At 39.2% G+C, this 57671-nt stretch carries 50 protein-coding genes, 6 tRNA genes and 1 other RNA gene; 20 read left to right on the forward strand and 37 right to left on the reverse strand.

Translation table 11 applies throughout. The features are described 5' to 3' along the window. Positions 1 to 607 precede the first annotated feature (607 nt). Entirely contained in the window at positions 608 to 1027 is a 420-nt protein-coding gene (locus tag HC000_RS10625) for a VOC family protein (protein WP_010554617.1), read from the reverse strand. Positions 1028 to 1300: 273 nt separating this feature from the next. Between HC000_RS10625 and HC000_RS10630 the strand changes: the two genes are divergently transcribed. The 4 genes from HC000_RS10630 (at position 1301) to HC000_RS10645 (ending at position 4563) form a co-directional block, all read left to right on the forward strand. Beyond that, entirely contained in the window at positions 1301 to 1606 is a 306-nt protein-coding gene (locus HC000_RS10630) for a hypothetical protein (RefSeq protein ID WP_024605802.1), read from the forward strand. Further along, positions 1603 to 1992, forward strand: coding sequence for a hypothetical protein (locus HC000_RS10635; RefSeq protein ID WP_024605803.1), 390 nt, complete (start codon positions 1603 to 1605; stop codon positions 1990 to 1992). The genes HC000_RS10630 and HC000_RS10635 overlap by 4 nt, the downstream gene beginning before the upstream one ends. A 170-nt stretch (positions 1993 to 2162) precedes the next feature. Continuing rightward, positions 2163 to 2645, forward strand: coding sequence for a DUF3015 domain-containing protein (locus HC000_RS10640; RefSeq protein WP_002962856.1), 483 nt, complete (start codon positions 2163 to 2165; stop codon positions 2643 to 2645). Positions 2646 to 2724: 79 nt separating this feature from the next. Further along, the gene (locus HC000_RS10645) at positions 2725 to 4563 is read left to right on the forward strand and encodes a DUF4105 domain-containing protein (protein WP_165743286.1); all 1839 of its coding nucleotides are present in this window, start codon (positions 2725 to 2727) and stop codon (positions 4561 to 4563) included. A gap of 11 nt (positions 4564 to 4574) precedes the next feature. Here the strand turns inward: HC000_RS10645 and HC000_RS10650 are convergent, their stop codons facing one another. Together HC000_RS10650 and HC000_RS10655 are read right to left on the reverse strand one after the other, a co-directional pair. Continuing rightward, on the reverse strand, positions 4575 to 5396 hold the full coding sequence (locus tag HC000_RS10650) for a sterol desaturase family protein (RefSeq protein ID WP_179807617.1): 822 nt from the start codon (positions 5394 to 5396) through the stop codon (positions 4575 to 4577). Continuing rightward, positions 5393 to 5836 (reverse strand): SRPBCC family protein, encoded by a 444-nt coding sequence (locus HC000_RS10655; protein ID WP_179807618.1) that lies wholly within the window; start codon positions 5834 to 5836, stop codon positions 5393 to 5395. Before HC000_RS10655 ends, HC000_RS10650 begins: the two co-directional genes overlap by 4 nt. 96 nt (positions 5837 to 5932) lie before the next feature. Between HC000_RS10655 and HC000_RS10660 the strand changes: the two genes are divergently transcribed. Then, positions 5933 to 6943, forward strand: a complete 1011-nt coding sequence (locus HC000_RS10660; RefSeq protein ID WP_179807619.1) for an AraC family transcriptional regulator — start codon at positions 5933 to 5935, stop codon at positions 6941 to 6943. 105 nt (positions 6944 to 7048) lie between these two features. Here the strand turns inward: HC000_RS10660 and HC000_RS10665 are convergent, their stop codons facing one another. The 4 genes from HC000_RS10665 to HC000_RS10680 are packed head-to-tail and all read right to left on the reverse strand — an operon-like array spanning position 7049 to position 11332. Further along, the gene (locus HC000_RS10665; RefSeq protein ID WP_179807620.1) at positions 7049 to 8215 is read right to left on the reverse strand and encodes an FAD-dependent oxidoreductase; all 1167 of its coding nucleotides are present in this window, start codon (positions 8213 to 8215) and stop codon (positions 7049 to 7051) included. Then, complete coding sequence (gene ubiH, locus HC000_RS10670; protein ID WP_179807621.1) at positions 8212 to 9402, reverse strand: 2-octaprenyl-6-methoxyphenyl hydroxylase; 1191 nt, start codon at positions 9400 to 9402, stop codon at positions 8212 to 8214. Before ubiH ends, HC000_RS10665 begins: the two co-directional genes overlap by 4 nt. 15 nt (positions 9403 to 9417) lie before the next feature. Beyond that, positions 9418 to 10740, reverse strand: a complete 1323-nt coding sequence (gene pepP / locus HC000_RS10675) for a Xaa-Pro aminopeptidase (protein WP_179807622.1) — start codon at positions 10738 to 10740, stop codon at positions 9418 to 9420. A gap of 28 nt (positions 10741 to 10768) precedes the next feature. Beyond that, entirely contained in the window at positions 10769 to 11332 is a 564-nt protein-coding gene (locus tag HC000_RS10680) for a UPF0149 family protein (protein WP_011327261.1), read from the reverse strand. 193 nt (positions 11333 to 11525) lie between these two features. Here HC000_RS10680 and ssrS point away from each other — a divergent pair. After that, positions 11526 to 11707, forward strand: a non-coding RNA gene (gene ssrS / locus HC000_RS10685) — 6S RNA. Between the two features lie 138 nt (positions 11708 to 11845). On the opposite strand, the gene HC000_RS10690 is transcribed toward ssrS, so the two are convergent. The 8 genes from HC000_RS10690 to HC000_RS10725 all read right to left on the reverse strand — a co-directional run bounded on the left by HC000_RS10690 (position 11846) and on the right by HC000_RS10725 (position 18754). After that, a complete protein-coding gene (locus HC000_RS10690) occupies positions 11846 to 14929 on the reverse strand; it encodes an efflux RND transporter permease subunit (protein ID WP_179807623.1) in 3084 nt (1027 codons plus the stop codon). Next, positions 14926 to 16227: an efflux RND transporter periplasmic adaptor subunit gene (locus tag HC000_RS10695; protein WP_089367784.1), complete on the reverse strand. Its 1302-nt coding sequence runs from the start codon at positions 16225 to 16227 to the stop codon at positions 14926 to 14928. Before HC000_RS10695 ends, HC000_RS10690 begins: the two co-directional genes overlap by 4 nt. Next, complete coding sequence (locus HC000_RS10700) at positions 16217 to 17635, reverse strand: efflux transporter outer membrane subunit (protein WP_179807624.1); 1419 nt, start codon at positions 17633 to 17635, stop codon at positions 16217 to 16219. Before HC000_RS10700 ends, HC000_RS10695 begins: the two co-directional genes overlap by 11 nt. A 320-nt stretch (positions 17636 to 17955) precedes the next feature. Then, a tRNA-Phe gene (locus HC000_RS10705) sits at positions 17956 to 18031 on the reverse strand. A 143-nt stretch (positions 18032 to 18174) separates the two neighbouring features. Continuing rightward, positions 18175 to 18250: transfer RNA gene (locus HC000_RS10710), tRNA-Thr, on the reverse strand. A gap of 59 nt (positions 18251 to 18309) precedes the next feature. Then, a tRNA-Phe gene (locus HC000_RS10715) sits at positions 18310 to 18385 on the reverse strand. 145 nt (positions 18386 to 18530) lie between these two features. Then, positions 18531 to 18606, reverse strand: a tRNA-Thr gene (locus HC000_RS10720). A gap of 72 nt (positions 18607 to 18678) precedes the next feature. Then, a tRNA-Phe gene (locus tag HC000_RS10725) sits at positions 18679 to 18754 on the reverse strand. A 331-nt stretch (positions 18755 to 19085) separates the two neighbouring features. Here HC000_RS10725 and HC000_RS10730 point away from each other — a divergent pair. After that, a complete protein-coding gene (locus HC000_RS10730) occupies positions 19086 to 21860 on the forward strand; it encodes a hybrid sensor histidine kinase/response regulator (RefSeq protein ID WP_179807625.1) in 2775 nt (924 codons plus the stop codon). A gap of 55 nt (positions 21861 to 21915) precedes the next feature. On the opposite strand, the gene HC000_RS10735 is transcribed toward HC000_RS10730, so the two are convergent. Together HC000_RS10735 and mutY are read right to left on the reverse strand one after the other, a co-directional pair. Continuing rightward, positions 21916 to 22188, reverse strand: coding sequence for an oxidative damage protection protein (locus HC000_RS10735; RefSeq protein ID WP_011327256.1), 273 nt, complete (start codon positions 22186 to 22188; stop codon positions 21916 to 21918). Positions 22189 to 22222: 34 nt separating this feature from the next. Further along, positions 22223 to 23284 (reverse strand): A/G-specific adenine glycosylase, encoded by a 1062-nt coding sequence (gene mutY, locus HC000_RS10740; RefSeq protein WP_179807641.1) that lies wholly within the window; start codon positions 23282 to 23284, stop codon positions 22223 to 22225. 174 nt (positions 23285 to 23458) lie between these two features. Between mutY and trmB the strand changes: the two genes are divergently transcribed. The 3 genes from trmB to arcA all read left to right on the forward strand — a co-directional run bounded on the left by trmB (position 23459) and on the right by arcA (position 26776). Next, positions 23459 to 24184: a tRNA (guanosine(46)-N7)-methyltransferase TrmB gene (gene trmB / locus HC000_RS10745; RefSeq protein WP_089367781.1), complete on the forward strand. Its 726-nt coding sequence runs from the start codon at positions 23459 to 23461 to the stop codon at positions 24182 to 24184. Between the two features lie 89 nt (positions 24185 to 24273). Next, positions 24274 to 25299, forward strand: coding sequence for a methyltransferase (locus HC000_RS10750; protein WP_179807626.1), 1026 nt, complete (start codon positions 24274 to 24276; stop codon positions 25297 to 25299). A gap of 760 nt (positions 25300 to 26059) precedes the next feature. Continuing rightward, a complete protein-coding gene (gene arcA, locus HC000_RS10755; RefSeq protein ID WP_011327252.1) occupies positions 26060 to 26776 on the forward strand; it encodes a two-component system response regulator ArcA in 717 nt (238 codons plus the stop codon). Between the two features lie 4 nt (positions 26777 to 26780). Here the strand turns inward: arcA and arcB are convergent, their stop codons facing one another. Next, positions 26781 to 29099, reverse strand: coding sequence for an aerobic respiration two-component sensor histidine kinase ArcB (arcB, locus tag HC000_RS10760; protein WP_179807627.1), 2319 nt, complete (start codon positions 29097 to 29099; stop codon positions 26781 to 26783). A gap of 213 nt (positions 29100 to 29312) precedes the next feature. Here arcB and folE2 point away from each other — a divergent pair, with 213 nt between their 5' ends. From folE2 to HC000_RS10780, 4 genes are all read left to right on the forward strand, one after another. Further along, positions 29313 to 30233 carry a GTP cyclohydrolase FolE2 gene (folE2, locus tag HC000_RS10765; RefSeq protein ID WP_179807628.1) on the forward strand — a complete coding sequence of 307 codons (921 nt, stop codon included), beginning with the start codon at positions 29313 to 29315 and terminating at the stop codon, positions 30231 to 30233. A gap of 115 nt (positions 30234 to 30348) precedes the next feature. Then, entirely contained in the window at positions 30349 to 30945 is a 597-nt protein-coding gene (locus HC000_RS10770) for a DUF2726 domain-containing protein (protein ID WP_011327249.1), read from the forward strand. A gap of 107 nt (positions 30946 to 31052) precedes the next feature. Next, a complete protein-coding gene (gene mtnN, locus HC000_RS10775) occupies positions 31053 to 31760 on the forward strand; it encodes a 5'-methylthioadenosine/S-adenosylhomocysteine nucleosidase (protein WP_179807629.1) in 708 nt (235 codons plus the stop codon). Continuing rightward, positions 31761 to 32705 (forward strand): cobalamin biosynthesis protein, encoded by a 945-nt coding sequence (locus tag HC000_RS10780; RefSeq protein WP_179807630.1) that lies wholly within the window; start codon positions 31761 to 31763, stop codon positions 32703 to 32705. It abuts the gene before it with no gap. Positions 32706 to 32800: 95 nt separating this feature from the next. Here HC000_RS10780 and tyrS read toward each other — a convergent pair whose 3' ends face one another. Further along, positions 32801 to 34000 carry a tyrosine--tRNA ligase gene (gene tyrS, locus HC000_RS10785; RefSeq protein ID WP_011327246.1) on the reverse strand — a complete coding sequence of 400 codons (1200 nt, stop codon included), beginning with the start codon at positions 33998 to 34000 and terminating at the stop codon, positions 32801 to 32803. A 503-nt stretch (positions 34001 to 34503) separates the two neighbouring features. Between tyrS and HC000_RS10790 the strand changes: the two genes are divergently transcribed. Continuing rightward, on the forward strand, positions 34504 to 35817 hold the full coding sequence (locus HC000_RS10790; protein WP_011327245.1) for a peptidoglycan DD-metalloendopeptidase family protein: 1314 nt from the start codon (positions 34504 to 34506) through the stop codon (positions 35815 to 35817). A 93-nt stretch (positions 35818 to 35910) separates the two neighbouring features. On the opposite strand, the gene HC000_RS10795 is transcribed toward HC000_RS10790, so the two are convergent. From HC000_RS10795 to HC000_RS10815, 5 genes are all read right to left on the reverse strand, one after another. Beyond that, complete coding sequence (locus HC000_RS10795) at positions 35911 to 36087, reverse strand: hypothetical protein (protein ID WP_011327244.1); 177 nt, start codon at positions 36085 to 36087, stop codon at positions 35911 to 35913. A gap of 26 nt (positions 36088 to 36113) precedes the next feature. Continuing rightward, positions 36114 to 37085, reverse strand: coding sequence for an aldo/keto reductase (locus HC000_RS10800; RefSeq protein WP_179807631.1), 972 nt, complete (start codon positions 37083 to 37085; stop codon positions 36114 to 36116). A gap of 129 nt (positions 37086 to 37214) precedes the next feature. After that, positions 37215 to 38345 (reverse strand): sodium ion-translocating decarboxylase subunit beta, encoded by a 1131-nt coding sequence (locus tag HC000_RS10805; protein WP_011327242.1) that lies wholly within the window; start codon positions 38343 to 38345, stop codon positions 37215 to 37217. 13 nt (positions 38346 to 38358) lie between these two features. After that, the gene (gene oadA, locus HC000_RS10810; RefSeq protein WP_011327241.1) at positions 38359 to 40140 is read right to left on the reverse strand and encodes a sodium-extruding oxaloacetate decarboxylase subunit alpha; all 1782 of its coding nucleotides are present in this window, start codon (positions 40138 to 40140) and stop codon (positions 38359 to 38361) included. A gap of 12 nt (positions 40141 to 40152) precedes the next feature. Beyond that, positions 40153 to 40398 carry an OadG family transporter subunit gene (locus tag HC000_RS10815; protein WP_011327240.1) on the reverse strand — a complete coding sequence of 82 codons (246 nt, stop codon included), beginning with the start codon at positions 40396 to 40398 and terminating at the stop codon, positions 40153 to 40155. Between the two features lie 643 nt (positions 40399 to 41041). On the opposite strand from HC000_RS10815, the gene HC000_RS10820 reads away from it, so the two are divergent. From HC000_RS10820 to HC000_RS10830, 3 genes are all read left to right on the forward strand, one after another. Next, positions 41042 to 41212 (forward strand): DUF1328 family protein, encoded by a 171-nt coding sequence (locus tag HC000_RS10820; protein ID WP_011327239.1) that lies wholly within the window; start codon positions 41042 to 41044, stop codon positions 41210 to 41212. Between the two features lie 65 nt (positions 41213 to 41277). Continuing rightward, positions 41278 to 41469: a hypothetical protein gene (locus tag HC000_RS10825; protein ID WP_011327238.1), complete on the forward strand. Its 192-nt coding sequence runs from the start codon at positions 41278 to 41280 to the stop codon at positions 41467 to 41469. A 201-nt stretch (positions 41470 to 41670) separates the two neighbouring features. Beyond that, complete coding sequence (locus HC000_RS10830; RefSeq protein ID WP_179807632.1) at positions 41671 to 42138, forward strand: YcxB family protein; 468 nt, start codon at positions 41671 to 41673, stop codon at positions 42136 to 42138. 50 nt (positions 42139 to 42188) lie between these two features. Here the strand turns inward: HC000_RS10830 and csrA are convergent, their stop codons facing one another. From csrA to ribA, 6 genes are all read right to left on the reverse strand, one after another. After that, positions 42189 to 42380, reverse strand: a complete 192-nt coding sequence (gene csrA, locus HC000_RS10835; protein ID WP_011327236.1) for a carbon storage regulator CsrA — start codon at positions 42378 to 42380, stop codon at positions 42189 to 42191. Between the two features lie 90 nt (positions 42381 to 42470). Next, complete coding sequence (locus HC000_RS10840) at positions 42471 to 43688, reverse strand: aspartate kinase (RefSeq protein ID WP_179807633.1); 1218 nt, start codon at positions 43686 to 43688, stop codon at positions 42471 to 42473. Then, positions 43689 to 46295, reverse strand: a complete 2607-nt coding sequence (gene alaS / locus HC000_RS10845; protein ID WP_179807634.1) for an alanine--tRNA ligase — start codon at positions 46293 to 46295, stop codon at positions 43689 to 43691. It abuts the gene before it with no gap. 19 nt (positions 46296 to 46314) lie between these two features. Next, entirely contained in the window at positions 46315 to 46767 is a 453-nt protein-coding gene (locus HC000_RS10850; RefSeq protein ID WP_011327233.1) for a regulatory protein RecX, read from the reverse strand. Continuing rightward, on the reverse strand, positions 46767 to 47555 hold the full coding sequence (locus HC000_RS10855; protein WP_179807635.1) for a BPSS1780 family membrane protein: 789 nt from the start codon (positions 47553 to 47555) through the stop codon (positions 46767 to 46769). Before HC000_RS10855 ends, HC000_RS10850 begins: the two co-directional genes overlap by 1 nt. Before the next feature lie 13 nt (positions 47556 to 47568). Beyond that, positions 47569 to 48192 (reverse strand): GTP cyclohydrolase II, encoded by a 624-nt coding sequence (ribA, locus tag HC000_RS10860; RefSeq protein ID WP_011327231.1) that lies wholly within the window; start codon positions 48190 to 48192, stop codon positions 47569 to 47571. Between the two features lie 254 nt (positions 48193 to 48446). On the opposite strand from ribA, the gene HC000_RS10865 reads away from it, so the two are divergent. Continuing rightward, complete coding sequence (locus tag HC000_RS10865) at positions 48447 to 49544, forward strand: energy transducer TonB (RefSeq protein ID WP_011327230.1); 1098 nt, start codon at positions 48447 to 48449, stop codon at positions 49542 to 49544. A 122-nt stretch (positions 49545 to 49666) separates the two neighbouring features. On the opposite strand, the gene HC000_RS10870 is transcribed toward HC000_RS10865, so the two are convergent. The 3 genes from HC000_RS10870 to HC000_RS10880 all read right to left on the reverse strand — a co-directional run bounded on the left by HC000_RS10870 (position 49667) and on the right by HC000_RS10880 (position 51428). Beyond that, the gene (locus HC000_RS10870) at positions 49667 to 50128 is read right to left on the reverse strand and encodes a low molecular weight protein-tyrosine-phosphatase (RefSeq protein WP_179807636.1); all 462 of its coding nucleotides are present in this window, start codon (positions 50126 to 50128) and stop codon (positions 49667 to 49669) included. Positions 50129 to 50183: 55 nt separating this feature from the next. Beyond that, positions 50184 to 50837, reverse strand: a complete 654-nt coding sequence (locus HC000_RS10875; protein ID WP_179807637.1) for a glutathione S-transferase family protein — start codon at positions 50835 to 50837, stop codon at positions 50184 to 50186. An 84-nt stretch (positions 50838 to 50921) separates the two neighbouring features. Then, positions 50922 to 51428, reverse strand: coding sequence for a DUF3087 domain-containing protein (locus HC000_RS10880; RefSeq protein WP_011327227.1), 507 nt, complete (start codon positions 51426 to 51428; stop codon positions 50922 to 50924). 229 nt (positions 51429 to 51657) lie between these two features. Between HC000_RS10880 and HC000_RS10885 the strand changes: the two genes are divergently transcribed. Continuing rightward, complete coding sequence (locus HC000_RS10885; RefSeq protein WP_179807638.1) at positions 51658 to 52806, forward strand: hypothetical protein; 1149 nt, start codon at positions 51658 to 51660, stop codon at positions 52804 to 52806. Positions 52807 to 52919: 113 nt separating this feature from the next. On the opposite strand, the gene HC000_RS10890 is transcribed toward HC000_RS10885, so the two are convergent. From HC000_RS10890 to HC000_RS10905, 4 genes are all read right to left on the reverse strand, one after another. Beyond that, entirely contained in the window at positions 52920 to 54296 is a 1377-nt protein-coding gene (locus HC000_RS10890) for a Na+/H+ antiporter NhaC family protein (protein WP_041454342.1), read from the reverse strand. 135 nt (positions 54297 to 54431) lie between these two features. Continuing rightward, the gene (pbp4b, locus tag HC000_RS10895) at positions 54432 to 56093 is read right to left on the reverse strand and encodes a penicillin binding protein PBP4B (protein WP_179807639.1); all 1662 of its coding nucleotides are present in this window, start codon (positions 56091 to 56093) and stop codon (positions 54432 to 54434) included. Between the two features lie 10 nt (positions 56094 to 56103). Next, positions 56104 to 57279, reverse strand: coding sequence for a DUF1343 domain-containing protein (locus tag HC000_RS10900; RefSeq protein WP_179807640.1), 1176 nt, complete (start codon positions 57277 to 57279; stop codon positions 56104 to 56106). 225 nt (positions 57280 to 57504) lie between these two features. After that, positions 57505 to 57581, reverse strand: a tRNA-Arg gene (locus HC000_RS10905). Positions 57582 to 57671 lie beyond the last annotated feature (90 nt).

Below are 57671 nucleotides of genomic sequence, written 5' to 3' on the forward strand. Positions count from 1 at the left end.
GTCATGAACCCAATGCGTGGAATTTAAGTGTTCACGATAAAACCGGAATCGGTGTTCACCATCACCGGAATACGCAATCACCCTCGCCACAATAATATTCACTGGTAAAAATAAAGTAATAACGCTAAATACACACCAAATACTCAACGCTGTAAAAAGCGATTTAAGCATTCCAAATCTTCGTGAAACAACCAAGTAACTAAAACAAAATAAGCCTATACCGCTCATACCATAAAGAGAGGCCGCCGCTGAGTTAGCTGCAAATAATTTACCTTGTTCTAATGCTATAAAATAAGAAATAGGCCAGAGGTAATAGGCAAGCCAGGAACTATGCTGCTAACAAAACTACCAAAGCGTTTTTGGGCGAATGTTATTAGTAAAATAAGCAAAGGTGCAATTATGAGTTTAAGCAGCATAAATAACAATAAAGTATGAGAGTTTAAATTAAGTCTACGTGTCTATACCTACATTGTAGAGTGAATAAAAATCATGTATGTAGCGTAATTTTTTTACCTGTAAATATTAACTAATTTATCAAAACACTGATTAATAGTTATAAAAAACCACTTATTAAAGTGGTTTTTTAGCTTAACTTAAACAACAGCATTTATACTTTTTTAAATAAAACCTCTGGATTTACCATGGTTTTCATTTCAAGCACATTGCCATTTGGATCTTCAATAAAAAACGTTTCTTGCTCAAACTCATCACCAATAAAACGGCGATATGGTTTATCTAGGTATTCAATTCCCGCATCTTCAATACGTGTTTTTAACCCGTTAAATTCATCTTCAGATAAGTGAATCCCAAAGTGAGGTACTGCCACAGCTCCCATGTCTACATCATGGCGAACTGTTGGTAGGCGCTCAACACTTTGGTGCAAGGTAAGTTCATTACCCCAAAAATCTATATCTACCCAGCGACCTTCTTCACTGTTACCCGTTTTACAGCCTAGTACGTCACAATAAAACGCTTTAGCCACTTTTAAATCGCCAGCCGGAATAGCCAGATGCAAACAGTTAGACATAAATAACCCTTGGTTAACACTTTAATACATTAAATTATCGCCATTATACATAACTTGTGATTTATAGAACATTAACAGCGGCACTATTAAGCATATTTAATACCTAAAAGCCGTTTAAAAAACACGCTTTTAACGTTTGTAATTACTTATAACATTTATTTGTTAGAGAGTATTAGAAAGCGCAAAAGGATTAGTTTAAAATGCGCCGCTATGATTAAATTCTTATTTTTAAAATTCATCACTTTCTTTTTAGGCTTTGTAGCTTGCTTTGCTATGCACACTACTTTTGCATTACCTTTAGTGATTTCTGCTGCGCTAACGGGACTTATTGGCTCGTTTATTCCTTTTCCTGCACATTATAAAAACCATCCGTATGCTGCAATTTATGCTGGTAGCTTTGCAGGTATGTGTTCAACTCATTTAATTACCAGTTACTGGGAAATTGCTATTATTTCGCTTATTGGCTCAAGTTTGTATGTGCTTACTATGAATATGTTTACAGGTTTTGGTGGCAAGCTTGGTAGTGTTGCCTTTGCAAGTGTGGCACTTTTTGTATTAGCCAGAGGAATAGTATTATGAGTATTGAATATCCATTACTTGTACTGCTTGGGGCTTTTTTAACATTTTATTTAGCTAAGCATAGTCGCTTTGACGGGGTTAGAGCGTCGTCTTCACTTTCTATTATTGCTTATTTAATTTTTAGCGCTTTAAATTTGAACCCCGATTTATACGCAATTGTATTTTTTGGCGGTACATTTATAGGTATGAGCGCCCCACATCGATTTGGTATTTATACTGTAGCAAGCTCATCTATTTTGTTTTCAATCTTATTTGAGCATCTTGTACCAAAACTTGACGGCTATGGCGGTGCATTGGGTATTAGTGCATTTTTATCTGTCTGCATTTGCCATACTTGCATTTTATTAGGTGCCCCAAGAAGTAAAAAGCCGCCACCAGTTCAATAAAAAATTATTGAACTGGTCTAGTTTCTCCCAGCATTCGCTTTAAAATAGTAGAAAAATTAGAGTGTAAAATATTCATGTTTTAAGCTGTTCTTTTTCTTTGCAAGTCTGTTAGAATCTTTCGCGAACTTTATTTACCCTAAATAAAGACAATCATATATGGATTTATGAAAATGAAAAAACTAATCGCAGTAGCAGCTCTATCTTTACTTCCTTTCTCAAACGCAATGGCTGACCAAGATATTGGTTGTGGTCTTGGTTCTATGTTATTTGCAGGTCAGCAAGGTAAAGGCGTTAAAATTTTAGGCGCTACAACAAACGGTACTTCTGGTAACCAAACTTTTGGTATCACTTTTGGTACTTTAGGTTGTGATGGTACTGGTACAGTAACTTCTTCAGAAAAAATTGCTTTATTCATTGACGGTAACATGGAGCAACTTGCTCGTGATATGTCAAAAGGTGAAGGCGAAACTTTAGCTACTCTAGCTGAAGCTTGGGGTGTTGCAGATCAAGATAAAGCAGCATTCAACGCGCTTGCTCAAGCACAGTTTTCTTCAGTATTTACTTCTGAAAACGTAACTTCGCAAACAGTTTTAGAAAACCTAAACACTGTTCTTGCAAGTAACGCACAACTTGCTTCTTATACTCTTTCTTAATCAGCTAAATTAGCCGGTTTTATACGTATAAATAAAGCCGCTGGAGTATTTCTCTAGCGGCTTTTATTGTTTAGTGATTATGAAAAAAATATTCTTTGTTTTATCAATTGCGCTGTTTAGTACTTACGTAAACGCTCAAAGTTTTAAAAATGACACCTTAGCAACCGACCCTTACTGGCTCAAATTAGGTCATTACCGTGGGGCCACATTAGGTGGTTGGAAAAGTGAAGTAGATAGGGCTGAGTTTTTTTTATCTCCTATAGGTAAAACAAGTCCACTGGACGAACTTGAAGCCACTATAGCCGCATTTAGTGGTAAAAATACTGACCCAAAAACAACACAATCTCGCTGTCGGTTTCCAGCACGCTATAAATGGCTAAAAACAAAAATTAAAAATAACTGGCCCGCGCTTAATTGCCCAGAGCTTCAAACGTGGCAAAAAATAATAAACCCAAAAGGGGTTACGTTAGTTTTTCCTACTGCATTTATGAATAGCCCATCATCAATGTTTGGTCACACCTTACTTCGTATTGATGCAAAAGATCAGACTCGCCATAAAGAGTTGCTCGCATTTGCGGTTAATTTTGCAGCAGAACCAGACGGCTCAGACAATGCAGCTATGTACGCACTAAAAGGCCTGATTGGCAGCTATCCTGGTAAATTTTCGCTTATGCCGTACTATAAAAAAGTACGCGAATATAATGATTTAGAATCTCGTGATATTTGGGAATACAAACTTAATTTATCTGAGCCACAAGTAGAGCTTATTTTATTGCACTTATGGGAGCTACAATCAGCTACATTTGATTACTTTTTTATTGATGAAAACTGCTCTTATCAATTACTTGCATTATTACAACTCGCACAAGAGGACCTTGATTTAACATCGTCATTTAATATGCAAGCTATTCCATCAGATACCGTTGCAGTACTAAGAAATAACAACTTACTACAATCACCTAATTACCGCCCTGCTTTTGGCACTAAGCTTTACCATTACTCTACTCAAATGACTAACGAACAACTTGATGATGCAAGAGAGTTAATACAAGGTGGCTCCCTCAATACTCGTAATTACTCACAGTCGCAATTAGTCGCAATATTAGAAATGGCGTATGAATGGTTAAATTTTGAATTTTACGATAAAGCATTAAAGCGTGAAGAAATTGCCCCGCGACTAACTAAGCTACTACTAATGCGCAGCAAATATAAAGTAGCTTCGCCATTTACTAAGCCAAGTCGTCCTATTGCTTCTCCAGAGCAAGGTCATGGCTCTTCTAAAGTAACGCTAGGTAGGGTACAAAATAATAACCAAGCAAACCTTACAAATTTTGGTTATAGGCTTGCGTATCATGACTTACTAGATAGGCCTGAAGGTTTTATAGCGGGTGCACAAATTAGTTTTTTTGATTTGGAAGCCGCTATTACTGACGAAGGAAATGCAGATATTGAACATTTTTACTTATTAGATGCTATGTCGCTTGCACCCGATAACCGCGTATTTGATAGCTGGTCGTGGAACTTTAAAATGGGCTTTGACCGACAACCAAGTGACAATAAACGTTTAGGCCGCTTTTTTACAAAAGGAGGTTATGGTAAATCTTATGGCGATCCTAATAATCTACACGGCTATATTCTTGGTCAATTTGAGCTAAATACAGGCGATATAACCGACCGACTTAGTACTGGAATAGGCAGCGAAGCCGGTGTAATTTGGCAAATAAACAATAACCATAAACTCGCTTTAACTGGCAATATATTATGGCTAACTGATAACGCAGCAAGTAAGCACAGCGAAATAGCTATAACATGGAATTACGCTGTTTCTCGCAATGTATCGCTGCGCAGCAAAGTACAGCATGCTCAATGGCATAGCCATAATTCATCAATGAGTTTAGCTATGCAGTTTTACTTTTAACTTTTTCAATATTATTTATATTTAATGCTACTTGTAGGGTAGCCAAATAGCACTCTACATTTAGCTTTTATTCCCGATGCCTTATAAACACTTTTCAATAAGTGCTCCCACTGATGAAACGTAATAACGACTGGGTTATTGCTATTAAGCTGCCCTATAATGCCGTATTTACAAGGCTTTGATTTATCTTCTTCTACAAAGGTGCCAAATAACTTATCCCAAATAATGAGTACACCGGCAAAATTTTTATCTAAGTAGCCGGGGTTAATAGCATGATGTACTCGATGATGCGATGGGGTGTTAAATACCTTTTCAAACCAGCCTAGTGTACTTACCGTTTGGGTATGCACAAAAAACTGATAGGCCAAATTAAGCGCCACTACGGTAAATACACTCAGCGGATCAAAGCCGATTAATATCATTGGCAACCAAAATAACCACATACCCGCAAGCGGATACATTAAGCTTTGCCTAAATGCGGTTGAAAAGTTCATTTTAGTTGAACTGTGATGAACCACATGGGCAGCCCATAACCAATGAATATGGTGCGACGCTTTATGAAACCAATAATACAAAAAGTCTTGTAGTAAAAATGCGCCAAATATCGTCAGCACCGACAGTTCAATATCAAATAACCTATATTGATGCAACCAATAAAAAAATGGCATTAGCACAATTAAAGCAATTGCATCGGCGCCTTGGTGCATAAGCGCCAGTGCTGTATTCGCCAAGCTGTCTTTTATGTCGTAATAGCGCCGATATTTAATAAATTCATAACTTACAAAAATAATAAATACAGGACTAAGGGCAAGTAAAATTATTTCTATGCTCATGATATGTTGCCCTTAAAGTTGGCTTTTAGTTTATTAAGCGCTTGTGCTATATCTTTTTTAATAAAAAATTTAACCACTAGGCTTGGCAGCCACCACGGTGTTTTACAGCGTATGTTATAGGTAACTTCGGTGCTTGTTGGGGCATTGTCACTAACGCAAAAATAAATATCGCCACGATGCTCTGCAACTGGTTTATTACCTATTATTTGATAACTAATATGATTGCTATCGGCGCTAATTATACGCTCTTCAAAGCGACCCCCTGCCATTATAACTTGCCTAATAGCACCTTTACCGCCAATAATTTCGCCTTCATTTTGCTTTTTTAACAGGACAAATTTAGCATTAAAAAAACGCTCTAATTGCGCATGATCAAGCAAAGCGTCTCTGACTTGTAGAGGCGTTGCTGCAATCTTTTGTTTTAAGGTTATTTGTATCATTTTTATATAATAAGTATTTTCATAATGCCCTACCATATAAAATTTTTTCGTGGCAAACTTGCTGTTACACGACCATTTTTTAGCTTTAGGCGACAAATGAGCACACTTGCCGATCATTATTTTTCAAGCTGTATTGATTACCTTGAAACACTTGGACTTAATAGCCAAGCTGTTTTGTCGGCTATTAACTTTAATGAATACAGTAATAAGCAAGCTCAGCAACTCGCGCCACGCATTAGCTTAAACAGTTACAACGCACTGCTAAATTATGCTCAGCAAACTCTAAACGAGCCTTTGTTTGGCTTTAAGCTTGGTCAGCAAATTCGAACTGCCGACTTTGGCATATTGGGTTACTTAATTGAATCGAGTAATAACTTAGCCAGCGCTATTACCGCACTGCTTAACTACGACAGTTTAGTTGCAGATATTGGTAGAGCAGAGTTTGAACAGCAAGGTGAGTTGGCAATTATTCGTTGGCTACCTAATGCTAACTGTAGCCCACAGGTTATTTTACGTAATATGACCGCTTGGGTAAGTGTTATTCGACAACTATTAAATCCACAGCTATCGCCCAGTACTATTTATTTTACCCAAGCTTTTACCAGCAATGAAAAAACAGTACTCACACACTGGTTTAACTGCCCCGTTAAAACTAACGCACAGTATAACCAAGTGGTATTTCCGAGCAGTTATTTAGCACTGCCATTTAAAACCGACAATACGCAAATTAATTTAGTGCTTAAACAGGTTTCTGAGCAGCAACTTTCACGCTTTAAAAGCCAGCAGCTACTAACCGAAAAAATTAGCCAGTTATTTATAGCTAAAAATGACTTAATCGACTGCAGTTTAATACGCACAGCAGGCGCGCTAAACATGACCCCGCGCACCTTGCAACGCCATTTAAAGCGCGAACAAATATCGTTTGCCGACTTACTTGAGCAAGAGCGTAAAAGGCGCGTAATACTGTGCATTGGCAAAGAGCCATTAAGTAACATAGCAATTAAACTTGGCTTTAACGACCAAAGTTCATTTAATCGTGCTTTTAAACGCTGGTATAACTGCACTCCACTGCAATATCTAAAAACACTACCTAAAAACATTGGCTAAAAATCAAACGTTACTTAACTCTTTAATTCAACATAGGTAATAAAAAGCCGCGGTTAAATTTAACCACGGCTTTTTATTCGCTTACTCGTGCGCTTAATAATACGCTTACTTTCCTATCGCTTCTTTAGCAAACAAATGCTTTATTGGGCCTAAGTTATCAACCATTGAAAGCCCAACTCCACGAATTAGTTTTTTAATTGGGTTAGCACCGGCAAATAACTCTTTTAAAGAGTACATCATGGCAATGTGTTTTTGCGCATCGAGTTTACGGGTGCGCTCGTAATCACGTAAAGTACGCGTGCTGGCAAATTCTTTATTATCACTTGTTAGTAACTCAATTAAATAAGCGGCATCTTTTAGGCCTAGGTTCATCCCCAAGCCTGCAAGCGGATGAATCGTATGTGCAGCATCGCCAATTAATACGACTTTACCTGCAACCCATTGCTGGGCATAACGCATTTTAAGTGGAAATGCAGCGCGTACACTTTGCACTTCACACAAACCACATTGGCCATCTATTGCCGCCATAATGGCTTTGTTAAACTGGTTGTCGTCCATTGCTAATAGCTCTTCACAATGCGTTGGGTTTGTAGACCACACAATTGAATGGGTCTTGGCATCGCTCAACGGTAAAAATGCTAATGGCCCGCTTGGTAAAAACACTTGGCGTGCGGTATTGGCGTGTGGCTCTTGGGTTTTAACTGTAGCCACCAATGCATGGTGGTCGTAGTCTTTAAAGCTCAGCGCCATATTAAACTGCTTTCGAATTGCCGAATTTGCACCATCGGCGGCCACCAGCAGCTTTGCAATGATTGGCTCACCACTTTTTAAAGTAACAAATACATCCGATTCGCTTTGGTGTATTTGCTGATAACAAGTGTCGAACATCAGCGTAGCATTTGGCTGCTGCTCCAGCTCCTTTATAAGCGCGTAGCAAATAATATCGTTTTCAACTATATGACCTAAATGATCAAGCTCTAGTTGCTCACTATTAAAAGCTATTTTGCCAAAGCTGTCTGCATCGCGCACATCCATATGGGTATAGGCACTAGCACGCAAAGCAACTATGTGTGGCCATACGTTTAATTGTTCAAGCAAGGTTTGACTCGCAATACTCAACGCACTTACGCGCATGCCGTATTTATCGGTTGGCGGTGTTTGCTTTGGCGCAGCGTCAAGTACGACTACGCTTATACCCGCTTTTGCCAACCCAAGCGCTAAGGTAAGCCCTACACTGCCACCACCTACAATACATACCTGTACTTGTTTCATAAACCTTGACCTTGTTTAACTTGCCCCATTAACTGCTTAGCTAATGGCGCTTTTAAAGAGGGGAATAAATCCATCGAAAACAACCCAATACTACGGCCAAATGCCAGTATGCGTGATGAATTTGAAAAAAGCCTTACTAAACCATCTGTTAGGGTCATCACGTTATTTATATCAGCGCTGCGCTGCTGGGCATACTCGCGAGTAAATGCATAACTGCCTAAGTCATTTGGGCTCTGGGCAATTAAGTTACTAAGTACTTGTACATCTCGCAGGCCTAGATTAAACCCTTGCCCTGCAATGGGATGAATTGCATGCGCAGCATTACCTATTACTACCGTGCGGTGCGCAATAAGCGATTCTACTTGCCCATACACTAAGGGGTAATTAGCACGCATACCCACTTTAGTAAATTGACCACCGCGATAACCAAAGGCACTTTGTAGTGCGCTTATAAAGTCGTCTTCACTTTGTGCCATGTGCTGCTCAACGTGCTGTTGCTGCATACACCACACCAGTGAATAGCGGTTGTTGCTCATAGGTAATAGCGCCATGGGGCCATGTTGCGTAAATCGCTCAAAAGCATGGTTATTATGCCCACCAGCTACTTCTATATTGGCAATAATAGCCCCTTGCTCATAAGCTTGAGTGTTAAACTTAAGTCCAAATAAGCTACGAGTTGGCGACTGTGCACCGTCGGCAATAACTAACAGCTTGGCGGCTATTTGCTCGCCACTTTGCAAAGTAACTATATTATTATGTAATTGCTGCTCAATGGCACTTACGCTATCAGGGCAATATAAACTGATATTTATTTGAGCGTTTAATAATTGATGTAACGAGCGGCCAAACGGGTTTACTTCAACCACATAACCAAGGGCATCTTTAGCAAACTCTTCACAGTTAATATCTGCTTTACCAAAATGGTGACGATCAGACACACTTACTTTTTTAATTGCTGTAGCGTACGGTGAATTTAACGCAAATAAATTTAAGCCTTGCAAGTACTCTACCGACTGCTGAGCAAGTGCTATGCTTCTATCATCAAAGCTTGGGTGATAGTCATTACTTACTTCATTAGCCTCAACAACAGCAATACTAAGCGCGGGATTTATTTTAGCCACACTTAACGCACAGCTAGCACCGGCTAAACCGCCACCAATAACAACAACATCAAACTGCTTAGGCACTTTTTTCTCCTAGTCTTATGCGCTTTTATTGCTTTGCATAAGTGCTTCTATATCGCTTATGGTTTTTGGCGCACTTAGGGTGAGGTTTTCATAACCACTTGGGGTTACTAATAAGTTATCTTCAATGCGAATACCAATACCTCGGTATTTTTGCGGTGCATTTGAATCTTCGCTGATATAAAGCCCTGGCTCTATGGTCAGTACCATACCCGGCTCAAATGCACGCTCAGCGTTATTTAATTTGTAGTCGCCAACATCATGTACATCTAAACCAAGCCAATGTCCAAGCCCGTGCATGTAATATTCTTTACACGCACCTTTTGCCATTAGCTCGTCAAAGTCGCCGGTTAAAATACCCAAATCTAGTAGACCTTGGGTCATTACTGCCATTGCTAAAGCATTAGCATGCGACATATAACCGCCGGGTTTAATTTCTGCAAACGCCACTTCTTGCGCTTTAAGAACAATATTATATAACGCGGCTTGCTCGGGGCTAAATTTACCATTCACTGGAAATGTACGTGTAATATCAGCAGCGTAGCCTTGTAGCTCGCAACCTGAATCTATTAACACTAGATCGCCACTTTTAAGGGCGTCGCTGTTTTGGGTGTAATGTAAAATATTAGCATTGTCGCCACTGCCTACAATAGTGCCATACGCTGGGTGCCGCGCACCATGCATTGCATAATGATGATGTAGCTCTGCTTCTAATTGATACTCGGTTGCACCGCTATGGGCAAAACACATTGCTCTAACATGGCCTTGCGCGCTAATTTCGCAGCCTGCGCGCATAATGTTTATTTCACTTGGTGATTTAAATAAACGCATTTCGTGAATTAACAAACGAATATCTTTAATGGTACTTGGCGCTGTGTCACCTTTTTTAGGGGCGCTGCGCAGAGTATTAAGTAAAGAGAAAACACGCCCATCAAAAGCCGAATATGCACCTTGCGCATAATATAAAACCGCTTTGCCATTGAGCAAATTAAATAACTGTTCACTCAACTCACTTAATTCATGGGTTGCATCAAACAAATATTCGTTTTTTGCTTTTTCAAAGCCAATTCTGCGCCCATGCCATACTTCGGCTAGTTTATCTTTATTAAGGCAAAATAATGTACTGGGGGTATCGCTATTTGGAGCAAGTACGAGTACGGCATCGGACTCATTAAAACCAGTTAAGTAAAAAAAGTCACTATCTTGTCTAAATGCATAGTGAGTGTCGCGGCTGCGCGTAACTTCGATCGCCGCAGGTATAATTGCCACACTGTTACTATCCATTTTTGCAAGCAGACGCTCACGACGTGCTTTAAACTCTGACTTTTGTATTTCAACCATGTGCAACAAACCCGTTTAACTTAAACTATTAATGAAGTGTTTTTTTAGTGCTAGCAGTACTTTGATCTTTACCTAACTCTGCAAAGCAAAGTAATGCCGACACACGCACATACTCAATCACTTCATGTAGTGCTTGGCTGTCTTCTTCAGTTTCTTCAAAGGTAGTATCAAGGCGAGTAATTTCGCTAAAATCGGTAATAACTTCTTTTACATCTGCTGATAATTTACCGTAATCTTTTTGCTTTAAACCAAAGCCAAGCATAAAACCTGCAACCCAAGAAACCAAACCATTAGCCTGATCTATAAGTGTTTCATCGTCGCTGGGTAAAAACAAATCAAACGCAAACTCTTCATCATTAAAACTAGCAACGACCTGCTTATAAATGCTGCCAAAAAACTGTTTTAAATTATTACTAAACGAGTCACCATCGTTAAACACATCACTTAACAGCCCTAGATATTCTTTGTCGTCAATCGTTAACCCACAAGCTAATAAACCACTAATTACACCGTGCGCTTCGGCCGGTGATACAAATATTTCATTTTTTTCTAATAATAATTGGGCTTCTTCGTAATCTGGTAAATCGCTCATTGTCATATCTTCATTTTGCTAGTTAAGGCAATGCTACCACTCGATAAAAAGCAACTCCAATAAAAAACATATTTATGGCTAAAAAGCACACTCATAAGTAAATAACTAATAATAAGTGCACAATAACCACGCAAACAAAATAATATTTTGCTTTTGGGGTTTAAGCTTTCGATTATGTCTTATATACTGGATTTGTTCCCTGGGGTGCTGGAGCTTGGTTAAGTCCCTGAGCCGATAAATTTTATACCAGGGTTTCTGTTCGTATACTATTGTGCAAGCTCGGCATGTACCGAGAAGCCTACGGTAAACCGCAGATTCCCGCCCTGAAACCTCAAGGTTTCAGGACTGACACCAACACCACACTTCGGGGAACACCTTCTTATTTTTATAATCCCTCTTATTATTTATTTGTCTTTTTTGTTATAACTTTCTAAATTATTTTTATAATCTTTGGCAAAAAAAAGCTGCAAGCAATTCCTTACTTACAGCTAAACTCTAAATGCTTACACTTATTTACTTAAACCAACCCTGAAAACGCCCCATGAGCATATAATTTACCGGTACTAGCAATAAAGTAATGAAGGTGGCGAATATAATTCCAAAGCCTAAGCTCACAGCCATAGGAATTAAAAATTGCGCTTGAGTCGCTTTTTCAAATAATAACGGCATTAATCCTATAAAAGTGGTTAAGCTAGTTAGCATAACTGGGCGAAAACGTGACGCGCCGGCAAGTTTAACTACCTCAATTAATTCAATCCCTTCTGTGCGTTTTTTATTAATATAGTCAACTAATACCAGCGAGTCATTAACCACTACGCCAATTAATGCTAGCATGCCAAGCAAGCTCATAATGGTTAATTCCATTCCCATGATCCAATGCCCTACTACAGCGCCTATCATGCCAAAGGGTATAACACTCATTACTATTAATGGCTGTAAATACGATTTAAACGGTATCGCTAATAGCGCATAAATAATAAAAAATACAAATACTAACGCCCAAGCAAGTGAACCAAACGACTCTCTTTGCTCTTTTGCTTCTCCTTCTAATGCATAATCAACTCCTGGGTATTGCTGCATTAGCTCATCCAAATACTGGGATAAATCAGCTTGGAGTATGGTCATGTTAGTGTTGCTTTTTTCTATATCGGCGGTCACATTTAAAGTACGGTAACGATCGATTCGATTGATAGTAGACGGGCTTTGCCCTGTAATTAAAATAGCCACATGCGATAAAGGCACTGAGCCACCGGCAGGTGTGTTTATGAGTATATTTTGTAAGTCGGCTACCGAGCGTCTTTCATCAATAGGCAAACGTACCATTACGCGCACATCGTCTCGCCCACGTTGGATCCTTTGTACTTGCGAGCCAAAAAACGAGTTACGCACTTGCCCTGCTACATTTACTCTATTTAAACCCAGCGCTAAGCCTTGCTCTGTAAGCTCTATTTGTAACTCTTCTTTACCATCAGACATACTATCGGCAATATCGAATACAGTTGGGTAGGTCGATAAACGCGTTTTAATATGATCTGCCACGTCTTGTAAAACCTTTAACGATGTACCGCTAAGCTGCACATCTATTGGATCTGAACTACGACCTATTTCGGCTCTAAAGGTGAGACTTTCAGCGCCGGGAATAACGCCAATTAATTCGCGCCATTCACTGGCAAGCTCGCGTGAGCCTATATCTGAATCACGTTTTTCAGCTGGGGTAATTTCAAAGCGTACTGCGCCTGAGTTAGATACTCCGCCGCGCCCGCCCGTTGTTGCTAAAATATTTAAAATAACGCTCTCACCCGTATCAGGGTCACGGTATTTTTCTTGCAATTGCTGGGCCTTTTGCGACATATCAATCACATATTTATTAGTTACTTCAAACGGTGTGCCAGCAGGCAGGGTTAAGTTTACCCGTACGGTTTCGCTGGGAATACGTGGAAAAAATACAAACTTAGTCCAACCACTGGTGATCATAGTTAAAATAATTAAAAACACGCCAACAAATAAGCTCACCGTTGCCAGTTTATGGCGCAGAGCTAAATTAAGAATAGGTTGATAATATTTTAAAATCGCACTTTCAAAGCCATCAGCAAAACGTTGCTGTAGCAGATCAAACTTTGATTGCTTACCTTTTTGGTGACGTAGCTTTATATATTTTAAATGTGCAGGTAAAACAAATTTAGATTCAATTAAAGAAAACAATAATACCGGAATAACCACCACCGGAATTTGTGCAAATAATGCCCCGCGTGCACCTTCAATAAAGGCTAATGGCAAAAAGGCCGCTACCGTGGTTAATACACCAAAAGTCACTGGCGTTGCTACTTCTTGGGTACCTAATATGGCAGCTTGTTCGCCCGATTCGGCTGTTTTTAAATGGGTGTAAACGTTCTCTCCGGTGACTATGGCATCATCAACCACAATACCGAGTACTAAAATAAAACCAAACAAGCTCATTACATTAAGCGTTACGCCAAAAATAGGCATAGCAATAAATGCCCCCATGAACGACACCGGAATACCAATAAACACCCAAAATGCGATAGCTGGGCGTAAAAATAAGGTTAGCAGTGCCAGCACTAAAATACCGCCTTGCAAAGCGTTAGTGGTGAGTGTGGCAATACGGCTTTTAACTAGCTCTGAGTCGTCATCCCAATAACTTAATGCAAAACCTTGCGGCAATGAAGGTTGCTGGGCATTTATATAAGCTTTTACTTCATCGGCAACAGTAATTGCACTTTGTGGGCCTATTCGGTATACGTCGATAAAAGCGGCTTGTTTTCCGTTAAAACGTGTACGCACTGGGGTTTCTTCAAAGCCGTCATTAATTGTGGCTATATCACCTAAGCGAATAATAGTACCGTCGCTTTGGTTTTTAACCACTATGCTGGCAAATTCATCTTTTCGGTATGCTTGTCCTTTTGAGCTAATAAGTACATCGCCACCTTGGGTTTTTAAGTTACCCGCAGAAATGTCTGAGCTTGAGTTAGCAACCGCATTAGAAATTTGCGCCAGTGTTAAGTCATATTGGCGCAATGTATCTTGGCTTACTTCAATAGCCAGTTCGTAGTCGCGCACGCCACTTAACTCAACCTGCGTTACACTGGGTAAACGTAATATTTGATCGCGTACTTGCTCTGCATACTCGCGAGTTTCTTTTTCGCCATAATCACTAGATACAGTTACCGCTATAACCTCTCGTTTTCGCTCAGCTAGAGCAACGATGGGTTTTTCAGCATCCCCAGGAAAGGTATTAATAGCATCAACACGGCTTTTTATATCAGCGAGCAACTCTCGAGGATCGTAGCCGCTTTCCACTTCAACAGTGACAGAGCCCGAACCTTCAGATGAGCGGCTAAATATTTGCTTTATACCCTCTAAATCTTGTACAGACTCCTCTATACGTATAGTGACACCTTGCTCAACATCCTCTGGCGTCGCGCCACGTAAACTAACCTGAATGCTGATCATATCGGTTTCAAACGAAGGAAATACTTCGATCGGTATTTTCGTCGATAAACTAAACAGCCCAGACAGCAACAAAGTTACTAACAATAAATTGGCAGCAACATGGTTTTTGGTAAACCAAGCAATCATGGCTTATCTCCTTGCTTTGCTGCGCGACGTTTTTTTACTAGCTCTGCAACACTAATGCCTTGCTCTTTTGCTTGTTGTGCTAATTGCTCTGCTGTTGGGCGTTGCTTCATACTTTGTGGTTTAGTCGCTTTATTATCTTCGCCTAAAATATTCACTTGTGTACCCGAACTAACTTGCCCCAGTGGCGTAATAACAAGTTTATCACCTGCTTTTAAGCCGGTTTTTATCATTGCAAAAGCGGCATTTTGCCATGCAAGCGTTATATCTTTACGCTTTAATACTCCCTGCTCAACAATATAAACGTAAGACCCCTGATAAATAGTGCTATTTGCAATAATAAGTGCATCAGAAACTGTTTTTCCGGTGATCTGCGCTTTAACGTATTGCCCTATTTTTATTGGGTATTGATTACTTTGTGTTGCTTTATAAGGGTCATTAATTTTAGCAACCACGTAGAGTTGCTGTGCACTTTCATCAATAGCACCTTCGGTACGCGCCAACTGCCCTTGCCATGTTTGCTCACCAACTAAATCAGAGCTAAATTTAATCACGGATCCGGCCTGGTTTTTAGCACCGTCGCGGTACTGCTCAGGTAAATTAATAAAAGGTAGGTCTTTGTTTTTTATTGGCAACCGAATCTCTACGCTGTCTATTGCGTAAATAGTAGCGAGCTGAGTATTGTTGCTAACAACTTGGCCTAAATCTACATTACGACTAAGTACTCGTCCTGCAAAAGGCGCTATTATTTGGGTACGTTCTAAGTTTAACTTGGCTTTTTCAAGTGTTGCTTGCGCCGATAATACTTGTGCTTGTGCTGCAGCTAATTGTGGCTCACGTAGCACCAAGCTACTTGCAGGTTTATCATTACCTAAACGCTGCCAATCTGTAATAGCCTGCTGCCCGCGGGCTTGTTCTTCTAAAAGGCCTTGCTTTGCTGTTAATAAGTTAGCCTGTGCCGATTTAACCTCTGCTTGATAGTCTCTATCGTCGAGTTGGATTAGTACCGCACCTTTTTTAAAAAAACCACCTTCTCTAAAGTCATCGCTTATATTTATAATTAAACCCGATGCTTGAGCAACTAATAAGCTTTGTGTACGTGGTTTTACTGTGCCGTAGCTGTCTACCATCACTTGATAGTTTTGCGGCTGCAACATTTGAACTGCTACATTAATTGATGCTTTTGGTGGTGCACCAAAGCGATTAGCTTCTGGCGGGTTACCTTTAATAAACATGACGATTAAAATAGTGGCAATAATAACCGCGATTGGAATAATAATTTTTGCTGTTTTAGTTTTCATTGCTATTACTCTGTAGTTCGGTTGAAGTGTTTGCAAAATCGCCACCAAGGGCAAGGTGTAAATTAACTCGGTTTGCTATCAATTGATTTTTAATACTAATTAAGGAGCTTTGAGCATCGAACGAGCGTCCTTGTGCATCAAGCACTGTAGTGTAGCTAACCAAGCCACTTTGATATTGCTCAAACGATAATTGCTCGGCAGCAAGGGCATTTTCTTGTGCTTCTAGCGTGCTTGTATATTGCGCTTTAAGTGATTGCTGTAGCGTAATCGCATTTTCTACGTCGCTAAAAGCATCGTAAAGTGTTTGTAAATACTGCTGCTCTTGTTTTTGGCTATTTAAACGCGCAATTTCTTCATTCGCTTTTAACCGGCCGCCATTAAAAATAGGCGCTGAAATACTGCCAAGTAATGACCATGCTAGGCTAGATGGCGAAAACAAATCACTTACTCTATCAGTAGTATCACTTAAACTTGCCGTTAAATTTAAACTTGGAAAACGTTGCTTATGGGCATAAGCCAAGTTTGCATCACTTGCTAAAAGCTGATACCAATTTGCACGTAATGTTGGCTTTCGGGTAATTAACTCTGAGGGTAAACCTAGTGGAATGTCGGTATTGATAACTGGTAGGTCATTATTTGCCGAGATAATTCCTTTTGGATAATCTCCCAATAAACGCTCAAGTACTCTTGCTGTAGTTAATAAGCTAGCTTGCTGAGTAGCAATACGTGAACGCTCATTATTTAGCTCGTTGCGAGCTAAATAAACATCGAGTGCTTCGTTTAATCCTTGACGATAACCTGACTCTATAATATCAAGATTTTGCAAAGCATTGGCTTCTCGGCGCTTATATAAATCAAGTAATTGCTTTGCGGTTACTACATCAAACCAGCCCTTTACTACATCGGCAACTAGCTGTTGTTTGGCTTGTTCAAAGCGCGCCTGTTGCGCTAAGTAGTTTAAATTAGCTTGGCGATTAAAATCTGACAGCTTGCCCCATAAATCAACTTCGTAACCTAAATTCAAGCTCACTGAACTTGCATTATTATAACTAATTGGGCGGTTATTCTTACTGCGGCTAGTACGCGCAGATAAGTCCAAGGTTGGCCACAATGCAGCGCCCGACACAATTAACTGCTGCTTTTGGATCGCCACATCGTAACTACTTTGTAAAAGCTGCTGGTTATTTTTAAGTGCCTGCTCCACAAATTGATTTAACTGTGGATTTTGTAATTGTGTAAGCCATTGCTGTTGTACGTGTAATACCGGCGCAGAGGTTTTTTGTTGCCATTGCTGCGGTACATTACTGGGTGCTTGTTCGCGCTGCTGTGAATTTATATTGCTCGCACAGCCGCTGAGCAGCACAATACTGAGTGCCAATAAAGTTGGCTGGTATTGTTGCCAAATCATAATTAAACCTGAATTACTGCTATTTATAATGTAATTCAAGCACTTTGAACTAAAACGCTCAACTTACTTTACATAACATTACATAATTAGCCATAAACTATCGGATAACTATTTATACTCTATTTCGGTATTAATGATCACTAAGTTCATTAACTGTAAAGTTGAAAGTAACTATAAGCAGGTTTATATAATTAAGGGGTTGGTAAGTAGTGTATGAGCTTAAAATTTTCTGGAACAATTTTAAGCTGTATAGAATGGCCTGCAGGGAAAAATAATACCGTAAAAACAAAAAACCTCACAAGAGTGAGGTTTTTAATAAATGGTGCCTCGACGCGGAATCGAACCACGGACACGAGGATTTTCAATCCTCTGCTCTACCGACTGAGCTATCGAGGCACATAAACTGTGCGAGTTAACTAAATATTCTAAGTTAACTTTATACTAAACTAATTTAGTAAATAAATAGTGCCGACTAACCGAGTCGACGGTAACTTGAACAGACTACTGATTACAGCTTTCTTTTCAAATTACATTATAAATGGTGCCGACTAACCGAGTCGAACGGTTGACCTACTGATTACAAGTCAGTTGCTCTACCAGCTGAGCTAAGTCGGCACACAAAACTGTGTGCTAAGGCACTTTATCAATTTTAAAGATTGATAACTTTTAATAAATGGTGCCTCGACGCGGAATCGAACCACGGACACGAGGATTTTCAATCCTCTGCTCTACCGACTGAGCTATCGAGGCACATAAACTGTGCGAGTTAACTAAATATTCTAAGCTAACTTTATACTAAACTAATTTAGTAAATAAATAGTGCCGATCAACTAAGTCGACAGGTAACTTGAACATATTACTGATTACAGCTTTTCTTTTCAAATTACATTATAAATGGTGCCGACTAACCGAGTCGAACGGTTGACCTACTGATTACAAGTCAGTTGCTCTACCAGCTGAGCTAAGTCGGCACACAAAACTGTGTGCTAAGGCACGCATAATACTGTTTAATATCTTTGATTTCAAACACTATTATTTAATAATGGTGCCCAGACGCGGAATCGAACCACGGACACGAGGATTTTCAATCCTCTGCTCTACCGACTGAGCTATCTGGGCAATACTCGGTTTTAATAAAACCCTTCACAAGGATTTTCAATACAATTCCCACTGAGCTCTACCGACTGAGCTATCTGGGCGTGCGGCGTATTAAACGAGTTTTACCGATACAAGTCAACTTTTTTTTCATTCTTAATAACTGTTTGCACGGTTTTTATGCAACTCGGGACTTTTTTAATTAATACCGCTCATTTATACTACAAACCAGCAAAAAGTAGCATCATAACTTTAACTTAAACTATGCTAATATTATTGTGTATTTTTTACATCGTTCTATTCAAAGTACGGTAAAGGCTTACCGTGTTATTAATATACCAATTAGGAAAAATCCATGCAGAGTAAGTTCTCTTCAGTGATAAAAGGTTTGTTACCTCTTTTTTTATTAAGTAATGTAATTATAACCATACTATTTATAATTGCCTTTTCACTTTATTCTCAAAGTGAAGCAAGTACTAAAAAAAGCACACCGCTTATTGATATTACTTCACTGGCTAACAAGCTAGAAGCACCTCTTGTCGACGCTTTAACCATTTACGGACAAGGTAAAGTGCAAGAGCTGCTTGAACTTACCTCTATATTTAGTGACAATTTTGAATACACGCTCTATCGCTTTAGCGCTACAGCACAAACTGAGCTAGTGTATAGCACTAACAAACCTGCAATTGCTGCTATTAAACTTAACGAGCACTTAGTTGATCAAGGTGTACTGCATAAGGTTTTAACGCTTAACGATCAACCTATTGGCGAGCTTATTTTAAAGCAAAAAAAATCCCCACCTACATTAACTAAACAAACGTCATTATTGAGCGCCTATTTTATGGCCTGTATAGCGGTTATTACATTATTTGTATTAGCGCTGCTATTAAATCAATATATTAATAACCGTTTACGTAAGAGTACGGGCTTACTCAGCGAAGAATTACAGGCTATAACTGATAGCAGTAATTTTAACAGCACTGTAAATGAACAGTTAGGCAATGGCTTGAATGTGATTGCACTAAATATTAATTTTTTATTAAAAAAAGTACAGGCAGCTTTATCTGAGAATGAAAAAACTCAAAAAGAATTACAAAAACTGCAAAACAATCTCGAAATTGAAGTGCAAACTCGAACCCTTGCACTTGAAAAAGAAACTTTAAATGCGCAAAAAGCGAGTGAAACTAAAACAACCTTTTTAGCGACTATGAGCCATGAAATTAGAACCCCTATGAATGGCGTTATAGGGACTATAGATTTACTGCGCCAAACAAATTTAGACGGCTCACAATATCGTCTTAGTACTATTATTCGTGAATCTGCATTTTCTTTACTGAGTATTTTGGACGACATTTTAGATTTTTCTAAAATTGAAGCTGGTAAACTTAATATTGACCCTATCCCATTTTCTGTCACCGATACGATTGAAGAGGTGGTGCGCGTACTTTCTTCTATAGCCAAGCACCGCGATCTCGATTTAAACCTATCAATTGCTCCTGATATCCCTATTAACCTTATTGGTGATAACACTCGAGTACGTCAGATACTATATAACCTATGCAGTAATGCGATTAAGTTTACGAGTACAACTGAGTCGCATAAGGGGCAGGTTAATATATCTGTAGAGGTAGCTCACAACACTGCAGAGCACTTCACTTTACGTTTTTGTGTAACCGATAATGGTAAAGGCATGAGCCAAGCGCAATTAAGAGAAATATTTAATCCGTTTATTCAAGCGGAAAGCTCAATAACCAGAGAATACGGTGGAACCGGCCTTGGCTTGTCAATTTGTAAAAGTTTAACCGAGTTAATGTTAGGTACTATATCGGTTAATAGTAATATTGGTATAGGCAGTGAGTTCACTGTAGAACTGCCATTTAGTACCTCAGGAAAAATTAAGTTCGCACATAAAAATAGCTTAGATGGCAGGCATATTGTTGTAGTAAGCAATAATGTTGACCGTGAAAAAGTAATCTATCGTTATTTATCATTTATGGGCGCTAAAATAACCTATGTGCATAACGAGCAAGAAATTGAGTCTCTGCACGATGCTAAAGATATCATTTGGGTTGTTGATGGTATTGATAATATGGACAGCATAAATGCATTTTTAAGGCGTTTACTTTACTCTTTAGAGGATAATAATCAGCAGGTTGTCGTTTTAAGCAAGCTAGATGATGCAGCTATTAATCATAAAAATATTTTTTATATTAACGCAACGCCATTATGTAAGTCTAACTTTATGCTATCAATACTTGTAGCTGCAGGTTTACATCAGCCTAAGCACATTAAAAAAAACATAGCATACGATAACCATTTAACTACAGAGCAAGCTTTAGCCGCTAACAAGCTTATTTTGTTAGTTGAAGATAACATTTTGAATCAGCAAGTTATAACTGATCAACTGCACATCTTAGGTTACGGTGTTGAAGTAGCTAATAACGGTGAGGAAGGGATTAATATGTGGCGAAAAGGTAACTATTCGCTCATTTTAACCGATTTACATATGCCGATAATGTCGGGCTGCGATATGGTCGAAAAAATCCGCAATGAGGCCGAAATGCTAGGTTCGGTTATTTCACAGCCTTATATAATAGCCGTGACAGCCAACTCTTTAAAAGGTGAAAAAGAACGCTGTTTAGCTGTTGGTATTAACGACTTTATTACTAAGCCGGTTGAGCTTAACGTTTTAGAAAATACACTAATACGCTGGAATGAAAAAAGTAATCACAAGAGCATAGACATACCACATCAAAAGCCAGCAATGCCAATAGATATGGATTCAGTAGCTAAATACATTAATGGCGATGACGCGAAGAAAATACGTTTTTTTAAAATGTATTTAGAGCAAAGCCAAGAGCTAATAAAGTCGATTAACTTTGGTGTTATGCAAAGCAACGTTAATGAGATTCTTGAGGGGTGTCATCAATTAAAGTCTATATCTAAAACCATTGGGGCGCATCGCGTCGCTGAACTGGCCGTCGTGTTTGAAGAGCAATGTAAAACAGATGAACTAAACAGCGATAAGTTAATTGATTTAAGAGATCAATTAGAAATTGAATATTCTAAAGCTGCTCAATTTTTAAAAGAGCAAATTAAAAGTGCCGAGCAGCAAGAACAACCGAGTTAATTAATTTAGGTATAAAAAAAGGGCTATTTAGCCCTTTTTTTATTCCACATAACAATTACTTTTCTGGTGGTTTGTAGCCTTCAATTTCTACTTCTTTGTTTTCAAACAAAAAACCAACCATTTGCTGCTCTAAAAAGCTACGATGCTCTGGGTCCATCATATTTAAATGCTTTTCGTTAATCAGCATTGTTTGCTTGTGCTGCCACTGCGCCCAAGCCTCTTTAGAGATATTGTTAAAGATTTTTTCGCCTATTTCGCCAGGATATAATTGAAATCCAAGCCCTTCAGCTTCTTTTTGTAACTTTTGACAAAATACTGTACGTGCCATAATTAATTCTCTTTAGCGATAGTTATAAACAAGTCTAACCTATTGGTGCAATTTGTTTAACCAACTTTTTAGTTGGTGCTGCTAAACCCACCTCAATTGACTGATCTAGTGGGTACCAAACTAATTGTCGGTCGTTAATTACATCTGGAATTTGTACTACATTTAGCACATGTGGATTAATAGTAAGTTCAAAGTGCGAAAATATATGGGTAAAGGGTTCAAGCGCCACTAAGTCAGCTGTTAGCCCTTGCTGCGCTATAAACACCTCTAGTTCGCTCAATTCATTAAACTCAAAAAAGCCAAACAACCCGCCCCATATTCCTGAGTTAGGCCGTTTTTCCATGAGCACTTTTTCATCATGTTTAATAATTAACTGATGGCAGCTTTTTTTCGGCACTGCTTTTTTAGGTTTTGAGTGTGGGAATGTTTTTACCTGCTGCGTTTTAAATGCACCACAGCGGCTACTTAACGGACATGCAGGGCAGTCAAAACGACTACGCGAACATAAGCTAGAGCCTAAATCCATCATAGCTTGATTAAACTCGGTTACGTTATTTTTAGGCGTTAGCTGCTCGCTCAAATGCCAAAGTTGGCTTTCGACTTTTTTAACACCATACCAGCCTTCAACCATAAAAAAACGTGCTAATACTCGTTTAACATTACCATCGAGTATGGGGTGATGCTGCCCAAGTGAAAGTGATAACACTGCACCGGCTGTAGAGCGCCCTATTCCGGGTAAATCAATAACCTCTTCAAGCGTTGTAGGAAACTGCCCCTGATACTTGTCACGAACTATTTTAGCTGTTTTATGTAAGTTACGTGCCCTTGCGTAATACCCTAAACCAGTCCAGTGATGCAGCACCTGATCTTCATCGGCGTTAGCTAAAGCAATAATATCGGGAAAGCTTTGCATAAACCTTTCAAAATAAGGGATAACGGTCACTACTTGAGTTTGTTGTAACATCACTTCAGACACCCATACTTTATAGGGTGTTTTTGCTAACTGCCACGGCAGCGTTTTTCTACCATGAAGATGATACCAATCAACCACTTGGTTAGAAAACCAATCAGACTGCTGTTTATTTAAATCCAAAATAGTTTACTTTTTACTTATGCTCAATGGCGGCTCAGTTTATTGCAGTTAGTGAAAAGATCAAGCTATAGCGCCTCTATACACCTAGTAAAATCAGCTAGAGCTTGTTATCCATGGCTTGGTCAGGGATAATACGCAACCATTTTTTAAACCAGTTATTTTTGTCAGGCCAATAATATGAGTGAATCAAGTAACACTAATCTTGAGCAAGCAAAGCAAGAAGGTAAGTATATCCGCACTATTCGTAGTTTTGTAAAGCGCGAAGGTCGTTTAACCAAAGGCCAAGCTGCCGCTATCGAAAAATGCTGGCCAATAATGGGCTTAGAGCATAAAAATGGCATGCTTGATTTAAGCGAAGTTTTTGGCAATAACAATGATGTAGTGCTAGAAATTGGTTTTGGTATGGGCAAATCACTGGTTGAAATGGCAAAAAATGCCCCGCATTTAAACTTTATTGGCATAGAAGTACACCGCCCAGGCGTTGGTGCTTGTTTAATGGATGCTGATGAAGCGGGTATTACTAATCTGCGTATTTTTGAACACGATGCGGTTGAAGTTTTAGCCGATTGTATAGCAGATGAAAGTTTAACAACCTTACAATTGTTTTTCCCTGATCCTTGGCATAAAAAGCGTCACCATAAACGCCGTATTGTACAAGGCGAGTTTGTTGAAAAATTACGTTCACAGTTAAAAATGGGCGGTGTTTTTCATATGGCTACCGACTGGGAAAATTATGCTGAGCATATGCTTGAAGTAATGCAAGCTGCGCCTGGCTTTAAAAACCAGTCAGCAACAAACGACTACGTACCACGCCCTGATTTACGCCCGTTAACCAAGTTTGAGCAACGCGGCCATCGTTTAGGTCATGGTGTGTGGGACTTAATGTTTGAACGCACTAAGTAATCTGTATTTCGGATAATAAATACCTTAACCAACATTTAGGTTAAGTACATAACTCTGTAAATTATATAATCTGTAAGGTAAAGCCATTTATGAGCGTATTAACCAATCCAAGCCTACTGTTACTTCGCAATAGCGAAAAGTTAGTTGGGAAATCTATATTGGTGGTCAACTTTGTTCAAGATGGCTTTTTAGCCGAGCTTAAAAAGCGCAACCCTGAGAGTAAAATAACCGCCTTTAGCTACAATCATGCTAATGGCGAATTTGCCAAAAACACACCCGGCGTTGATGTATGTGTAAACCACTGTATTAGCGGTAACGACTTTGATTTAGTGATTCTTTACTATCCAAAATCAAAACCTGAAGTTCTTATGGCGCTTGATAATATACGCGCAGTAATTACAGCAGATGCTGAGTTACTGGTGGTTGGCGAAAATAAGAGTGGTGTTAAATCAATAGAAAAACAGCTTACTGATAAAGCTAATTTTAGTAATAAAATAGACTCAGCAAAGCACTGTGTTTTATATTCATTTGCAGAGCTTAAACAACTTAGTCAGTTTAATATTAGCGATTATCATAAGCCATTTACGGTCAGTGTGGCCGATAGCGAATTTACCGCTATCAGTATTCCTGGGGTATTTAATCACGGTAATTTAGATGTTGGCACTAAAATATTGCTTGAAAACGCTCCGTTTATTAAGCAAGGTACTGTGCTCGATTTTGGTTGTGGCGCTGGCTTAATTGCAACTTATTTAGGGCTGCAAAATCCGGCATTGAGCTTTGTTTGTAGTGATGTGAGCGCTTTGGCAATCTATGCAACAACGCAAACCCTTAAGCTTAATAACATTAAAGGCGAAGCCCTCTTAAGTGATGGACTTACTAACATTACAGGTAAGTTCGATCTTATTATTAGTAACCCACCTTTTCATACCGGTATTGCAACCGACTACACAGTGGCTGAAACCTTTTTAGCCAATGCTAAACAGCACCTAACTAAAGCAGGTAAGTTGAATATTGTTGCTAATAGCTTTTTAAAATACCCGCCAATTTTAGAAGCACAATTTGATAACTATCACACCGTGTTTAAAAATAATAAGTTTGCCGTTTACAGCAGTTAATAATGCTCATGTTTGAGCACCTCACGTGCTCAAACTTATTTATAAAATTAATTACCCTCCTGAATTTTTACCGCTTAGCAATAATAGTCAAAATATTGAGGGGAATAGTAAAATCAAGTATTTGACCTTTTTATAACAAATAAATAAGGGTAGGGTACGAGAACTATTTCAAGCCGTCTATCTGCTGGCAAACCTGTTAAGTAATATCCAAGTAAACTCTGAGCGTAAAACAGCTTTTATAGTTAAAGTAAAAACGACACTCACCAACAACACCACAGCTTAAATAACGTACTGATTAATTATAAGCATGCTCTTGAATTTTAACTTTATGACCTCATTAATAGAGCATTCGTTATTCAACTATATTATTTAGTGAATTAACTGCTTAAAGTTAAATATTTTCTGAACTTTAATGCTTTTAAGATATCACATACATTGATGAAAGGTTGGAAAGTGATATAATTTCGTTTTGAATTAGTCTGATTATTTTAAGTATCTTTACCTGATTGATGGATGTATCAATTACTAAAGGGAAATGGCTTTGACTTTAATAATTCAAAATATGCATCCAATTTTAAAGATCAATTAAACAGTAGCTTTACTCTATACCTTTTAAGTAGGCTGTGCGGATCCTGCTGTTTTTCTCTAATTGTTTTTACTTGTTAACAATTAGATATAATCCTATACTCTTTTAGTAATCGGTTTATAAAACTATACCGGTTTTTTTTATAAATAAAACACACCAAAAGGTTAATTAAAAATGCAAACGCCAGTCATTCTGATAGTAGAGGATGAAGACGTAACTAGACTAAACCTCGTTAGTTTATTTGAAGCTGAAGGTTACAAAGTTATTGAAGCCATTGATGGCGATGACATGCATGATAAGCTTACAAATAATGACGACGTCAATCTTGTAGTTATGGATATCAATCTACCGGGTAAAAACGGGCTAATTTTAGCACGTGAGTTACGCCAAAAACGCAAAGTCGGTCTTATTTTCTTAACAGGCCGTGACAATGATGTAGATCGTATTTTAGGCCTAGAAATTGGTGCTGATGACTATATTACTAAACCGTTTAATCCTCGCGAATTAACTATTCGTGCGCGTAATTTAATTACTCGTACTGCCCTAGGTGGTGAAGAGTCTGCACTTGAAACAAATGGTGTAATTACGTTTAACGGTTGGGAACTTGACGAAAACAGTCGCTGTCTTACTTCTCCAGGTGGAGACGCAAAACGTCTACCTAAAGGCGAATACAGAGCACTGCGTTTAATGCTTGACTCTCCAGGTCGTATTTTTAGCCGTGAGCAATTAATTAAACACATGACTGGCCGTGAGCTACGTGCAAACGATAGAACAGTTGATGTTACAATTCGTCGTATTCGTAAGCACTTTGAAAGCGACAACTCAACAACTGAGTTGATCAGCACCATTCATGGTGAAGGTTATCGCTTCATTGGTAAAATCGACAGCTAATTAGTTACTCTAATTGCTGTAAGAATAAATGAAGGGCATGTTGTCCTTCATTTATTTTGTCTGCTAAAACATCTAACCACTGCTTTAATACCTCGTCAGATTCATTCAGCGCACCATACTCCATTACTTTTGCATGTAATTGCACATCATTTAAGCCTACAGATCCCGCAGCACCTTTAAGCTTATGTGCAACTGATTTATATTCTTCTCTGTCGCCTGAGTTTAACGAGGTAAGTAACTCTTGCTGATACTGGGGATTGAGTTTTTCAAATAACTGACTACTGCGTTTAAACACCACCAAACCCATTGAGTTTACAAAGTCTTCTATAGTTTCAACATCAAGTAAATGTGCATTAATGTCAGCAAGCGCTGCTGCACTTACTTTTAATTGTGGCTCATTACTTCTTGTTTGTTTTATACCAAATAAATCAGCTAATATTTTATCTAGTTTTACCGTATTGATAGGCTTAGCGAGCGCTCCTTGGATTAAAATCCCCTCTAGCTCTTGCTCTGCACTGCGCACATTTGCGGTAAGCGCTACAATAGGTAATTTATCAAAATGGCTATCGGCTCTTATTTGCCTTGCTACTTCATCACCGTTTATATCGGGTAACTGCATATCAAGTAAGATCAAATCTAAATCGTCTTCAGTTTCTACAAAAGACAATGCATCTTCGCCGGTCTCAGCCCAAATAACTTCATGACCACGCTGTTCAAGTAAGTTAGTCGCAATTTCGGCATTTAACGGCACATCTTCTACTAACAGTATATTTAAGCTGCGTCCTACATAACTATTCTCAGTGGGTGCGCTACATAAAATTAACGGTATTTCTACTATAAAGCAGCTCCCCTCGCCTTCGGTACTATTAACCGAAATAATCCCCTGCATTGCATCAACTAAGGCTTTGGTTACTGCTAAGCCAATGCCAGAACCAATAGCATTGGTGCCTTTAAGATCTGGCGCTTTATAATACATATCAAAAATACGAGAGAGCTGTTCGGCTGGTATGCCTTCTCCGGTGTCTGATATTTTCATGGTAAGCCAAGGGCCATCATCTCGATTTTCACGAATACAGGTGAGGGTTACACTGCCCTTATGAGTAAATTTAACCGCATTATTTATTAAGTTCCAAACAACTTGGCGAAGTCGGGTTGGATCTAGTTGCGCATAAATATCTAGCATGCCTAAGCGTTTAATATCAAAAGAAAGATCTTTTTGTTCAGCAATTAGGCCTGCAAAGTTAACCACATCATTAATAAAGTCAGATACGTTTATAGCATTAGTTGCAATATCTAACTGCTCTCTGTCTATTTTGTCTAAATCTATAATGTCGTTAAATATATTACCTAGTGTTTCGGCACTCGAAAACACCGTATTACACCAACTACGCTGCTGTTTATTAAGCTCTGTATCTAGCAACATACGTGTTAAACCAACAATGCCATTAAGTGGTGTACGCAACTCATGGCTCAAAGTGGCAATAAACTTACCTTTATCTTTGTAGGCTGTTTCAAGTGCTTCTGCAGCCTCTTTACGACTCGTAATATCACGGCCAAATGCAAGTAAACCTATGTACTCACCTTTATCGTTAATAAATGGCAATTTACGTAATTCAAACCAACGCGTTTCGCCGCCCACATCGTATTGAACATCTATAGTTAATGCTTGATGAGTTTGCTCTACCTGTTTATCGGTTTTTAAAACTTCAGATAAAAATTGATTAGGAAATATTTGTTCAGCACTCTTACCGATTAATTCGTCACTGGTTTTACCCATTACTTCTTCAAACATTTTATTACAGCCAGCAAACACACCGTTGTTGTCGCGGTAATAAAATAAATCGGGGGAGGAGTCTACTATTGAGCGCTGTAGCATACTTTGCTGGGCAAGCTCTTGTTGTGTTTTTTTACGCTCAGCAATTTCTTTTCTTAGCTCTTCTATTGCCCGGTGCTTGGCATGGAACGCCATTTTACGCTCATCAATTTCTACATTTAAGCGATTTATATTATCTTTTAATGTTTGATTGAGTAGCTGTTCTTGTTTTGTCGCACTGTCTAAATATGCATAGGAGGCATCTAGTTGCCTGATTGAATTTATTAGCACGCTTATAACCAGAGGCGATACCACAGAGGTAAAAAATACCACTGCCAATATATCAACAAGATTAACTTCTCCAACGGCAACATAATAAAACATACTTGATAAAACAAGCGAAACTGCCAATAACAAAGCATAGCAAATGGCTGCAGTTTTAAACTCACCAAACCGAGTTATTAAACTAGAAAGAACTCGAGCCCAAGGGCTCAAAGAAGAATCGGTCATATATCAGTGTTTCTCTTAGCTTAATTACAAAAAGGTTTAAATTGCATGTTATGGTTAATTTTAGCATTTTCTATCAGCTATTTTCATGTTGTGCGATAAAAACTCTAATATTTATTGTTTGAATCATTAGCTGGCTACAACTCATCATTCCAGCAATAAATTATTTAGTGTAAAATGCGGCGCTTTATTATTGCTAATAACGAGTAACACACCATGCAAACTAATATGCCCGATATAGCTAACACGGCTCCCGCCTTACAAACTGGTACATTAGACTGGGTGGGAATGGGTGAAATTGAACTGCCATTTATTTTTGAGTCGCATGGCATAACGCCAGTTACTGTTAATGCTAAAGCCCGCGCTTTTGTAAACTTACACAAAGAAGATGCAAAAGGCATTCATATGTCGCGCTTATTTTTAGCGCTCGACACGCTCTCTACTGAGCAGCAAGTTAATCCTCAAACATTAGCTCAAGCGCTCGATTTTTTTATTAGTAGCCACGAAGGCTTAAGTGATAAAGCACTTATAGAATTTAAGTTTGAATTACCACTGCGCCGTAAATCGTTATTAAGCGGCAAGGCTGGCTGGAAAAGCTACCCCGTTATATTAACCAGCACAATTGAACAAGGTGTTATTAATTACGAGCTAAGTGTTGATGTAACCTATTCATCAACTTGCCCATGTTCAGCGGCACTTGCGCGTCAGCTGATACAAAATGCATTTGCCGAAAAATTCAGTCAAGAAACCCTCAGTCAAAAAGAAGCACTAGAATGGCTAGGTACTACGCAAGGTATTGTAGCCACCCCACACTCGCAGCGCTCAATTGCTAATGTAAAAGTAAAGCTCGACAGTAATATTACTCAATTTGACGTAGTTAATTTAATTAACACGATTGAAGATGAATTAAAAACGCCAGTACAAGCGGCAGTGAAACGTGAAGATGAACAAGAGTTTGCCCGCCTAAATGGTCAAAATTTAATGTTTTGTGAAGATGCTGCTCGTAAAATTAAAGCGCTACTAGAAACACAACAATACTGTGATTACTGGTTACAAATAAATCATTACGAATCGCTGCATGCGCACGACGCAATCGCTATTGCAGTTAAAGGCGTTGCTGGCGGTTATAGAGCTTAAGTTCTTATTTTGCAGTATTCAATATCCATACGGAAACATACTACTTAACCAACTAATTTAGGCACGTTAATTGCTTTACTTAAGCAGTGTCAATTTGTTGTTATGGAGTTACCGTATGGAATTCGCTTTATTATCAATTTTAGTATTAGTTGTTGGGGCCTCTGTTGTTGCGTCAAAGTTTAACGATGATGGCGGAAACCCTTATCCTTTTACCCGCAAGCAAAATGTATTTACTCAAGTAGAAAGTGCTTTTTTAAATTTATTAGAACGCGCAGTGGGCGATCAGTATAAAATTGTTAGTCGTGTAAAACTAATCGACGTGATTGATTGCAAACAAGGTTTATCGGCAAAGTCTAAGCGTGCAGCAATGGCTAAAGCTAAAAATAAACAGCTTGATTTTGTGCTAGTCGATAAAGAAAAAATGACCATAGTGGCAGCCGTAGACTTAGTAAACAATGCCAATAAAGATGGCCATAAAGCACAACGCGACTGGTTTGTTAATGGCGCATTAGAGGCCGCTGGCATCCCGCATATTCGTATGAAAGTAAAATCAGGCTATCGCCCAAGTGAAGTACGCGACGCTATTATGTTTAAACTTGGTAAACCTGCGGCTACGCAAACAGCTCGCCCTATTCGTACCCGAGTTCAAAAACCAGCGGTACTATCACCTTCTCAAGCTAAAGCGCACTCTACAGCACTAGCCGAAATTTAACGTAAATAACATAATAAAAAGCGAGCAAAGTAAAACTGCTCGCTTTTTTGTTTTTTAGCGCTAACTTCACGTATAATCAGCGCATTCAAACTCAGGAACTTAACACTATGAATGTTGGTATTATTGGCGCAATGGAGCCAGAAGTTAAAATTTTGCGCGAAGCAATGCAAAATCCACAAACTTTAACTAAAGCTGGTTTTACTTTTTATACCGGTGAATTAGCAGGTAACACAGTAACATTGGTTCAATCTGGTATTGGTAAAGTAGCATCAACTATTGCAACTACATTACTTATTGACAACTTCGCCCCTGATTGCGTAATTAACACCGGCTCTGCCGGCGGCTTTGATCCGTCATTAAATGTGGGCGATGTAGTTATTTCGTCAGAAGTTCGTCATCATGATGTTGATGTAACTGCCTTTGGTTACGAAATAGGTCAAGTACCACAAATGCCAGCAGGTTTTGCAGCACACCCTAAATTAGTGGCTGCTGCAGAGCAAACTATTGCGCAAATTAGTGACGTAAAAACCTTAGTTGGTTTAATTTGTACCGGCGACATATTTATGTGTGACCCAATACGCATTGAAAAAGCCCGTAGCGACTTTCCTACAATGCTTGCAGTAGAAATGGAAGGGGCATCAATTGCGCAAACCTGTCATACACTTAATACACCGTTTGTGGTTATTCGCTCGATGTCAGATATTGCCGGCAAAGAGTCGCCGCATTCGTTTGAAGAATACCTAGAAACAGCATCAATCAATTCATCTAAAATGGTAGTGGCGTTACTTGAAAAGCTAACGGCAGTTTCACTGTAAATGCTCAGCAATATGGTTCAAAATCACTTGGACTTTATTGTGTTTATAATGGCGCTCCTTGCTGAGCGCTTTTTACCACTTGTTAGTTGGTATCATCCTAACACTGCTTTAACGGCTATTTTTAGCGCTATTGGTAAGCGTATTTATAAAGTAGCAGAACCCAATAGCTATCAATATTTAGCCGCAACCCTTGCCAGTACACTTATTTTAAGTGTGGTACTTATTATTATTGTATTACTACTGGAATTTGCATTTTACCCTGAATTACTCGCCGGACTTATTTTATATTTATGCCTTGAGAGTAAAGCTATTGATAAAAAAGCACTACGCATTGCTAAGCTTACCAAACAAAACCAAAAATCTGCCGCCCGTGAGCTATTAAAGCCATTAGTAGCCCGAGACGTTACTAAACTCTCTGGTGCAGGCATAATTAAAGCCTTAATAGAGAGCCTAATATTACGTACTGCAAGATATTACTTTGTGGTGATATTTGTTTTTTTAGTACTTGGCCCTATTGCAGCGCTTGCCTATCGATTACTTACTTTAATTGAGCAGGCATGGCGCAGTAACATTAAACCCAACAGCCCTTTTTTAAAGCCGCTTAAAATTACCTTGTTTATTATTGAATTTATTCCTATGCGCTTATTGGCACTGACTATTGCAGCCAGTAAAGCGAGCAAGCTAAGCATGCATTATATAAAGCATTATGGCAGGCACTTTTATCAAACTAATACTGGGTGGCTTTTAAGCACTTGCTCTGCATCATTAGGCGTACAACTAGGCGGGCCTGCAGTGTATTTTGGCGAACGTTTTAACAAAATGCGTATTGGTACCGAACGCCTCCCTATTGCTGAGGACGTGCCGGTTACTATTAATAGACTAAATCAAGCGCGGGTATTTTGGTTACTGGTCGTTGTTTGCATAGAGATACTTAAAAACATTTAGCTAAGGGCGAGTTACACACCTATTATTAAAAATACAAAAAATATAAGCACAAAAAAACCAGCCGTGGCTGGTTTTTAGCGTTTTACCGTTTAGCTTTACGCTACAGTAATATTTGCAAACTTACGCTTACCTACTTGGTAAATAGCCGTACTGCCTTTTGCTATTTCAAGTTTAGTGTCTGTAATTTTATCTTCGCCGTTGAGCTTAACTGCACCTTGCTTAATCATGCGCATTGCTTCTGATGTACTAGCAACTAAGTTAGCTTCTTTAAGCAAGTTAGCAATTAAAATGCTGTCTTGCTCAATGGTTACTGTTAGTTCAGGTATTTCATCCGGCAGAGCTTTTTTCTGAAAGCGCTGAATAAAGTCATCATGAGCTGCTTGTGCATCGGCTTCACTATGAAAGCGCGCAATAAGCTCTTTTGCTAACTCAATTTTAATATCACGAGGATTTGTACCTTGCTCTACACGCTCTTTTTGCGCGTTAATACCAGCAATCGACAGCCCGCTTAATAAGTCGTAGTAACGCCACATTAGCACATCACTAATCGACATTATTTTACCAAACATATCGTTAGGCGCATCGGTAATACCTATATAGTTACCCAACGATTTAGACATTTTTTGCACCCCATCGGTGCCCTCTAATAACGGCGTCATTATTACTGTTTGTGGTTTTTGGCCTTCGTCTTTTTGTAGCTCACGACCCATTAGCAGGTTAAAGCGCTGATCAGTACCACCGAGCTCTACATCAGCCTCAAGTGCAACCGAATCCCAACCTTGTACTAACGGATATAAAAACTCATGAATAGCAATAGACTGGCCACTAGCGTAACGCTTTTTAAAATCATCACGCTCTAACATACGCGCAACGGTTTGGCGTGCTGCAAGTTTGATCATTCCAGCTGCGCCTAAATTTTCCATCCAGGTAGAATTAAATGCGACCGTGGTTTTTGCCGGATCAAGAATTTTAAATACTTGCTCTTTATAAGTCTCAGCATTAGCAAGCACGTCTTCGCGAGTAAGCGGCTTACGCGTTACGTTTTTACCTGTTGGGTCGCCAATCATACCGGTAAAGTCACCAATTAAAAATACAACCTCATGACCTAAGTCCTGAAAGGTTTTCATTTTATTAATAAGTACCGTGTGACCTAAGTGTAAATCAGGCGCGGTTGGATCAAAGCCCGCTTTAATTTTTAGTTTTTTTCCAGATTTTAATTTTTCAACTAACTCATCTTCAATTAATATCTCTTCTGTACCGCGTTTTATCTCTGCAAGAGCGGTTTGTAAATCCACTGTGTGTTACTCCAAAAAATTCTGTTAACGAAGGGGTTAATTATTAATATGCTCGCGGCTTATTACTAGATAAGTAGCACTTTTAGAGTCAATAAACCTATGTAACTAAGATAGCAAATTATTACCTAATTAAAACAACTTTTTAAACGATAGCGTCACTAAATAAGGCAAAGCGGCATAAGTTGCATAAACGAGTAAAGATAACTGTTTGCAACACTTTAAAAACAGCACAAACAGCTGCAGCTTTGGTTTTTAAATTACTAACTTTGATGAAGTATCATTGTTTTATTATTTTGCTCAAAAATACCGCGGTTTAGCCCTAGTTCTAGATTAATAAAACACCTAGATCATAAGCTACTTTAATACTAAGATGCCTATAAGCCCTGTGATTTTAGCTTAATTTAGCATTAGTTTAAATCTACAAAATACTAGTATTCGTACATTATTCGTTATATCCTGCAAGATAATCTATTAATTTTCTTGACAGCAGAAAAAGGCACGTTATGGTTCACGTGGTTCACACGCTCCCCAAAAAACACAAATTGCTTATTTTAGGCTTAGTTTCTGCTATTGCTGGCTTAGCTTTTCTCCCTTCTGAAAAAGCCACTGCATCCAAAGACAATAGTGAAAACACGCTAGAAATTGGCAAGCGTTATGAGTTACAAGTTAAAGTTGATGACAACGAAAAATTAACTGCGTTAAACTCAGAGCAAGCAGCAGACAAGCTGCCAGAATACGACTTTGTTGATCACCAAGTAAAAAATGGAGATAACTTAGCTATTATTTTTAAACGTGCTGGCTTTTCAGCTCAAACGTTACATAAATTAATTAACACTAACGCAGAAACTCGCAAACTTACTAAAATTCACCCGGGTGAAACACTGAGTTTTGCCACCGCAAAAGATGGCGATTTAGCACAGCTGCGTTACGTTATTTCAAAAACAGACACTTTATTTGTTACCTTAAACGATGAAGGGCAATACGACACTTCAATCGATAGTAAAGAAATAGAAACGCTAACTAAAACAGTAGGCGGCGAAATTTCTAGTAGCTTTTGGACTTCAGCAATAGCTGCAGGTTTAAGCGAGCGCCAAATAATGAACTTTGCCGATATATTTGGTTGGGATGTAGATTTTGCTAACGATATTCGCAAAGGCGATGGGTTTGGTTTAATTTATGAATCTCACTATGTAGATGGTGAGTTTATTGGAACTGGTAAAATTATTGCTGCGGAATTTGTTAACCAAGGCCAGCGCTATGCTGCAATTCGCCACACTGACGGTAGTTTTTATACCCCTGAAGGGCGCAGCATGAAAAAAGCATTTTTACGTGCACCGGTTAGCTTTAAATATATAAGCTCAAGCTTTAACCCGCGACGTTTGCACCCAGTAACGGGGCAAGTTAGAGCGCATCGCGGTATAGACTTTGCAGCGCGCACTGGCACGCCGGTAGTTGCCTCAGGTAACGGTAAAGTTATTAAATCGGGTTACAGTAAATATAATGGTAACTATGTATTTATTAGCCATGGCACACAGTACGTAACTAAGTACTTGCACCTTAATAAACGCCTAGTAAAAACAGGGCAAAAAATTAAGCAAGGTGAGCAACTCGGTACTGTTGGCTCTACTGGTCGTGTGACCGGTGCACACTTACACTATGAATTTTTAGTTAATGGTGTTCATCGTAATCCTAAAACCGTTAAATTGCCTAAGTCAGAGCCGCTGCCACGTGCAGAGCTTGCCAAGTTTAAGCCTATTGCTGATAACTTTATTGCCCAGTTAGAGCGCAACCGCGAACTACAGTTAGCACTTAAGTAATATTAAATCATTATTAAAAAAGCCTTTGCTAGGTAACTTGCAAAGGCTTTTTTGTACCTATAATTTTTTGCCTATGAATAATAGACTGACACACTAATTCATTAATACATAAATTAGCTGTACCACTAACGATACCATTACCAGTGGCCATATATACTTACTGTATTTTTTAGCGCCATCTAAGCCTATTTTACTTTGATACTTTTCTAATAACGGAATTAATATTAACAATGCGACAAACAAGCTAATTAAAATAACGAATATATTCATAGTAATACCTTAAGTGGGGGTCTAAATTAGGGTAACTCGTGCCCTTTGGCGCTGACATATAATGCATACCAATGCTCTCGGGTTAATTCTATATTTACAGCGCTGCACGATGCAGCCAGTCGCTTAGCATTAGTTGTGCCTATTACCGGTTGAATTAACGCCGGATGGCGCAGTAACCAAGCCAATACAATAGCCTCGGCAGACGTGCTATAAAGTGCTGCTAACTTAGCCACTAATATAGCGGTATTAATATCTGCTGGTGATGCATTTTGCAGCTGTTTTCCTGAATATAATCCTTGGCATAAGCTACCCCAGCTTTGAATTTGTATTTCCTGCTCGGTGCAATATTCTATAAAGCCGGGAGTAAAGTTAATGTCTTTGCCATCGCGGTTACCGACATATACCCCCTCATCAACCCAGGCTGATTGCTTTAAGCTTGCTTCAATTTGGTTGGCAACTATGGGCATATCAAGGGCTGTTTGTAAAAACTGTATTTGTTGCTGCGACATATTAGACACCGCAAAATGACGTACTTTGCCACTTTCTTTTAAGCGACTAAATACCTGAGCTACTTCTTCAACTTGTATCAAAGGGTCGGGTCTGTGCAGCATAAGTACATCTAAATAATCAGTATTTAACCGCTTAAGAGAGCCCTCTACTGATTGCTCAATCCATTGCTTTGATAAGTCGTAGCGCTTTGGCCCTTGCTCATCGGCAAAACGAATTCCGCACTTTGACTGGATATAAATTTGCTCTCTCAGCTTTGGGCGCTGCTTAAGGACTTGGCCAAACACCTGCTCAGCTTTGCCAAATGTATAAATATCGGCGTGATCAAAAAGATTAATGCCACCGGCTATTGCTGTATCTATACAAACATGTGCCTGCTGGGTATGAGTATTAGTTAAGGGGTCTTTATTCCAGCCTCCCCCAAGTCCCATACAACCAAATATGAGCTTGCTAACATTAGGTAAATATTTTGCCAAAGGAGTGTCATGCATGCCGGCTATCCTTAATTAATTACAAGTAGCTTACTGTAACAAAAACAGTCGATAAAAACCTATCCCTATAAATTAAGTATAAAAAAAGCGCAGTAAACTGCGCTAATCGGTTGGATTTTAAAATTGATGTTAGCCAACAAGTGCTAATAAAATACCTGCTGCAACTGCACTGCCTAGTACTCCGGCAACATTTGGCCCCATTGCATGCATAAGTAAAAAGTTATGTGGATTGCTCTCAAGGCCTACTTTATTTACTACGCGCGCCGCCATGGGTACAGCCGATACTCCCGCAGCACCAATTAATGGATTAATCGGCGTTTTAGATATTTTATTTAACCCTTTAGCCATAAATACGCCCGAGGCTGTACCTATAGCAAAAGCCAGTGCGCCAAGCACTAAAATACCAATCGTCTCAACAGTTAAAAACTTATCTGCAGCAAGCTTTGAGCCTACAGCTAAACCTAAAAATATAGTTGTAACATTGATGATTTCGTTTTGAGCACTGTTACTTAATCTATCAACAACACCCGACTCTCGCATTAAGTTACCTAAACAAAACATACCAACCAGAGGTATCGCCGCAGGTAAAAACATTGCTGTTAAGCTAAGTACCATTAACGGAAAAATAATTTTCTCTTTTTTAGATACTTTACGCAGCTCTGGCATTTTTATTTGGCGCTCTTCAACCGTGGTTAATGCGCGCATAATTGGCGGCTGAATAATTGGCACTAATGCCATATACGAATAAGCAGCTACCGCAATCGCACCTAACAAGTCGGGTGCCAGTTTAGAGGCTAAAAATATAGCGGTTGGGCCATCAGCTCCACCAATTATCGCAATAGCCGACGCATCTTGCAGGCTAAATTCAAAACCAGGTACATAGTTAAGTAAAATAGCGCCAAACAGTGTAGCAAAAATACCAAACTGTGCAGCTGCACCTAATAGCAACATACGAGGGTTAGCAATTAGCGCACTAAAATCAGTTAACGCGCCTACTCCCATAAATATTAATAGTGGAAAAATACCGGTATCAATACCTACATAATACACATAATGCAGTAAGCCGCCGGGGTCGGATAAACCAGCCACCGGAATATTAGTTAATATTGCACCAAAGCCGATAGGTAGTAATAATAGGGGCTCAAATTTTTTGGCTATTGCCAAAAACAATAATAAACAGCCTACCGCAATCATAATCAACGCTGGAAATGTAAAGTTAGCAATGCCTGTGGCATGCCAGAGGTTTAAAATACCATCCATCCTCTATTTACTCCTAAGCTAATGCAATCATAGCGTCGCCGGTAGTTACAGCATCGCCTTCACCAACTAACACTTCAGCAATTGTCCCGGTGTGCGTAGCGCGTATTTCAGTTTCCATTTTCATGGCTTCCATAATAATCACTACATCACCTTCATTCACAACTTGCCCTGCTTTTACCTTTATCTTAAAAATATTACCGGCTAAAGGGGCGTTAAGTGTTTCGCCTGATGCAACCGAAGCAGACTGAGGAATATGTTCTGAGTCTTTTAATGTAACTTCTTTAAGCTCGCCGCCTTGAGCTACAACAACGTCGTAAACCTTACCGTCTACTTTTACGCTGTATTGCTCAGCTTTAACGCTGTTGTTATTTGAAGCTGATTTAGAGGGAGCTTTATTACTTTTATCTTCAACACAAGGAACTGGCTCAAATGCATCTGGGTTGTTACGGTTTTTAATAAACTTCAAACCAACCTGTGGGAATAATGCATACGTTAGTACGTCATCAATTTGCTCATCAGCAAGAGTTAAACCTTGCTCTTGTACTTCTTTTAATAATTCAGCCTCAAGCGTTGCAAGCTCAGGTGCAATATTATCTGCAGGACGACAAGTAATTACCTCTGCTCCATCAAGCACACGCTCTTGTAGCTCTTTATTCATAGGTGCTGGTGTTAGGCCATATTCACCTTTTAATACGCCAGCTGTTTCTTTAGTAATTGTTTTATAGCGCTCACCCGTTAGTACATTAAGTACCGCTTGAGTGCCTACAATTTGCGACGTTGGTGTAACAAGCGGTAAAAAGCCAAGATCTTCACGTACACGTGGGATCTCAAGTAAAACTTCATTAAGCTTATCTGCTGCGCCTTGCTCTTTAAGCTGGTTTTCCATGTTAGTTAACATGCCACCAGGTACTTGCGCGAGTAAAATACGGCCATCAACCCCTTTTAAGCTACCTTCAAATGCCGCGTATTTTTTACGTACATCTCTAAAGTAAGCAGCAATTTCTTCAAGGTGATTTAAATCAAGCTCAGTATCACGCTCAGTCCCTTCAACTATCGATACAATAGTTTCAGTTGCGGTGTGTCCGTAAGTCATACTCATAGATGAAATTGCGGTATCAAGCATATCAATGCCTGCATCAATCGCTTTTTGATAAGTCGCAGTACTTAAACCTGTTGTGGCGTGGCACTGCATTGCAATTGGAATAGATACAGTTTCTTTTAGTGCTTTAATTAGTTTTTCAGCATCGTACGGCTTTAATAAACCCGCCATATCTTTAATACAAATTGAATGACAGCCTAAATCTTCCAACTGCTTAGCTAGCGTTAACCACATATCAAGCGTATGAACAGGGCTTACTGTATAAGAAATAGTCCCTTGGGCATGTGCGCCTACTTTTATAGCCGCTTTAATTGCCGTTTCAAGATTACGTACATCGTTCATTGCATCAAATATACGAAATACATCAACGCCATTTTTATGGGCACGCTCTACAAATTTTTCTACTACATCGTCAGCATAATGGCGGTAACCTAATAAATTTTGACCGCGTAATAGCATTTGCTGTTTAGTATTTGGCATCGCTTTTTTTAGTGCGCGAATACGCTCCCAAGGATCTTCACCTAAATAACGAATACACGAATCAAACGTAGCTCCACCCCACGACTCAATAGACCAATAACCTGCATCATCAAGCTTTTTTGCAATCGGTAGCATATCGTCAAGGCGCATACGAGTTGCTAACAATGATTGATGCGCATCACGTAGTACCAGTTCTGTTAATTTTAATTTAGCCATTTAAGTGCTCCTTTAATTATTGTTTGTTTTGTACTGAGCAATGGCAGCACTAATTGCGGCGATGTGCTCATTAGGCACACCTTGTGATTTAAAAGACGGTGTTCTGGCAGGCATTGCAAGCTCAGGCTCTGCAAAGCGAGATACCAGCTTAGACATAACCGTAACGCAGGTAATTAATAATGACAGAAACACAAACACCCCCACCATACCGGTTAGCATTAAGTTGCTTGCTGTTGTAAGTAAAGCAGCGATATCCATTTTCCTCTCCTATAAAACTTATACCGAAATCAAAATAAAAAATCATTTTACGTAAATAATTATTCACCGAATAATAACAAAAAACAGTGTTTTGTCTATAGCCTGTAAATTGGTAAAACCAATTTAAACAAAACTAACATGCTATTAATTAACTTAACACTACAAAAAGGACTAGATACGCGCTATTACATAGATAATAAAAATAGTGAATATAAATAAAAGTTATATAGGCGACCTAAAAACCGTTAATAATGCACTTAAAGTAAAGCGTTAACAGTTCTATTAGCATAAAGTAATTTCACCACTGGTAATTGGTCTTACCAAATATATTTGTTAATTATTCAACCATTTAAATAGCCGCTGTTATTAAGCCCGCTATGCTCGCAAGTCTCGAACTGCAATTTAATAGCTCTTAAACTCAATTCTAAAAATCAATATGCGCTAACTTCTCTTATAAAAAACTAACATCCATAATCACTTGTATCAGTATGAATAAATTACATAGCAAAGCGTAAAACTTACCATTGAGTGCACGCTGAAATAACACAAACAAAAACAAACTATTGATTTAAAAGTAAAAAAACATTGGCACGTAACTCGCATCATATCCATTGAGCAAATTTGATAAACCAAGGAGAATACAATGTTACGCTGGACAATCACTTTTTTAGTAATTGCTTTAATTGCTGCAGTGTTAGGTTTTGGTGGTATAGCAGGCGCCGCAGCGGGTATTGCAAAAATTATATTTTTTATATTTTTAATACTTTTAGTTATATCTTTAGTATCGGGTGCCCTACGTGGCAAAAAGCCCTAGGTAACAAACTAAAGTTTTAAACTAATTAAAAATCATTTAAATCAAAATTTACAAGGAATTACATTATGAATTCGACAACTTTAAGAGCAGCACTAATTGGCCTATTCGCAAGTTTATTTATTATGGGCTGTGAAGATAACCACGCAGAAGATGCTGGTGAACGTATTGACGAAGCAGTAACTGACGTGCAAAACAAAGTTGAAGATGCATGTGAAGAAGTAAAAGAAGGTGTAAATGCAGAAGAAACTAACTGTTAATTCTTCTAATTTATTAAAAAAACGGCTCTAAAATGAGCCGTTTTTTTATGCGTGTAATAAAATAACACCTAAACTTAAGATTGGATCTGATAAATAATAAACGCCAATATCTTTATCTATTATGCAGTTATTTATTATATAACTGCGCATTTACTGGTTAGCTTGTTAAAATGCATATAATTATGTTTTAAGAACTCCTATATGACACTTACAACAACCTATACGCTTGATAAGCCTTATTTTTATGAGTGCTTTGACGAATCAGTTGCACATAGCAAGCGCGCGCAACCAAAATATTTTTTATTGGTACTATTAATAGCACTTGGATTATTTGGGATTTATGGTTTAGACGATCATTACCTAGGATCTTTTCTGATCATGGTTGCGGTGCTCGAATGTATTGCCTTTTATTATCGCCGACCTTGGTGGGTTACTAGACAAATGCTAAGTAAAGCCTCGGGATCTGAGGTCACCCTTACTCTTGACGAAGAAGGGATTAAATCGAGTAACTTTTATAAAAACACCCAACTTCTGTGGTCAGATATTAACGAAGTTATAACCACAGAGCGCGGCATACTATTAAAAAACAAAAAAGGTATGCAGTATATATCCAAGCACATATTAACTGCCGAAACACTTAATTTTATACACAAAAAAGCCACTCAGTGAGTGGCTTTTGGCAATAACTCAGTATGTAACTAAGTTATGTACATTGCTGATTAAGCATTGCCAGGTTCAGGGTTAGACTTTTCAGCTTGAATACGCATGTAAATCTCTTCACGATGCACTGAAACGTCTTTTGGTGCGTTAACACCGATTCGAACTTGATTCCCTTTAACACCTAGAACAGTAACGGTTACTTCGTCACCGATCATTAGGGTTTCACCTACTCTACGAGTTAGTATTAGCATTCTTTTGCTCCCTTGTTCCAATAAAATTATAAGATTCCGCTAGAACATTTTAATGAAAATTAGACTGAAAAGTAAGTAAAACCTATCAATCTATTCATTTTCTGTTAAAAATATCTTATGTAATGCACGAACAGCCAACTCTAGGTATTTTTCATCTATTAAAACCGATATTTTAATTTCTGATGTAGACACTAAAATAACATTAATATTTTCTGCAGCTAATGCATCAAAAAATAAACTAGCAACACCCGAATGTGACTTCATACCCATACCAACAGCAGATACTTTAGCTACTGTTGTTAACCCAAAAATATTTTGTGCTGTTAACTGAGCTTGCTGCTCTGTTAAAACGTCTAATGCATGTAAATAATCATTTGTATGTACAGTAAAAGCATAGTCTACTTTGTCAACATTATGATTAACTTGATTAATCATATCTATTTCGATGCCGTTATCTGCAAAAAGTTTCAAAATCTTTGCAAGATATTGTGTACCACTCAGTACACCCTCTACATTTATCAAACATTCATCACGATTAAACGCAATACCCGAAACGACATTGCCAGGCATATCGCTCTCCTCAAAACTAATCAATGTACCAGCATCAGGGTAAAAACTTGATAGCACCCTAAGTGGCACATTGTGTTTTCCTGCTGCTTCAACTGAACGAATATGCAATACTTTGGCCCCTAAACTCGCTAACTCTAGCATTTCAGCAAAGGTGACTTGGCTCATTCGTCGTGCATTAGGTTCAACACGAGGATCTGTAGTATATACGCCGTTAACGTCGGTATAGATCTGACATTCGTCAGCTTTTATTGCTCCGGCAATTTCAACCGCCGAAGTATCGGTACCGCCACGCCCTAATGTAGTTACATTTCCTTCAATGTCACGGCCCTGAAAACCCGCAATAATTGCAATACGGTTATGCTCAAGCTCATGTTTTAAACGCGTTGCTGCTACATCTGTAATACGGGCTTTACCAAACATATTATCGGTTAAAATATTAACCTGATCGGCTAATAAACTCACAGCAGAATGACCGCGTTTAATAATAGCCATAGCTAATAATGCCACCGAAACCTGCTCGCCGGTGCTAAGTAATACGTCAAGTTCACGGCTACTTGGCCGAGTATCTATTTGTTTGGCGAGATTAATTAAGCGGTTGGTTTCTCCCGACATAGCCGAGAGCACTACAACCACTTGATGGCCTTGTTGTTTAGTTTTAACAACAAGGTCGGCAACCGCCTCAACTCGCTCTATTGAACCAACCGAAGTGCCACCGAATTTTTGAACAATAAGTGCCACTTAAGCTTGTGTTTTCTCAGTAAACCAAGCTGTTACACTGTCTAATGCTGCAGTTAGGTTTTCTGGCTCAGAGCCACCTGCTTGTGCCATATCTGGGCGGCCACCACCTTTACCGCCTACTTGGCTGGCCATATGGTTAACTAGCTCACCGGCTTTAACTCTACCGGTTAAATCTTTAGTTACACCAGCAATTAAGCTCACTTTATCATCGCTTGCAACACCTAGTGCAATAACACCCGAGCCTATTTTGTTTTTAAGGTCGTCAACCATACCACGTAGCGCTTTTGACTCAGTGCCCTTAACGTTGGCTATTAATAGCTTAATACCGTTTATTTCTACTACTGAATCAAGTAATGATGCACCCGCAGCACTTGCTAGCTTATCGTTAAGTTGTGCAATTTGTTTTTCTAGCTGTTTTGACTTATCAAGCAACGCTGTTACTTTTTCAAGTACTGACGCGCTGTCGGCTTTAACAACAGAAGCTACATCGTTTAGCTTTTGCTCTTGCTCACTCACGTAGGCAATCGCGTCAGCGCCGGTTACCGCTTCAATACGACGAACACCCGCAGCAATACCGCTTTCAGATACTATTTTGAATAAACCAATATCACCTGCGCGCTCCACATGTGTACCACCACAAAGTTCAATAGAGTAATCTCCAATAGTAACTACACGTACTTCGTCATCGTATTTTTCGCCAAATAACGCCATTGCACCTTTTGCTTTAGCGTCATCTATTGCCATAAGCTCGGTACTTAACGCAAAGTTACAACGAATTTCATCGTTTACTACACGTTCAATTTCGCGTAATTCTTCTTTGGTAACAGCTTCAAAATGTGAAAAGTCAAAACGCAAACGCTCTGCTTGAACTAGCGAGCCTTTTTGACCTACATGTTCGCCTAATAATTGGCGCAGTGTTTCGTGCAATATATGCGTAGCAGTATGGTTTTTCTTGATGCGTTCGCGGCGTGCGTCATCAATTGTTGCTTCTACTTTATCGTTAAGACCAATACGGCCTTGTACTATACCGTGGTGTGCAAATGCATTACCTAATTTAGTCGTGTTAGTTACTGTAAACTCGCCACCAGCAACGCTAATTACACCTGTATCACCAACTTGGCCGCCCGACTCTGCATAAAATGGCGTACGGTCTAGTATTACAATGCCTTTTTGGCCATCTTCTAGTAATGAAACCGACTCACTGCCAGTAAACACTTCAACCACAGTCGCACTATGGCTAGTGGTGGTGTAGCCTTTGTAAGTTGTTTGTTTGTCTGACTTTAGTTGATCGTTATAATCGGCACCAAATTTACCGGCCTGCTGCGCTGTTTTACGCTGCACCGCCATGCACTCTTCAAAGCCTTTATTATCAATCGTCATTTGACGCTCACGCGCCACATCTGCAGTTAAATCCGCAGGAAAGCCATAAGTATCGTAAAGTTTAAATACTAAGTCGCCAGGAATTACATCACCTTTAAGGTCGCTTAAGCTTTCTTCTAAAATAGCTAAACCACGCTCTAGCGTTTTACCAAACTGCTCTTCTTCAATGCGTAATACTTTTTCAATAATTTCTTGCTGCTTTGCAAGCTCTGGGTACGCTTGGCCCATTTGCTCAATAAGTGCAGCTACTAATTTATAGAAAAAGGCACCTTGTGCACCTAACTTATTACCATGGCGAACAGCACGGCGAATAATACGACGTAGTACATAACCACGGCCTTCGTTAGATGGCATAACCCCGTCAGAGATTAAAAATGCACACGAACGAATATGATCCGCCACTACGCGTAGTGATTTATCGTCCATGTCTTGTGCGTTAGTAACACTTGCAGCAGCGGCAATTAAGCCTTTAAATAAGTCAATTTCATAGTTTGAATGAACGCCTTGTAAAATAGCAGCAATACGCTCAAGCCCCATACCTGTATCAACCGATTGCTTAGGTAGTGGCAGCATAGTTCCGTCGTTTTGACGGTTGTACTGCATAAATACTAGGTTCCAAATTTCGATAAAGCGATCGCCATCTTCCTCAGGTGATCCAGGAGGACCGCCCCAAATATGCTCGCCATGGTCGTAAAATATTTCAGAACACGGGCCACACGGACCGGTATCACCCATTGACCAAAAGTTATCTGCAGTGGCAATTCTAATAATGCGATCTGCAGGTAAGCCTATATCGTTAGACCAGTAGTTAAACGCTTCTTCATCGTCATGGTAAATAGTAACTAACAGTTTTTCTTTAGGTAGCTTTACTTCCTCTGTTAAAAACTGCCACGCAAATTTAATCGCGTCTTGCTTGAAGTAATCACCAAAACTAAAGTTACCTAACATTTCAAAAAATGTATGGTGACGCGCAGTATAACCAACGTTTTCTAAATCGTTATGTTTACCGCCAGCACGTACACAGCGCTGCGAGCTAGTCGCACGCGTATAAGGGCGGCTTTCTGCGCCTAAAAATACATCTTTAAATTGCACCATACCGGCATTGTTAAATAACAAAGTGGCATCGTTACCCGGTATAAGCGAGCTTGAAGGAACAACTTGATGTTGTTTGCTGGCAAAAAAGTCTAAAAACTGTTGTCTAATTTGTGCGGTAGTCATGTGCTGCATGTGAAGGTCTCACCCGTATTTACTGTGCTTGCATTGCAAAATCGATTTCATCGTAGCTAAAGCCTCTATACATTAGGTAGCGCACGCGCTTGGCCTTGTCTTTGTATTCGAGGTCTGCCGGTGTATTTGAATATTTTTTATTGTACGCATCCTGCGCCAGCTCAAACCAATCTACTTCAAGCTCTTCAATTACTTTTTCAAGTAATGAACGGTCAATCCCTTTGCCCATAGCTTCGCTTTGAATGCGCCTTAAGCCATGGCATTTAAATATGTGTTTTCTAACAAAGCCTTCACAGTAACGTTGCTCGTTTACAAAATTGTGCTTTTCGCACCAATCAAGCAAGGTTTCGATAAACTCATCTGTGGCTTCTTTTTTTTGTAATTTGAACGTTAATTCTCGGCGTGAATATTCTTGCCTTGATAACAACCAAAGTACATAGTTTTTTAATTTCTGCTTTAACTTATCATCCATTAAGCGTCAAAACGCCCACTAGACTCACTACTTAATGGCGTAATATTGCTATCGTCACTTGGTGGTACAACCGGCATAAAAATAGCTTGATAAGATACAAAAAAGCTAATGTAGCAAATAGGCATTAAAACCAACAAGGGTAAGAACGATAAAAACATCGAAAGCACAATAAACAACCCGCAAATAATAGCATAAACGCTTAGCGGTAAAATATTATAATAAAACACCATAAAGGAGTTTTTAAGAGCGCTAAAAATGCGCTGTTCTTTATTAAAGTAAACTAATGGAACCGCGTAAGCGAATGCAGTTAAATAAACCGACAACGCTAATAAAAATAGCACCACGCTTGCCATAGAAATACTCTCTAACATTTGGCTAATTGCTATATTAGGATCTAAATCTGGCTGCGCCATAACCGCAATTGCATCGGCAAATAAACCGTTTGCTAATAATGCCATTAAAATACCCGCACCCATTTGGTACAAAGCCAAACGCAGTAAACCTAAACGATTACCTTTAGTGGTAATGGGTTTGAGAATATCAGCGAGCATAATTTTACCGCCTTGCTGCTTAGTAAGCACAGCCTGATAAAATCCTGCGGTTAAAAATGGCGTAGCTAAAGCCGCTATCACTTGTAATAGCGGTAAAAATAACGACAACAGGCCAACAATACCAATAAATAAATGCATAAAAATAAAAGTAAGCGGCTGGGTTTTAAAAATAAGCCAGCCCGCTTTAAACCACTTTAGGGCAGCATCGGCCTTAAAAACTCGTAATTGTGTAGACATAGTTACTCTTAATTTAAGGTTTTTTAATTTTTTTGATATCTAACATGTGCGCGCCATGTTTAATTTTGGTTTCTAAATACGCTTTATTACCCGCAACACCGGCTTTAATGTGTGCGTGCGTACCCACAACCGAATCAACCGTAATACCAGCATCTCTTAGTGCATTAAGCTTTTTAGGGTTATTGGTCATTAATTTAACGTGGGGTAAATTAAGCGCATTTAGCATTAGCACCGCATCCGAAAAATCACGTAAATCATCGGCAAAACCTAAATGATTATTTGCCTCATAAGTGTTCATACCTTGCGACTGCAACACGTAAGCATCTATTTTATTATACAAACCAATACCACGACCTTCTTGGCGTAAATACAATAAAATACCGCCTTGCTCGTGCATCATTTCAATACACTCATTTAACTGCTCACCGCAATCACAACGCGACGAGTAAAATACATCACCCGTTAAACACTCTGAATGCATACGAATAAGCGGTACATCTTGCTCTGTATCAGCGTTGTTAAACACCATAGCAATATGTTCTTTGCCATCTTTTAAATCAGTAAACGAGATAATTTCAGCGGGAATATCACTGTTCTTGCCAACATTAAGCTGAACTCTTGCTCTTACTTGCGCCACGACAAATCCAAATATTTAAATAACTACGACACGATAATGAAGTGATATTATCACAAAAGAATACAAAAAGATCGAAATCCAAGGGTATTTATTGCAATTATATGGCGACGAGAAGCTTAATTATCAATGCATAATTACAATATATAATTCTCACTAAAGCCCTTACTGTTTACCTTTATTTACATCAATTCATGACTAATTATAAGTAAATTGTTAATGTGTTAAAAAGTATAATAATTATAATATGGAACATTATGAAACCACATAAACTCGCCTTACTGCTTAGCCTTAACCTTTCAGTTATTACTGCATCGGCTTTTGCAAGCGAAGCTACAAATGCAAACACTGCATTTTCTCAAGCGTACCAAAATTACTTAAGCGCCGTAGATACCAACGAAAACATACAACAAGCTGCCAAACTCGCTTACTCTTTAGGTGCTAAAGTATATGGCGATAACGCAGATAACACCGCAAATTTAGCCATTAATTACGCTAAAGCTATCAGCGGATTTAACCAGGAAGACGAAGCTAAACGCTACGAACTGTATAAACAGGCGTACAATATTTTAGCTAACAATCATGGTGAAAGCTCAGTCGAGACAATAGACGCCTTACTAGGTATGGCAAGCAATACTAAATCAGCGCGTCAGGCCGATAGCCAATTGGAACGTATAGTTGATATAGCAAAGGAGCTTAAAAAACCAAGATTTGTAGCCGACATGCAATTTGCTGCAGCCTCTTTGTTAGTTAAAAAGTTTGTGCCAGAAAAATACCGTTCTGCTAAACACTACGCCGAAGAAGCTGACGAGTATTACCAAGCAAACTTACCTGAAAACGCTGTAGAGCGTATCAAATCAGATTTTTTAATGGCCTCGTTTGATGAAGGTCGTAAAAAATATGATTCAGCAATTACAAGGTTAAACCGCATAGTCACCGTATTTGATAATAACTTAAGCTACGATCACAGCGCCGAGCTAAGCGCTCACTCTAAGCTTATAGCACTATACGAAAAGCAAGGCGAAAGTGAGCAAGCAACTAAGCACTGCTTAGCTATTGCTAAAATGGTGCCTTGGGAAGAAAGCCAAGAACAAACCCCGCTTTATCGTGTTAATCCTGACTACCCTATGGGCAAAGCACGCCAAGGTAAAGATGGCAGTGTAGTTATGGAATTTGAAGTAGACACCGCAGGCTTTGTTAAAAACGTGAGTGTGCTTGATTCAAATGGCGGCGTAACTTTTGAGCACTCGGCAAAAAAAGCGGTAGAGCAATGGCGCTATGCTCCTAAATTTGAAGATGGCATACCTGTAACAGCAAAAACCCAAGTACGGCTCGACTTCAAAATTAACCGATAACTTAGTGAACTACCCAGCGACTAAAGATCACAGGGTTTTCTCGCTAAGTAATCATAAATTTTCTAATAAAAAAGGCGCAATTTAGCGCCTTTATTATTCACTGTAACGCACAAGGCCATTACTTAAATATTGGGGGTTAATTTAGCTAATATTTTATCACTTGCTGCTTCAATTAAATCTAGCACCTTTTCAAAACCATCGTCCCCACCATAATAAGGATCGGGAATAGCACTTACAGCCTGCTCACCAAACTCTAAAAACAGTGCAAGCTTATACTGTAAATGTGCTGGGCAACGCTGAGTTAAATCGGCTAAATTTTGTTTGTCGGCGGCTAAAATCAAATCGAATTCAGTAAAATCACTACTGCGCACTTTACGCGAATAAATCCCTTTGAAGCTATAACCTCGTTTTTTGCCCGCCTGCATAGATCGGCTATCTGGTGGATTGCCTTCGTGATGACCTATAGTACCGGCCGAATCAACTTTAACGGCAATACCTAACTGCTCAGCACGTTTTTTTAATACCGCTTCAGCTGTAGGCGATCGACAAATATTACCTAAACACACAACCAGTATTTTTTTCATAGAGCCTCCCTCTAAACTAAACGCTATTAATTACTGAACTAAATAACCTTAAACACTATTGCATTGACGCAAGCATAGCCTGCTCACTTTGTAATAAAGTTTGCATTGCTGGTAATGCTTTTACACGCTCAAAAAGTGCAGCTAAATTTGGCCAGCGCTGTGCATTAATCTGCTCGCCCGCATGCTGCATATTGATTATCTGCGACGCAAACGCTATATCAGCAAGGGTTAACGCGTTACCTACAAAGTAATCATTATGACCTAGCACGCCTTCAAGGTAGTCAAAGTGCGGTGGTAACTGCTCATTCATAGCCAACTTTACTAAACTTTCATCACATACTTTTTGCATACCTAAATTAATTACTCGCTGTTGAAACACAGTAAAAGTAGTTAATGGGGCAAGTTCATAATCAGCGTATTTTTCTAACCAGCGTACCTGAGCAGTCTGCTCGACAGTGTCGCCAAGTAATGCTGTATTCCCTGTGTATTTATCATCAAGGTATTGGCAAATAACACTCGAATCAGCCAGCACTAAATCACCATCTTTAAGCGCTGGTATACGCCCTAATGGATTTAACTCAAAAAACCAAGCCGGTTGATTAAACGGCGACACTATTTCTAACTTATAATCTAACTGCTTTGCAGCCAAACACAGACACACCTTGCGTACATAAGGAGAAAGAGATACGCCATAAACAATTAAACTCATGTTAAACCCTTATCAGAAGAAAAAAGCGCAACTAATACGCTAATTAAAAAGCTATTTAATACTTAAAATCGTTTTAAAATTGCTTTAAAAGTTCTTTAAAATACTTGCATCATAGTCATTGGCATCAAGTGTTAAATTATACTTAGCCGCCACACTATCCAGCTCAGCTTGCTTAATTGCTAAGTCATCCATAGTGATTGTATTGTCATCGAGCTGCCATAACAATTTAGAGCCCGCGTAACTGTAATGAATAGCCAATAGCGCATCACTATTACCTTCACGCCCTGCTGCCTTTAATTTCGCCATTTTACGCGTTATTTTATTAAGCGCTTGTTTAAGCTCCCACACATACACCACTTCAATCATAAACGGATGCGTGCGGTATTTATTAAGTAACCACGCAAGCCCTAATGCGCTAATAACAACGCCCGCTACGTTCCAATGAAAGTGAGTGCCGCTCTCATCAGGAAACAAAGCAATCAGCGTTTGCGATATAGCTAAGCTCCCAACAGCTAAACCCACAGCACAACCGGCAATAACACGGTTTAAATGCTTACGATAACGCGCTTTATTTATTTCAATGAGTTGCATAACAGCCTAAAATTAAGTGAACAAAATATAACTGCCGCCATTGTAACTAAACAATCCACTTATCGAAAAATCTATTTGCGTTCTTTTTGATTTAACAACAGCATTAGTGCTATTAGCCCTCTGCAACGTTAGGAGCTGTTAATCAATGGTTAGCCAACGAATTAATTTGCACTGCGTCTAGATGCGTAGGATAGTAACCAAATAATCGCTGTAACTGTATAGGACTACCATGCTTAAACTACTATTTGCTTCAAGTTTAATTTTTTCTTCTTGCTCGGTTTTGAGTAACAATTTAACAACCGAAGAGCAACGAATTGAAGCCGCTACCCACGCCATGCCTCAGGTGCTAATGGCCTTTGCTGATGAGGTGAATCAATTTGAACAGCAATGGAAAAGCCTTAACAACTTTCGGCATGCAACTGACTTAATCGCTGATTATTCAAGTCAATTATGGTTAAACGCCAAACAACGCATTGTTACAACTAAAAACTACGATGATCGCGAGCTTTACTGGGCACGGTTACTTTCAAGTAAAATAATTCGCTCTGTTAAGCCAAAATTTATCCTCTCAGTTGCTGAGCAAAATAACCTTTTAACTCAGTTAGAAAAAAGCAGTCGCGGTCATAACGACCTCAGCTTTACTAAAGGCAGCACTAAAAAAATTATCCTTACCGGCTTTGACCCCTTTTTATTAGATAAAAACATAAATCAAAGTAACCCATCTGGGGTTGCTGCCCTCTTGCTAGATGGTCAAGTAATTAACTACCAAGGCATTAGCGCTGAAATTAACACCGTTATGGTGCCCGTTCGTTATGCCGACTTTGATCAAGGTATAATCGAAGCACTCCTCGCGCCCTATTACGCCCTGAATAATGTCGATATGATTGTTACTGTAAGCATGGGTCGCAAAGATTTTGATTTAGAAAGATTTCCCGGTAAGCGCCGCAGCGTAACTGCCCCAGACAATGCCAATATTATATTTGGCGGGACACAAACAGCTCCCTTGCTCCCAAGTTTAAATAACCAGCCACTGCCAGGTAACGAATTTGTACAATTTAGCCTTCCCGTGACAAACATGCAGCAAGCACAAGGGCCGTATAAGGTTATTGATAATCATAAGATTACGACCTTAGAAAAAACCTACGAGCCCGCAACACTTGCCGAGCTGAAAAATAGCATTGCCGTAAATGGCTCTGGCGGTGGATACCTGTCTAACGAAATTTCGTATCGCAGTATACGCCTTCGTAATCAACTTAATTCAACCATTCCAACAGGGCATATTCACACACCCAGAATTCAACAGTTTGAGCCGGAAACGGAAGCAAAAATAGTAAAACAAATTACCGCAATGCTAGAGCAAAGCTTAAATGCGTTGTAAGTAGCTGACCTGTCGGATGGCGCGGCTGCGCCGTTTATCCGACCTACGTATAAACAAAAAGCCTGCAAATTTGCAGGCTTTTTGTCATTCAAAATGAGTAATCATAAACGTGCTTATAAAACAATTATGCTCGTTACTAAGTAGGCTATAAGTGTCAGGCCACCAGCGAACAAGGCATAGGGTAGCTGGGTTTTAACGTGAGTAAGTAAGTCGCAGCCCGATGCAATTGCCGATACTGCGCTGGTGTCGGATATGGGCGAGCAGTGATCGCCAAATATACCGCCACCTAAAATAGCGCCTAATACCAACGACGGCGGCAAACCCAATGCTTGAATAAGCGGCACGCCAATAGGGATTAAAATTGCAAAGGTGCCCCACGATGTACCCGTAGTAAACGACATAACCGCACCGGTTAAAAACAGTGCCGGTACCACCAAGTAAATAGGGAGGTAATCGCCCACTAAAGATGCCACAAACACACCAGTACCCAACTCTTTTAAGCTTGCTCCTAAAGTTAACGATAACAATACAATACCTACTAGCGGCAGTAATTCACCCATGCCTTTAAAGCCTGTTTCAACTAGCTTATGGTGGCTAAATTGGCGTGACGCTAGCATTAAAAAGTAAGCTACAACTATGGCTAAAACAGTTGCATACAATACCGACTTTGAGCCACTACCTTCTGCCAATACACCGTTACCTGTGTAAAACATAAAGCCCACCATGCTAACAATCAGCGTAATAAGGGGCACTAACATAAAGCGTGCTTTAGAGCCTTTTACTTCTTCTTTTAAGTCAGTTGTTTGTAGCTCTAGTTTTTGCTCAGCTTGTTTCATTGGGCCATGTACTTTATCAAACGCAATGGTGTAAAAAACAATAACAAGCGTGATTATGGCGTAAAAGTTATAGCCTACGCTGCCCCAAAGTACCGATACAGCCGATTCACCTAACTCGTAGTTACTTAATAACCCTAGTACAAATGCGCCCCAACCATTTAGTAATATTAAAATACATACCGGCGCACTGGTGCTATCGATAATATAAGCTAAGCGGGCGCGGCTCATTTTAAATTTATCGAATAATCCGCGCGATAAAATACCCGCAGTAAGTACACTCAGGTTTGACTCTATAAACACCGCAATGCCAGTAAACATAGTTAAAAAGCCAACTTGGCGCTTACTTTTCGCTATACCTTTGTTCATTAACATATTAACGGTAGCGGCTACTCCACCCGACTCGCGAATGTAGGCAAGCAAAGCACCAATCAAAATACTAAAAATTAAAATACGGGTATTGCCGGGCGAGCTTGCTACGCTAACAATACGTTCAATAGTGTTTAAAAAGGTATTAAATACACTACTGCCCTCCCCCTGTAATGCGAGTAAAAACTCTGACGAAGCCACTGCAAGCAACAGCGCCATAATGACCTCTTTGCGCCAAAATACGACAGCAATGGCGATTAACGGCGGTAAAATAGAATACCAAGACATAAATTAACCTTTATTTTAGTGTGCTTATTTACGGGGTAAATATTTTACACTTTGTTATCTAGCTTAAGTTTTACAGTCAAAACCCATTTAAGTAAACCACTAAGCACATTGATATATGCTATTTATACTGTCAGTTTATTGATTTAATAACGCTTCGTATATTAATGAAACAACCGAGCCATATTGTGCAGTTTCATAATTTTTACCACTAAATTGATAACTTTTTTGCGAGCCTGTAATTGGCGTATGCCGCGCATTAGTTAATAAAACAATGGCTAAGTCGTAAACGGGATCAATTACCGTTACTGTGCCTGTCCAACCTGTATGCCCATAAGCCTGTGCGCTTGCGTAAGGGCCAAAGTGCCAACGCCTTGCTTGGTTATTACCAGCAAGCCTAAAGCCCAGCCCGTAGGTTTCATCGCTACTTTGTGGGGTTAAAAACTGCGCCAAAGCACTTGCACTAAAAAGCTGCTTATCGCCGTAACCACCATTATTTAATAGTAGCTGACAAAGTATGGCTAAATCTGGCGCATTACTAAATAACCCCGCATGCCCTGCTACGCCACCTAGAGAATAGTACGCACGCTCGTCATGTACTTGGCCTTGTAAAACATGGGTGCGAATATTATCAAATTTGATTCGTCCGTCTCGCGTGTTACCACCCAGCTCTGTGGCGGCAAATTGCTGAGCATTAAAGCCTTTTTTAAGGGGGTTAAACACAGTGTTATGCAATTTTAATGGCGCATATACTTGTTGCTCTAGGTAATCGTCAAGTGAAAGACCGGTTATACGCTCAACCAATACTCCTAAAATCATGTAATCAATGTCTGAATAAACATGCTGCCCGAGCGATTTTTCGCTAAGTGGCACACTGGTAAGTAAGAGTTTTTTTGTAGTATGGCTATTTTGTGAGTAAAACACATCGCCATTGCTACTGTCTTTACGATGAAAATCAAACACCGGCGGATAGCCTGCGCTATGCGTGAGTAAATCTTTTACGCGTCGCTGCTCTCGACCATCGCCTTGATACTCTGGTAAATATAATTGCACTGACTTATTAATATTTAATAGGCCTTCGCTTACTAACTTCATTAATGCAAAGTTGGTAGCAAATATTTTAGTATTAGAGGCTAAGTCAAATAAGGTATCAGTTTGCATTGGCTCTGGGCGTAATAGCATTAAATCGTTCTGTTGATACTGCTTTGCATCGCCATAGGCGGTTAATTTAATTAACTCACCATTTTTTACTACCGCTAAAACAGCACCAGGAAAACCCGCTTTAATGTCACGCTCTATTAATGCATCTACCTCACTAAAATTAGCCTGTTGATGTGATACTTTATTTAAAGTAGGAAACGCAAAGCGCAGCGTTAAGCTTGCCCCGGCAGGTTGAATGTTTGCAACTTTAAAGGTGTTAACCCCGTTATGCGTTAGCTTAGCCAAACTATATTGGTACACAGTATTAGCGCCGAGCAACTGTTTAATTTTAAGCAGCTGATTGTTTATATAAATATCGGCACTTTTAGCACTATGGTTTTGTATTAACAGCTGACCATGGCCTTTATAGGCTTTAAACGTGCCGCGATTATTTACATACTCACGGCTACTGGGGTTTGGCTCAGGAAAGGTAACAATCACTTGCGCATTAGGCAACTCAACAAGTTTACTTTGCGTTAATAGTGCCTTGGGTTCGAGCGGCTCTACAGAAGAACTGCATGCACCCAGCATAAAACTTAAAGCCACTATTAATAGCTTTTTTATACTGTAATAATTTTTATTTTTTAAATATAAGTACATAAACTGCCTTTTACTCATATAACAAATAAGGTGCTCTTTGCTGTTTAAATTGCATCAACCCCGCCTGCCAAGTTTGCTTTATTTGTTGTGCCGATTGCCCCGCCTCAATAGCTAAGCGCAGCTTATCGGTACCTGCTAACTTATCCATAAAATCAGCGCGCTCAAAAAACGTAATGTTATTGTTATTAAGCTGCTTATAAGCACTTATTAAGTAGCTTAAATCTAACCCTTTAGTGGTAGCTTGGCGTAAGTCGAGCCCCTGCACAGTTTGGTTTTTAAATTTAGGGTTTAGGGCCGCGCCTTTAATAGCACGCGGGGTAAAATTAAACTCTCCTAAAGCAGTCGGTGAATACCCTATAACCTGAAACGCAAAGTCGGTGCCTCTGCCAATACTAATTGGCGTGGCTTCAAAAAAGCACAATGATGGATAAAGCGAAATAGCAGTATCATTTGGTAAATTAGGGCTTGGCTTTATCGGTAAACTATAGCTAGTTGCGCGCGTATAACCAGTAACTGGGATCACGTTAAGCTCTAAAACAGCAGCTTGATTGATCCAGCCTTCACCTTTGATCATATTTGCAAGCTCGCCCACAGTCATACCATGAACTATAGGAATGGGGTGCATACCTACAAATGACTTAAATTGCGGCTCTAATATGGGCCCATCAACATAGGCTATATTTGGGTTTGGCCTGTCGAGTACTAAAAATTCGATCCCCTGCTCTGCAGCTGCTTCCATCATGTAATGCATAGAGCTTATATAAGTATAAAAGCGCACTCCCACATCTTGAATATCAAAAATCATTACATCAACATCAGCTAAAACTTCGGCACTTGGTTTTTTATTGTTGCCGTAAATGGAGATAAGCGGAATACCCGTTTTACTATCAACGGTATTTTTTACGTGTGCCCCTGCATCGTGATCGCCACGAAAGCCATGCTCAGGTGCAAATATTTTAGTTATGTTTACGTTTTTTGCCAGTAGGCTATCTACTAAATGGGTTTTCCCTACTGTTGATGTTTGATTAACCACCAGCCCTACGCGTTTATTTTTTAACTGCGGTAAATATTTAGCATATTGCTGCGCACCCACAACAATTGAACCTTTAGCTTCATCAGCTTGTACGCTAAGTATTAAAGTAGCGCTTAAAATAAAAAATAACGTAATAAATAGGGTTTTAAACATACTGCAATATCCTTTTAAACAAGGCGTTTAAAGTAACATAGGTAGTGATAAAGAGCAGCTTTAGAAAGGGGTTAAGTGGGCTTGAGCAGGCTTTGAATTGATATAGTGATTAGGCTCTGCGTCTACGACGAATAAATAAACTCGGTGTCTACTGGGTAGCAACCTACATTTCACTTTATTTCAGGCATAAAAAAACCGACTCAAGTGTCGGTTAATGTATGAAAGTGGTGGGCGCAGGAGGATTCGAACCTCCGACCGCTCGGTTCGTAGCCGAGTACTCTATCCAGCTGAGCTATGCACCCACTTTCATTGTTTGCTTATTTAAACTCTAAGCAGAGTATATAACTTTAAAATAAAAAAACCGATTTTCATCGGCTTATTTTTCTTACACT

Origin of the sequence: Pseudoalteromonas sp. MIP2626 (genome assembly GCF_013414205.1) — a bacterium.
In the GTDB taxonomy this organism is placed as follows: Bacteria; Pseudomonadota; Gammaproteobacteria; order Enterobacterales; family Alteromonadaceae; genus Pseudoalteromonas; species Pseudoalteromonas nigrifaciens.

Excerpts from the sequence above, each read along its gene's own strand:
- HC000_RS10635 (WP_024605803.1), top strand. The coding sequence starts at position 1,603 with ATGAGTATTGAATATCCATTACTTGTACTGCTTGGGGCTTTTTTAACA.
- HC000_RS10625 (WP_010554617.1), bottom strand. The coding sequence starts at position 1,027 with ATGTCTAACTGTTTGCATCTGGCTATTCCGGCTGGCGATTTAAAAGTG.
- HC000_RS10865 (WP_011327230.1), top strand. The coding sequence starts at position 48,447 with ATGAAACCACATAAACTCGCCTTACTGCTTAGCCTTAACCTTTCAGTT.
- HC000_RS10870 (WP_179807636.1), bottom strand. The coding sequence starts at position 50,128 with ATGAAAAAAATACTGGTTGTGTGTTTAGGTAATATTTGTCGATCGCCT.
- HC000_RS10815 (WP_011327240.1), bottom strand. The coding sequence starts at position 40,398 with ATGGATATCGCTGCTTTACTTACAACAGCAAGCAACTTAATGCTAACC.
- HC000_RS10890 (WP_041454342.1), bottom strand. The coding sequence starts at position 54,296 with ATGTCTTGGTATTCTATTTTACCGCCGTTAATCGCCATTGCTGTCGTA.
- HC000_RS10780 (WP_179807630.1), top strand. The coding sequence starts at position 31,761 with ATGCTCAGCAATATGGTTCAAAATCACTTGGACTTTATTGTGTTTATA.
- HC000_RS10655 (WP_179807618.1), bottom strand. The coding sequence starts at position 5,836 with ATGATACAAATAACCTTAAAACAAAAGATTGCAGCAACGCCTCTACAA.
- HC000_RS10795 (WP_011327244.1), bottom strand. The coding sequence starts at position 36,087 with ATGAATATATTCGTTATTTTAATTAGCTTGTTTGTCGCATTGTTAATA.
- HC000_RS10800 (WP_179807631.1), bottom strand. The coding sequence starts at position 37,085 with ATGCATGACACTCCTTTGGCAAAATATTTACCTAATGTTAGCAAGCTC.
- HC000_RS10735 (WP_011327256.1), bottom strand. The coding sequence starts at position 22,188 with ATGGCACGTACAGTATTTTGTCAAAAGTTACAAAAAGAAGCTGAAGGG.
- arcA (WP_011327252.1), top strand. The coding sequence starts at position 26,060 with ATGCAAACGCCAGTCATTCTGATAGTAGAGGATGAAGACGTAACTAGA.
- HC000_RS10730 (WP_179807625.1), top strand. The coding sequence starts at position 19,086 with ATGCAGAGTAAGTTCTCTTCAGTGATAAAAGGTTTGTTACCTCTTTTT.
- oadA (WP_011327241.1), bottom strand. The coding sequence starts at position 40,140 with ATGGCTAAATTAAAATTAACAGAACTGGTACTACGTGATGCGCATCAA.
- HC000_RS10665 (WP_179807620.1), bottom strand. The coding sequence starts at position 8,215 with ATGAAACAAGTACAGGTATGTATTGTAGGTGGTGGCAGTGTAGGGCTT.
- HC000_RS10820 (WP_011327239.1), top strand. The coding sequence starts at position 41,042 with ATGTTACGCTGGACAATCACTTTTTTAGTAATTGCTTTAATTGCTGCA.
- HC000_RS10855 (WP_179807635.1), bottom strand. The coding sequence starts at position 47,555 with ATGTCTACACAATTACGAGTTTTTAAGGCCGATGCTGCCCTAAAGTGG.
- HC000_RS10875 (WP_179807637.1), bottom strand. The coding sequence starts at position 50,837 with ATGAGTTTAATTGTTTATGGCGTATCTCTTTCTCCTTATGTACGCAAG.
- HC000_RS10885 (WP_179807638.1), top strand. The coding sequence starts at position 51,658 with ATGCTTAAACTACTATTTGCTTCAAGTTTAATTTTTTCTTCTTGCTCG.
- pbp4b (WP_179807639.1), bottom strand. The coding sequence starts at position 56,093 with ATGTACTTATATTTAAAAAATAAAAATTATTACAGTATAAAAAAGCTA.
- HC000_RS10770 (WP_011327249.1), top strand. The coding sequence starts at position 30,349 with ATGGAATTCGCTTTATTATCAATTTTAGTATTAGTTGTTGGGGCCTCT.
- HC000_RS10690 (WP_179807623.1), bottom strand. The coding sequence starts at position 14,929 with ATGATTGCTTGGTTTACCAAAAACCATGTTGCTGCCAATTTATTGTTA.
- HC000_RS10680 (WP_011327261.1), bottom strand. The coding sequence starts at position 11,332 with ATGAGCGATTTACCAGATTACGAAGAAGCCCAATTATTATTAGAAAAA.
- alaS (WP_179807634.1), bottom strand. The coding sequence starts at position 46,295 with ATGCAGCACATGACTACCGCACAAATTAGACAACAGTTTTTAGACTTT.
- HC000_RS10650 (WP_179807617.1), bottom strand. The coding sequence starts at position 5,396 with ATGAGCATAGAAATAATTTTACTTGCCCTTAGTCCTGTATTTATTATT.
- HC000_RS10700 (WP_179807624.1), bottom strand. The coding sequence starts at position 17,635 with ATGATTTGGCAACAATACCAGCCAACTTTATTGGCACTCAGTATTGTG.
- folE2 (WP_179807628.1), top strand. The coding sequence starts at position 29,313 with ATGCAAACTAATATGCCCGATATAGCTAACACGGCTCCCGCCTTACAA.
- HC000_RS10645 (WP_165743286.1), top strand. The coding sequence starts at position 2,725 with ATGAAAAAAATATTCTTTGTTTTATCAATTGCGCTGTTTAGTACTTAC.
- HC000_RS10750 (WP_179807626.1), top strand. The coding sequence starts at position 24,274 with ATGAGCGTATTAACCAATCCAAGCCTACTGTTACTTCGCAATAGCGAA.
- HC000_RS10825 (WP_011327238.1), top strand. The coding sequence starts at position 41,278 with ATGAATTCGACAACTTTAAGAGCAGCACTAATTGGCCTATTCGCAAGT.
- HC000_RS10900 (WP_179807640.1), bottom strand. The coding sequence starts at position 57,279 with ATGTTTAAAACCCTATTTATTACGTTATTTTTTATTTTAAGCGCTACT.
- HC000_RS10805 (WP_011327242.1), bottom strand. The coding sequence starts at position 38,345 with ATGGATGGTATTTTAAACCTCTGGCATGCCACAGGCATTGCTAACTTT.
- HC000_RS10640 (WP_002962856.1), top strand. The coding sequence starts at position 2,163 with ATGAAAAAACTAATCGCAGTAGCAGCTCTATCTTTACTTCCTTTCTCA.
- csrA (WP_011327236.1), bottom strand. The coding sequence starts at position 42,380 with ATGCTAATACTAACTCGTAGAGTAGGTGAAACCCTAATGATCGGTGAC.
- pepP (WP_179807622.1), bottom strand. The coding sequence starts at position 10,740 with ATGGTTGAAATACAAAAGTCAGAGTTTAAAGCACGTCGTGAGCGTCTG.
- HC000_RS10630 (WP_024605802.1), top strand. The coding sequence starts at position 1,301 with ATGCACACTACTTTTGCATTACCTTTAGTGATTTCTGCTGCGCTAACG.
- HC000_RS10660 (WP_179807619.1), top strand. The coding sequence starts at position 5,933 with ATGAGCACACTTGCCGATCATTATTTTTCAAGCTGTATTGATTACCTT.
- arcB (WP_179807627.1), bottom strand. The coding sequence starts at position 29,099 with ATGACCGATTCTTCTTTGAGCCCTTGGGCTCGAGTTCTTTCTAGTTTA.
- HC000_RS10790 (WP_011327245.1), top strand. The coding sequence starts at position 34,504 with ATGGTTCACGTGGTTCACACGCTCCCCAAAAAACACAAATTGCTTATT.
- HC000_RS10695 (WP_089367784.1), bottom strand. The coding sequence starts at position 16,227 with ATGAAAACTAAAACAGCAAAAATTATTATTCCAATCGCGGTTATTATT.
- HC000_RS10830 (WP_179807632.1), top strand. The coding sequence starts at position 41,671 with ATGACACTTACAACAACCTATACGCTTGATAAGCCTTATTTTTATGAG.
- mtnN (WP_179807629.1), top strand. The coding sequence starts at position 31,053 with ATGAATGTTGGTATTATTGGCGCAATGGAGCCAGAAGTTAAAATTTTG.
- trmB (WP_089367781.1), top strand. The coding sequence starts at position 23,459 with ATGAGTGAATCAAGTAACACTAATCTTGAGCAAGCAAAGCAAGAAGGT.
- HC000_RS10850 (WP_011327233.1), bottom strand. The coding sequence starts at position 46,767 with ATGGATGATAAGTTAAAGCAGAAATTAAAAAACTATGTACTTTGGTTG.
- HC000_RS10880 (WP_011327227.1), bottom strand. The coding sequence starts at position 51,428 with ATGCAACTCATTGAAATAAATAAAGCGCGTTATCGTAAGCATTTAAAC.